Source organism: Methylobacterium sp. BTF04 (assembly GCF_010692745.1).
In the GTDB taxonomy this organism is placed as follows: Bacteria; Pseudomonadota; Alphaproteobacteria; order Rhizobiales; family Beijerinckiaceae; genus Methylobacterium.
In genome coordinates this window covers 1-52,165 of record NZ_JAAHTB010000030.1, presented here as the reverse complement: position 1 = coordinate 52,165, position 52,165 = coordinate 1, and the positions used below count along the sequence as shown (strand labels likewise).

58 protein-coding genes, 1 tRNA gene and 1 pseudogene are annotated in these 52,165 nt (G+C 67.6%); 24 read left to right on the top strand and 36 right to left on the bottom strand.

Annotated elements, in window-relative coordinates; translation table 11 throughout:
• A partial coding sequence (locus G3T14_RS16860; protein ID WP_204262905.1) for a hypothetical protein occupies positions 1–534 on the top strand: 534 nt, incomplete at its 5' end.
• Here the strand turns inward: G3T14_RS16860 and G3T14_RS25555 are convergent.
• The 3 genes from G3T14_RS25555 to G3T14_RS16845 all read right to left on the bottom strand — a co-directional run bounded on the left by G3T14_RS25555 (position 437) and on the right by G3T14_RS16845 (position 3,754).
• Positions 437–967 (bottom strand): NIPSNAP family protein, encoded by a 531-nt coding sequence (locus G3T14_RS25555; RefSeq protein ID WP_348645291.1) that lies wholly within the window; start codon positions 965–967, stop codon positions 437–439. The two genes, G3T14_RS16860 and G3T14_RS25555, sit on opposite strands and share 98 nt — an antisense overlap.
• Before the next feature lie 413 nt (positions 968–1,380).
• Positions 1,381–1,887 carry an EamA family transporter gene (locus G3T14_RS16850; RefSeq protein ID WP_163643697.1) on the bottom strand — a complete coding sequence of 169 codons (507 nt, stop codon included), beginning with the start codon at positions 1,885–1,887 and terminating at the stop codon, positions 1,381–1,383.
• 640 nt (positions 1,888–2,527) lie between these two features.
• Positions 2,528–3,754 (bottom strand): MFS transporter, encoded by a 1,227-nt coding sequence (locus G3T14_RS16845; RefSeq protein WP_163643696.1) that lies wholly within the window; start codon positions 3,752–3,754, stop codon positions 2,528–2,530.
• Positions 3,755–3,847: 93 nt separating this feature from the next.
• Between G3T14_RS16845 and G3T14_RS16840 the strand changes: the two genes are divergently transcribed.
• Together G3T14_RS16840 and G3T14_RS16835 are read left to right on the top strand one after the other, a co-directional pair.
• Positions 3,848–3,985 (top strand): LysR family transcriptional regulator, encoded by a 138-nt coding sequence (locus G3T14_RS16840; protein ID WP_163643695.1) that lies wholly within the window; start codon positions 3,848–3,850, stop codon positions 3,983–3,985.
• Positions 3,986–4,057: 72 nt separating this feature from the next.
• Positions 4,058–4,729, top strand: coding sequence for a LysR substrate-binding domain-containing protein (locus G3T14_RS16835; RefSeq protein ID WP_163643694.1), 672 nt, complete (start codon positions 4,058–4,060; stop codon positions 4,727–4,729).
• 215 nt (positions 4,730–4,944) lie between these two features.
• Here G3T14_RS16835 and G3T14_RS16830 read toward each other — a convergent pair whose 3' ends face one another.
• The 3 genes from G3T14_RS16830 to G3T14_RS16820 form a co-directional block, all read right to left on the bottom strand.
• Positions 4,945–5,340: a hypothetical protein gene (locus tag G3T14_RS16830; protein WP_163643693.1), complete on the bottom strand. Its 396-nt coding sequence runs from the start codon at positions 5,338–5,340 to the stop codon at positions 4,945–4,947.
• A 92-nt stretch (positions 5,341–5,432) separates the two neighbouring features.
• Positions 5,433–5,786 carry a hypothetical protein gene (locus G3T14_RS16825; RefSeq protein ID WP_163643692.1) on the bottom strand — a complete coding sequence of 118 codons (354 nt, stop codon included), beginning with the start codon at positions 5,784–5,786 and terminating at the stop codon, positions 5,433–5,435.
• 268 nt (positions 5,787–6,054) lie between these two features.
• Positions 6,055–6,987, bottom strand: coding sequence for a LysR family transcriptional regulator (locus G3T14_RS16820; protein WP_163643691.1), 933 nt, complete (start codon positions 6,985–6,987; stop codon positions 6,055–6,057).
• A gap of 158 nt (positions 6,988–7,145) precedes the next feature.
• On the opposite strand from G3T14_RS16820, the gene G3T14_RS16815 reads away from it, so the two are divergent.
• Both G3T14_RS16815 and G3T14_RS16810 read left to right on the top strand, forming a co-directional pair.
• A complete protein-coding gene (locus G3T14_RS16815) occupies positions 7,146–7,703 on the top strand; it encodes an OsmC family protein (RefSeq protein WP_163643690.1) in 558 nt (185 codons plus the stop codon).
• Positions 7,704–7,763: 60 nt separating this feature from the next.
• Complete coding sequence (locus G3T14_RS16810) at positions 7,764–8,267, top strand: 2-dehydropantoate 2-reductase N-terminal domain-containing protein (RefSeq protein ID WP_204262904.1); 504 nt, start codon at positions 7,764–7,766, stop codon at positions 8,265–8,267.
• Positions 8,268–8,269: 2 nt separating this feature from the next.
• Here the strand turns inward: G3T14_RS16810 and G3T14_RS16805 are convergent.
• Positions 8,270–9,450, bottom strand: a protein-coding gene (locus tag G3T14_RS16805; protein WP_163643689.1) for an IS3 family transposase whose coding sequence is annotated in 2 segments (ribosomal slippage) — positions 8,270–9,189 and positions 9,189–9,450 — 1,182 coding nt in all. Because the reading frame shifts where the segments join, the coding sequence is not laid out codon by codon here.
• 121 nt (positions 9,451–9,571) lie between these two features.
• Here G3T14_RS16805 and G3T14_RS16800 point away from each other — a divergent pair.
• Entirely contained in the window at positions 9,572–9,943 is a 372-nt protein-coding gene (locus tag G3T14_RS16800) for a ketopantoate reductase C-terminal domain-containing protein (protein WP_204262903.1), read from the top strand.
• Between the two features lie 291 nt (positions 9,944–10,234).
• Here G3T14_RS16800 and G3T14_RS16795 read toward each other — a convergent pair whose 3' ends face one another.
• The 3 genes from G3T14_RS16795 to G3T14_RS16785 form a co-directional block, all read right to left on the bottom strand.
• A complete protein-coding gene (locus G3T14_RS16795; protein WP_163643688.1) occupies positions 10,235–10,378 on the bottom strand; it encodes a hypothetical protein in 144 nt (47 codons plus the stop codon).
• A gap of 95 nt (positions 10,379–10,473) precedes the next feature.
• Positions 10,474–11,001, bottom strand: coding sequence for a phasin family protein (locus G3T14_RS16790; RefSeq protein ID WP_246733395.1), 528 nt, complete (start codon positions 10,999–11,001; stop codon positions 10,474–10,476).
• The gene (locus G3T14_RS16785) at positions 10,998–11,261 is read right to left on the bottom strand and encodes a hypothetical protein (protein ID WP_163643650.1); all 264 of its coding nucleotides are present in this window, start codon (positions 11,259–11,261) and stop codon (positions 10,998–11,000) included. Before G3T14_RS16785 ends, G3T14_RS16790 begins: the two co-directional genes overlap by 4 nt.
• A gap of 713 nt (positions 11,262–11,974) precedes the next feature.
• Here G3T14_RS16785 and G3T14_RS16775 point away from each other — a divergent pair.
• A complete protein-coding gene (locus tag G3T14_RS16775; protein WP_163643686.1) occupies positions 11,975–12,718 on the top strand; it encodes a glucose 1-dehydrogenase in 744 nt (247 codons plus the stop codon).
• Positions 12,719–12,741: 23 nt separating this feature from the next.
• Positions 12,742–13,230 (top strand): pyridoxamine 5'-phosphate oxidase family protein, encoded by a 489-nt coding sequence (locus G3T14_RS16770; RefSeq protein WP_163643685.1) that lies wholly within the window; start codon positions 12,742–12,744, stop codon positions 13,228–13,230.
• A gap of 191 nt (positions 13,231–13,421) precedes the next feature.
• Here the strand turns inward: G3T14_RS16770 and G3T14_RS16765 are convergent, their stop codons facing one another.
• Both G3T14_RS16765 and G3T14_RS16760 read right to left on the bottom strand, forming a co-directional pair.
• Entirely contained in the window at positions 13,422–13,577 is a 156-nt protein-coding gene (locus tag G3T14_RS16765) for a hypothetical protein (protein ID WP_163643684.1), read from the bottom strand.
• 245 nt (positions 13,578–13,822) lie between these two features.
• The gene (locus G3T14_RS16760) at positions 13,823–14,890 is read right to left on the bottom strand and encodes an SDR family oxidoreductase (protein WP_163643683.1); all 1,068 of its coding nucleotides are present in this window, start codon (positions 14,888–14,890) and stop codon (positions 13,823–13,825) included.
• 108 nt (positions 14,891–14,998) lie between these two features.
• On the opposite strand from G3T14_RS16760, the gene G3T14_RS16755 reads away from it, so the two are divergent.
• Positions 14,999–15,403, top strand: a complete 405-nt coding sequence (locus G3T14_RS16755; protein WP_163643682.1) for a helix-turn-helix domain-containing protein — start codon at positions 14,999–15,001, stop codon at positions 15,401–15,403.
• Between the two features lie 174 nt (positions 15,404–15,577).
• Entirely contained in the window at positions 15,578–15,883 is a 306-nt protein-coding gene (locus G3T14_RS25110) for a hypothetical protein (protein WP_246733394.1), read from the top strand.
• Between the two features lie 120 nt (positions 15,884–16,003).
• On the opposite strand, the gene mutL is transcribed toward G3T14_RS25110, so the two are convergent.
• Positions 16,004–17,938, bottom strand: coding sequence for a DNA mismatch repair endonuclease MutL (gene mutL, locus G3T14_RS16745; protein ID WP_163643681.1), 1,935 nt, complete (start codon positions 17,936–17,938; stop codon positions 16,004–16,006).
• A gap of 114 nt (positions 17,939–18,052) precedes the next feature.
• Here mutL and G3T14_RS16740 point away from each other — a divergent pair, with 114 nt between their 5' ends.
• Complete coding sequence (locus tag G3T14_RS16740; protein ID WP_163643680.1) at positions 18,053–19,135, top strand: glycosyltransferase family 61 protein; 1,083 nt, start codon at positions 18,053–18,055, stop codon at positions 19,133–19,135.
• Positions 19,136–19,139: 4 nt separating this feature from the next.
• Here the strand turns inward: G3T14_RS16740 and G3T14_RS16735 are convergent, their stop codons facing one another.
• Positions 19,140–20,192 (bottom strand): KpsF/GutQ family sugar-phosphate isomerase, encoded by a 1,053-nt coding sequence (locus tag G3T14_RS16735; RefSeq protein WP_246733393.1) that lies wholly within the window; start codon positions 20,190–20,192, stop codon positions 19,140–19,142.
• A gap of 354 nt (positions 20,193–20,546) precedes the next feature.
• Between G3T14_RS16735 and G3T14_RS16730 the strand changes: the two genes are divergently transcribed.
• Complete coding sequence (locus tag G3T14_RS16730; protein ID WP_348645289.1) at positions 20,547–22,172, top strand: outer membrane beta-barrel protein; 1,626 nt, start codon at positions 20,547–20,549, stop codon at positions 22,170–22,172.
• A 104-nt stretch (positions 22,173–22,276) separates the two neighbouring features.
• On the opposite strand, the gene G3T14_RS16725 is transcribed toward G3T14_RS16730, so the two are convergent.
• From G3T14_RS16725 to G3T14_RS16690, 8 genes are all read right to left on the bottom strand, one after another.
• The gene (locus G3T14_RS16725) at positions 22,277–22,585 is read right to left on the bottom strand and encodes a BrnA antitoxin family protein (protein WP_163643678.1); all 309 of its coding nucleotides are present in this window, start codon (positions 22,583–22,585) and stop codon (positions 22,277–22,279) included.
• Positions 22,572–22,847, bottom strand: a complete 276-nt coding sequence (locus G3T14_RS16720) for a BrnT family toxin (protein ID WP_163643677.1) — start codon at positions 22,845–22,847, stop codon at positions 22,572–22,574. Before G3T14_RS16720 ends, G3T14_RS16725 begins: the two co-directional genes overlap by 14 nt.
• Before the next feature lie 75 nt (positions 22,848–22,922).
• Positions 22,923–23,519 (bottom strand): AprI/Inh family metalloprotease inhibitor, encoded by a 597-nt coding sequence (locus G3T14_RS16715; protein ID WP_163643676.1) that lies wholly within the window; start codon positions 23,517–23,519, stop codon positions 22,923–22,925.
• 162 nt (positions 23,520–23,681) lie between these two features.
• Positions 23,682–24,938 carry a cytochrome P450 gene (locus G3T14_RS16710; protein WP_163643675.1) on the bottom strand — a complete coding sequence of 419 codons (1,257 nt, stop codon included), beginning with the start codon at positions 24,936–24,938 and terminating at the stop codon, positions 23,682–23,684.
• Entirely contained in the window at positions 24,935–26,233 is a 1,299-nt protein-coding gene (locus G3T14_RS16705; RefSeq protein ID WP_163643674.1) for an FAD-dependent oxidoreductase, read from the bottom strand. The genes G3T14_RS16710 and G3T14_RS16705 overlap by 4 nt, the downstream gene beginning before the upstream one ends.
• The gene (locus G3T14_RS16700) at positions 26,230–26,505 is read right to left on the bottom strand and encodes a ferredoxin (RefSeq protein ID WP_163643673.1); all 276 of its coding nucleotides are present in this window, start codon (positions 26,503–26,505) and stop codon (positions 26,230–26,232) included. Before G3T14_RS16700 ends, G3T14_RS16705 begins: the two co-directional genes overlap by 4 nt.
• A 37-nt stretch (positions 26,506–26,542) precedes the next feature.
• Positions 26,543–27,034 carry an N-acetyltransferase gene (locus tag G3T14_RS16695; RefSeq protein WP_163643672.1) on the bottom strand — a complete coding sequence of 164 codons (492 nt, stop codon included), beginning with the start codon at positions 27,032–27,034 and terminating at the stop codon, positions 26,543–26,545.
• The gene (locus G3T14_RS16690; protein ID WP_163643671.1) at positions 27,031–27,804 is read right to left on the bottom strand and encodes a DUF3750 domain-containing protein; all 774 of its coding nucleotides are present in this window, start codon (positions 27,802–27,804) and stop codon (positions 27,031–27,033) included. The genes G3T14_RS16695 and G3T14_RS16690 overlap by 4 nt, the downstream gene beginning before the upstream one ends.
• A 201-nt stretch (positions 27,805–28,005) precedes the next feature.
• On the opposite strand from G3T14_RS16690, the gene G3T14_RS16685 reads away from it, so the two are divergent.
• Together G3T14_RS16685 and G3T14_RS16680 are read left to right on the top strand one after the other, a co-directional pair.
• Entirely contained in the window at positions 28,006–30,144 is a 2,139-nt protein-coding gene (locus G3T14_RS16685; RefSeq protein WP_163643670.1) for a TonB-dependent receptor, read from the top strand.
• Between the two features lie 186 nt (positions 30,145–30,330).
• Positions 30,331–30,600, top strand: a complete 270-nt coding sequence (locus G3T14_RS16680; protein ID WP_163643669.1) for a hypothetical protein — start codon at positions 30,331–30,333, stop codon at positions 30,598–30,600.
• Positions 30,601–30,706: 106 nt separating this feature from the next.
• Here the strand turns inward: G3T14_RS16680 and G3T14_RS16675 are convergent, their stop codons facing one another.
• A complete protein-coding gene (locus G3T14_RS16675) occupies positions 30,707–31,081 on the bottom strand; it encodes a DUF6481 family protein (protein ID WP_163643668.1) in 375 nt (124 codons plus the stop codon).
• A 222-nt stretch (positions 31,082–31,303) separates the two neighbouring features.
• The gene (locus G3T14_RS16670; protein ID WP_163643667.1) at positions 31,304–31,513 is read right to left on the bottom strand and encodes a cold-shock protein; all 210 of its coding nucleotides are present in this window, start codon (positions 31,511–31,513) and stop codon (positions 31,304–31,306) included.
• A 640-nt stretch (positions 31,514–32,153) separates the two neighbouring features.
• Here G3T14_RS16670 and G3T14_RS16665 point away from each other — a divergent pair.
• On the top strand, positions 32,154–34,055 hold the full coding sequence (locus tag G3T14_RS16665) for an autotransporter assembly complex family protein (RefSeq protein WP_163643702.1): 1,902 nt from the start codon (positions 32,154–32,156) through the stop codon (positions 34,053–34,055).
• A gap of 191 nt (positions 34,056–34,246) precedes the next feature.
• Positions 34,247–38,521 carry a translocation/assembly module TamB domain-containing protein gene (locus tag G3T14_RS16660; RefSeq protein ID WP_348645290.1) on the top strand — a complete coding sequence of 1,425 codons (4,275 nt, stop codon included), beginning with the start codon at positions 34,247–34,249 and terminating at the stop codon, positions 38,519–38,521.
• A 6-nt stretch (positions 38,522–38,527) separates the two neighbouring features.
• Here the strand turns inward: G3T14_RS16660 and G3T14_RS16655 are convergent, their stop codons facing one another.
• The gene (locus G3T14_RS16655) at positions 38,528–38,731 is read right to left on the bottom strand and encodes a hypothetical protein (RefSeq protein WP_163643665.1); all 204 of its coding nucleotides are present in this window, start codon (positions 38,729–38,731) and stop codon (positions 38,528–38,530) included.
• Positions 38,732–38,848: 117 nt separating this feature from the next.
• Here G3T14_RS16655 and G3T14_RS16650 point away from each other — a divergent pair, with 117 nt between their 5' ends.
• From G3T14_RS16650 to G3T14_RS16625, 6 genes and pseudogenes are all read left to right on the top strand, one after another.
• On the top strand, positions 38,849–39,352 hold the full coding sequence (locus G3T14_RS16650; protein WP_163643664.1) for a peptide deformylase: 504 nt from the start codon (positions 38,849–38,851) through the stop codon (positions 39,350–39,352).
• Between the two features lie 125 nt (positions 39,353–39,477).
• Positions 39,478–40,266: pseudogene (locus G3T14_RS16645) on the top strand (transposase); the annotation flags it as partial.
• 196 nt (positions 40,267–40,462) lie between these two features.
• Positions 40,463–40,945 carry a hypothetical protein gene (locus G3T14_RS16640; protein WP_163643663.1) on the top strand — a complete coding sequence of 161 codons (483 nt, stop codon included), beginning with the start codon at positions 40,463–40,465 and terminating at the stop codon, positions 40,943–40,945.
• 838 nt (positions 40,946–41,783) lie between these two features.
• Entirely contained in the window at positions 41,784–42,197 is a 414-nt protein-coding gene (locus G3T14_RS16635; protein ID WP_163643662.1) for a hypothetical protein, read from the top strand.
• Positions 42,197–42,484 (top strand): hypothetical protein, encoded by a 288-nt coding sequence (locus G3T14_RS16630; protein ID WP_163643661.1) that lies wholly within the window; start codon positions 42,197–42,199, stop codon positions 42,482–42,484. The genes G3T14_RS16635 and G3T14_RS16630 overlap by 1 nt, the downstream gene beginning before the upstream one ends.
• Positions 42,485–42,587: 103 nt before the next feature.
• Positions 42,588–42,875: a hypothetical protein gene (locus tag G3T14_RS16625; RefSeq protein WP_246733392.1), complete on the top strand. Its 288-nt coding sequence runs from the start codon at positions 42,588–42,590 to the stop codon at positions 42,873–42,875.
• A gap of 28 nt (positions 42,876–42,903) precedes the next feature.
• On the opposite strand, the gene G3T14_RS16620 is transcribed toward G3T14_RS16625, so the two are convergent.
• The 10 genes from G3T14_RS16620 to G3T14_RS16575 all read right to left on the bottom strand — a co-directional run bounded on the left by G3T14_RS16620 (position 42,904) and on the right by G3T14_RS16575 (position 48,984).
• Entirely contained in the window at positions 42,904–43,116 is a 213-nt protein-coding gene (locus G3T14_RS16620) for a hypothetical protein (RefSeq protein WP_163643660.1), read from the bottom strand.
• Positions 43,117–43,290: 174 nt separating this feature from the next.
• Positions 43,291–43,965: an HAD family hydrolase gene (locus G3T14_RS16615; protein WP_163643659.1), complete on the bottom strand. Its 675-nt coding sequence runs from the start codon at positions 43,963–43,965 to the stop codon at positions 43,291–43,293.
• 92 nt (positions 43,966–44,057) lie between these two features.
• Positions 44,058–44,354: a hypothetical protein gene (locus tag G3T14_RS16610; RefSeq protein WP_163643658.1), complete on the bottom strand. Its 297-nt coding sequence runs from the start codon at positions 44,352–44,354 to the stop codon at positions 44,058–44,060.
• Positions 44,355–44,564: 210 nt separating this feature from the next.
• The gene (locus G3T14_RS16605) at positions 44,565–45,002 is read right to left on the bottom strand and encodes a DUF2934 domain-containing protein (protein WP_163643657.1); all 438 of its coding nucleotides are present in this window, start codon (positions 45,000–45,002) and stop codon (positions 44,565–44,567) included.
• Positions 45,003–45,083: 81 nt separating this feature from the next.
• The gene (locus tag G3T14_RS16600) at positions 45,084–45,344 is read right to left on the bottom strand and encodes a hypothetical protein (protein ID WP_163643656.1); all 261 of its coding nucleotides are present in this window, start codon (positions 45,342–45,344) and stop codon (positions 45,084–45,086) included.
• A 65-nt stretch (positions 45,345–45,409) separates the two neighbouring features.
• A complete protein-coding gene (locus G3T14_RS16595) occupies positions 45,410–45,784 on the bottom strand; it encodes a hypothetical protein (RefSeq protein ID WP_163643655.1) in 375 nt (124 codons plus the stop codon).
• Entirely contained in the window at positions 45,781–46,143 is a 363-nt protein-coding gene (locus G3T14_RS16590; protein WP_163643654.1) for a hypothetical protein, read from the bottom strand. The genes G3T14_RS16595 and G3T14_RS16590 overlap by 4 nt, the downstream gene beginning before the upstream one ends.
• Positions 46,144–46,414: 271 nt before the next feature.
• Positions 46,415–46,861 carry a hypothetical protein gene (locus tag G3T14_RS16585; protein WP_163643653.1) on the bottom strand — a complete coding sequence of 149 codons (447 nt, stop codon included), beginning with the start codon at positions 46,859–46,861 and terminating at the stop codon, positions 46,415–46,417.
• 105 nt (positions 46,862–46,966) lie between these two features.
• Complete coding sequence (locus G3T14_RS16580; RefSeq protein ID WP_163643652.1) at positions 46,967–48,220, bottom strand: class I SAM-dependent RNA methyltransferase; 1,254 nt, start codon at positions 48,218–48,220, stop codon at positions 46,967–46,969.
• Entirely contained in the window at positions 48,217–48,984 is a 768-nt protein-coding gene (locus tag G3T14_RS16575; RefSeq protein WP_163643651.1) for a TlyA family RNA methyltransferase, read from the bottom strand. The genes G3T14_RS16580 and G3T14_RS16575 overlap by 4 nt, the downstream gene beginning before the upstream one ends.
• Before the next feature lie 278 nt (positions 48,985–49,262).
• Between G3T14_RS16575 and G3T14_RS16570 the strand changes: the two genes are divergently transcribed.
• On the top strand, positions 49,263–50,810 hold the full coding sequence (locus G3T14_RS16570; protein ID WP_163643700.1) for a CHAD domain-containing protein: 1,548 nt from the start codon (positions 49,263–49,265) through the stop codon (positions 50,808–50,810).
• 45 nt (positions 50,811–50,855) lie between these two features.
• Here G3T14_RS16570 and rlmB read toward each other — a convergent pair whose 3' ends face one another.
• On the bottom strand, positions 50,856–51,662 hold the full coding sequence (rlmB, locus tag G3T14_RS16565) for a 23S rRNA (guanosine(2251)-2'-O)-methyltransferase RlmB (RefSeq protein WP_246733391.1): 807 nt from the start codon (positions 51,660–51,662) through the stop codon (positions 50,856–50,858).
• 342 nt (positions 51,663–52,004) lie between these two features.
• Between rlmB and G3T14_RS16560 the strand changes: the two genes are divergently transcribed.
• Positions 52,005–52,079, top strand: a tRNA-Glu gene (locus G3T14_RS16560).
• Positions 52,080–52,165: the final 86 nt, after the last annotated feature.

Here is a 52,165-nt window from a genome sequence, read left to right as displayed (position 1 = left end):
CGCCTCGATACGCCGCCCTCAATCCACCGTCGTCACCCACTTTCCCGCATAGCTCACCTGACGGCGCTGGCGACCACCCAGTATCCCGAGATCCGGATCGGCGACGGGCAACCACAGCCACGTATGACCTACGACCACTTCCTGGTGCAGGCTCGACTGTCCAACGGAATGGCACTCTCGGCGGAGATCGCCGGGGGGCGTCCGACCGGAACGCCGTTCCGCTTCGAGATCGTCGGCGAGGGCGGCATCCTCACGCTCGAAGGCGGGGCGCCGCGGGGCTTCCAGTCGGGGCGCCTGCGACTGCATGTCAACGGCGAACCCCAGATGGTGGATGAGGGGGATCTGGCGTCCCTGCCGGATGCGGCGTTAAACGTCGCCGCGACGTATGCCGACCTCCGCGACGATATCGCTGGCGGAACGTCGAACGCACCCGGCTTCACCCACGCGGTCCGCCTCGCCGGGCTGATCGAGGATGCCATGACATCCTCTCGGAACGGCCTCCGCAAGACACTCGGCGATTGGCCCGCGGCCTGAACGGGATGCGAGCGAATGACCGACGCGATATTGAATGGTGATGTCGCTTCCGGCGCCAAGTCTCGCCTCGATGGGAATTTCCGATAGAGCGCCCCTGCGGCAGCGCGATGGTCGAGGTCGCCCTTGCGATCTGCTCTGGTCCACCCTTGGGCGGCCAGACGCCGGCAGCGTAGGCACGGGCTCGTAATCCCGAGCGTTCCTCAAGACTGGCGAAGCCCCAGATGTGCGTGATCCTGGGCGCCCCATCCAACGCGTACATGTTCACGACGAGATGGTCGGTATAGTCACGGGCCGGTTCGATGGCGGCTTCCCAACCCGCCAGCGTCGGCGGCAGGCCACCGGGCTTGAGTTGGTAGGTCCGGAACTCGTACACCCCACCCCGTTCTCCGGCCCGGATCGTCGGCAGGAACGGGAATGGGGCGTAGCTGTCCATCTCAATCGCCGACACGACACTTCCGGCATTGAACGGACTGGCATTCAGCAGCGCGCGCCGACGCTCGGCCGTCATGTCCTCCGGCGCCGCGAACCCGCGCAACACGAATATCTGGCCCAGCGTGCCCAACTCCGTCCGCCAGCAGCCGAGGAACTCACCCTTCGCCTCGCCGTCGTCCACCCAGGCATGAACGCCATCCGACGCTTGCCCGAGCGCAAGCAGCGGGCACGAGAGGTTAGCCAGTTCGTACAACATGTAATCCTCCGCGCGTTCGAGGCTTTCGACCCGCCTCGCACCATTGGGTGTCGGTCAAACCGGATCACATCCAAACGTCGAAGGCCAACGGACCGCAAGGATGCAAAGCGTAGGATTCGGTCCACGACCACGGGGGTCGTTCGGTATCGGCTTGACGCTCAACCGGAGTGTCCGATGCAAATCGCGCCCAGCGCGACGACGATGCAGGCTGCGACGCGATGGACCGTCAGACGCTCGTGGAGGAAAAACCGGCCGATGAGTGCCGCGAACACGACGCTGGTCTCCCGCAGTGCCGAAACCGGACCCATCGGGCCGAGCGACATGGCGAAGATGATGATCCCATATGCGATGAGGGAGACGACGCCGCCGCCCGCGGCGACCAACGTCTCGCGGGGGCCACGGACGAGGCTGCGCCAGTCGCGCAGGGCGGCGTAGACAGGCGGCGCCAGGATGCCCCAGAGGAGGCACATCCAGACAGTGTAGCCTACGGGCGTTCCCGAGAGGCGAACGCCGATCCCGTCCACCACGCTGTACGCGCCGATGAAGCACCCCGTACCCAACGCGTAGAACAGGCTGACGCGTCCGATGCCGCGTCCTTGGAACGCCAGCGATAGGATGCCGGCGGAGACCAACAGGACACCGGTCAGGGCGACCGCGTCGGGCAACTCATGTGCGAATGTCGCCGCCCTCTGTAGGGCGAAGGAAAATCAGGCCACGGGGCGGAGTAAATCCAGGCCACTTGAGCTTCACCAAGCCCGCAGAGCCCATCTTTAAAACGATTTCCCTGCAAACACTTACGCTGATGCGGCAGCTGAGAGACCACGCCTGTGGCCGGTGCGTTGAGGGCGGTTTAGTGGCCTGGATTTGCACCGCCCTCTACACCGCCCCGACCGATACCAGGATCGGCGACGTCCCCCGGGAGATCGGTTAGGTCTGCCCGAGGTCTCCGTGTCGATACGTCCGGACGAGGAAGAGATTGTAGCCGATATGCAGCGCGGCCGAGAGGCCACGTAGCCCCAACTTGCCTGCGCCGGTACGGGTACGAAGGGCGCGAGCGTCGCGCAGGCCAACGCGATGGCGATGCACATGATCGTAATCGACCACAACCTGTCGCCTCCGGCCCGCAACAGGGCATTCCAGCTCGCGTGCAGTACCGCAGCCAGCAGGACGATGAAGATGATGACAACAGACATTCCGACCCACTACCAAGATTGCTCAAATCAGCGCGGTTATTAATTTGAATTACGCTCGGCGCAGATTTCTTAGTCTGCCTCAACGACTTTGAGGGGTTCGCAAGCTTCGGTTTCAAGCACTATGTTTTCGCCGAAGACGAGGCGAAAGAACGAGCATAATGGGCACGACTGCGAGTGCCGTCAGAGCTGCGGCCACCGCGGCCCAGCTCGGCCCGACCGCGTCACCGAGGCGACCGTAAATCAACGGGGCGGCCAGTGCGCTGCCCCCGAGTGTCCAGGTGTAGAACACCGCGAAGGCCTTCTCGACATGGCCGCCCGGCGCAAGTTCGGGGACGCTGCCGTACAGGACCGACGACGTGCCGTTCAGCATGAGGCCGAGAACGGGCAGCACGGCGAGCAGGGGCACGAGCGGCAACGCGATCACCGCCAGGATCGCCACCGCGGTCCCGGTCTCGGTGAGGACCACCGTACGGGTCACCCCGAAGCGGTCCCCGAGCCCACCGCAGACCGCCTTGCCCAGCGCGCCGCCGACGAAGACCAGCGAAAGCGCTAAACCCACGGTCGTCAGCGCGGCTCCCTTCTCGCGCATCAGGAACGGCAGGTAGAGCAGGAAGGCCGGGCGGGCCGCGTTGTCGAGGATGCCGATGGCGACAAGTAGCCTGAAGCCGGTCGGATCGCCCCGAACATCCCCATTATGCCCCGGCGGCCGCGGCGCGGTCTCGGGCGCCTCCCTTCGTGGAGCGGGCGGGCGTGGGAGGAGCGATCCGACGACGACCGCCACGACGACCCCCATGCCTGCGATCAGCCAGAGCACCGAACGCCAGTCCGTGAGGGTCAGGAGGAGTCCCACGAGGGGCGGCACGGTAGCCTTCCCCAGGTCGCCAGTGAAGTTGTAGGTGCCGAGAGCCCTGTGGGCGGAAGCGCCATAGGCGCGCGTGATCGCCGCGGAGGCCAACGGGTGCTGCGTGCTACTCCCGGCACCGCCGAGAACGAGGGCGGCGCAGAGGCCTATCAGCCCGCCCGACGCGCCGGCCAGCGCGTAGCCGGTGGCGCTCAAAAGCGTTCCCAGCACCAGCACCAAGCGGGAGCCGAGGTGCCGCGCAAGATGGGTGGATGGCATCTGCAGGGCGGCCAGCGCCCCGTTGTAGAGGCTGCGCAAAAACGCGAGGGCGGCGAAGCCGAGGCCGAACTCCGCCTGCCATACCGGGAGCAGCACGTAGATCAAGTCGCTGTAGCCATCGTGCAGGGCGTGGTTCAGACCGGTCGCGATCAAGGTCCGGCCCGCGTCGGGGGCGGGATCGGCCTCCACGGACGGGGCATGGTCCGGGGCTAGCGGCATTCTGGTTCCAGCAGCGATCTCGGAACCTCAGGGAACGACTCATCGACGTGAGAGTCGAATTGATAGTTCGTTCCGTGCCTATATAAAATATTGATGCGCTACACCCAGCTTCGCTCCTTCCATGCCGTCGCCGAGGTGGGCAGCGTGACCGGCGCGGCGCGGAGGCTGCATGTCAGCCAGCCGACGCTCACCAGCCAGATCCGCGCCCTGGAGGAGCACTATGCGGTCTAGCTCTTCGTCCGCACGGGAGGTCGCCTGCACCTCACCGAAGCCGGCCGCCACCTCCAGGGCCTTGCCCAACGCATGTTCGCGGATAAGGCCGAGGCGCGGCATTTCCTGACGGAGAGCCAGGAACTGCGCACGGGCAACCTGCGGATGGGAGCCGTCGGCCCATTCCACGCCATCGAGATGCTCGTCGCCTTCCACGACCGCCATCCCGGCATCGGGATCTCGGTATCCGTGGGGAACTCGAAGACCGTCCTGCAGGATCTGCTCGAATTCCGCACCGACGTGGCGGTACTCGCGTATGCCGGGAGCGATCCGCGGCTATGGGTATCGCAGTACGGCAAGGATCCGATCGTTGCCTTCGCACGGAAGGATCACCCGCTCTTCGGACCGGGGCGCAGCGGTCTTTCGATCTCGGAACTCCACGGCGAGGCGATGGTCGTACGGGAGACCGAGTCGAACACCCGCCGTGCGACGGAAGTGGCGATGGCGGAGGCCGACGTCCGGCCACGCATCGTCATGGAGATCGGTAGCCGAGAGGCGGTTCGGGAGGTGGTCGCGCGTGGGGTGGGGTTCGGTGTCGTCTCGAAGGCCGAGCATGTTTGCGACCCGCGGACGTTCTGGCTGCCGTTCCTCGACGCCGAGATCTTCAACTACGCCCACATCGTGTGCCTGCAGGACCGTCGGACATCCAGGATGACAAGCGCCTTCATCGACGCCGCCGGCGAAATCGATACCGCTTCCGCGTGATCGACCTAACCTGACCGGGACCATATGAGACGCCTCGGTGAACTATCAGGAACCCGCCCCGGGGCCTGGAGGATGCCCCCGTCCCGGCGGAGTGATACCTTCCCGGTGTCCGCCGGAGGCGGGAGCGATCAAAGACTCGGTGACCTGACACCCCCGCAACGTGATGAGGATCGACGGGTTCGAGGCGGCGCCGCCAGCGGCCGCCCCGCCGTCGTTCAATGCGGGTAGCTCGCGACGAGCGACCTACCCGCACCATGCGTCCCTTCCGGCGAACGGGCCGACATCATCATCGACGCCCCGACGGACACCAAGCCGGCCAGGGTCCGAAGTTCCTCCGGCTCCCGGGGATCCCGGGAGACCGCCTCGGCGTCCCTTTGCAAGCCGAGGTTACACGCCTTCGTGGCGAGCCCGCTGTCCGGGGTGCAGCCGTCGTGACGTGCACAGGCGGCATCGAGGGCATCGATCGGTGCCGCCGGCGCATTGTTGCCCGGGCCGCAATAGTTCCCATGGAACAGGACGGTCGGTGCCTTCCGGTCGAGCCCGGTCTGCGCGTGTGCCGGGCCGATCAGGAACAGGGCCACCATAGCGGGAATCGTCGATTTCTTGAACATCGGATCATGCCTCGTTCGGTTTCTTCGTTCGGGATTGGTCGTCGCATCATGCCTCCCTGGCCGGCCGCGACCGTCGGTCGGGTGCGGGACGATCACGGCAGGGCGCCGATCATGACCTTGGCCTCGGTCATGGTGTTCTCGCAGGCCCGCTTGTCCCCTCGCCGGTCCTCGGCGGTCGCCCTGTCGATGAGGCTCTTGGCGATGGCGACGTGATCGGCTGTCGGGACCGAGGCGGGATCGCTCGGGGCATCGAGACGGGCCGACGTGATGGCCCGGGGAGAGCCGGTCCGGAGGGTATGTCCCGCCTGTAGGCCGGTCACTTGTACGGCGCCGGCGCTGTCGAGGCGTCGATCGATGGTGTCGATCTGTTCGGTGCAGGAGGACGCAGCCGCGGGGAGCGGTCCGCTGACGAGGACGAAGGTCGCGAGAGTGGGGACCAAGCGCATCGGGATGACCTTGGGCGATCTGGCAGCGTCGCGGTTCCGCCCGGCGGGCGTTCGACCCGATGCCGTCCCTCACCCATCGATGCGAGGGTAGCGCTCCCTCGAACGTACGCCTCGCCTCATGCTGCGTCGCAACATGAAACGCGGGGCAGGCCCGCGCCTGTCGACGACATGTCGGCCAACATCGGGGGTTGAACTCTTCTCGCCAGCCAGGGCCGCGGTCGCACGTCGACCACTTGTCGGGTGGCCAAGGTTAGCCAGGGAGGGTTCGTCAGGTCCCACCGGCAATGGCCGTGACGCAATCCATCCCATCCCCGGGTTGCAGCATCGGTGCGAGCTCGTGGATGCATTCTGTAATGTGGGTGAGCACGACGCGTATCCGCGGGGTGTCGCGGTTGTCCTTATGGACGAGAAGCAGGATGTCGGCGCTCGGCGGCTCAATCGGCACGGGAAGCCGGACCAGCCGGGTTTCGGCGTCCGCGCGGAACCGTGCGAGGCATGCGAGACCGCCGCCGTTGGCCGCCGCGAGCACGGCGGCCTCATGACTGCTCGTCTGCAGCACGACCGTCGCGCGTGACGCCATCTCGGTCAGCCAGGCCGATTGCGTCATTTCCTGGCTGTCCTCCATCTGCGTGATCAGGCGGTGGTTCGGGCAGCCGTCGTCGAAGTCCAGGAGGCCGTGATCCCCGAGGTATTCCGCCGTCGCATAAAGTCCGAAGGCGATGCCTCCGATGCGCCGGATGATGAGGTCGTGCTGTTCGGGTTGCCTCAAGCGGACCGAGACGTCCGCTTCCCGCATCGACAGGCTGAGTTCCCGCGGGTTGGGAATGAGTTCGATCATGACGTCCGGATGGACGGTGTGGAGACGGGCGAAACTCGGGGCGAGGATGTGTGCGGCCATCGTCTCGGCGCAAGTGACCCGGACCAGGCCCCTTAGGCGGGCGTCGCGGCCGCTGACTTCCCGTTCGAGGGACAGGGCTTCCGCCTCCAGCCGTTCGGCCTTCACCCGCACCGCGGTCCCGGCAAGGGTCGGGACGTAACCGTCCGGCGTGCGATTGAGGAGCCGCACCGCCAGGGTCGCCTCCAGCGAATTTAGGCGTCGCCCGACGGTCGATTGCGAGACGTGGAGCATTTTGGCGGCCGCGGAAAGCGAGCCGTGCCTGGAGAGCGCCAGGAAGAATCTCAGGTCGTCCCAATCCAGCATCCGTGTACCGCCATCCGTTTTCGCATTGCCCGTCACCGACTTTGACGGCCGACTTCCAGAACGGAAGGCGTATATTCAACGCATCACAACCGCCGACGGGAATTATATAAATGGCTCAATAATTCGGCGGCAGATATTCGCCATAGAGGAAAACAAGCATGGCATTGCCACCGATCAAGCCCGTAGCCCTCCCGGACACCGTCGACGGACGTCGGCTTCAGGCCGTCATCGCCGAGGGGAAGTCGGACCCGTCCGCAGTTCGTACCCTCCGGTGCCGAACGGTCGCGCAGGGACGCCTGAGCCAACTCAACTTCATCCGGGACCTTCCACCCCAGCCGGTGATGGAGGACGAACCCGACGGCCTGCTCGGGGAGACCACGGCGCCGAACGCATCCGAAGCCTTGCTCGCCGCCTTCGGCTCATGTCTCTCGATTGGCATCCACGCCAACGCCCTGGCGCAGGGCATCCCGATCCGGTCACTCGAACTCGACGTCGAGGCCGATATCAACACCACGGCCGCTTGGGGAACGGGTGACCTCCATCCCAAGGCCATCGGGTTCGAGGCCATCCGGGTCTCGGTCAGGATGGATGCCGATGCCTCGCGCAAGACCCTCGCCGCCCTCGTGGAGCATACGGTGCTGTGGTCCCCCGTGGCCAACACCCTGCACAACCCCGTGCATCTCGATGTCGCGCTGCAGGCGCCGACGAGATCTTGAGCCGGGTGCGGACGAGCAGTCCGATCTTCCGATCAAACATCCGGGATAAGGCGGGCAACGATGACGATATCCACGTATCCGACCGTCGCAATCGTGGGTCCGGGAGCGATTGGCACCACCATCGCCGCAGCGCTTCACGAGGCTGGCCGCACCCCGATGCTGTGTGGTCGAACGCCCCGCGAAAGCCTGGAATTGCATGATGCCGGAGGCGTGGTCGTAGTGCCGGGTCCCGTGCTGATCGATCCGGCACGCGCCGGAGGTGCGGTCGATCTGGTCTTCCTCGCCGTCAAGTCGACACAGGTCGAGGCGGCGGCGGCGTGGCTGGCGGCATTGTGCCGTGCGGACACCATCGTGTGCGTCCTGCAGAACGGCGTCGAGCAGCAATCGACCGTAGCGCCTTTTGTCCCCGGCTGCCCAATCGTGCCCTCCGTCGTGTGGTTCCCGGCTCAGGTCCAGCCCGACGGTGCCGTGTGGCTGCGCGGCAAGGCCCGTCTCACCGTACCGGACGTACCGGCGGCCGGCGTGGTGCTTGTGATCGGCCCCCACGAGGTGGTCCAAGGGTAAAGTTAGTGCACGGTCGGCCGCTCCGCCACGGGTAGCTTGGCCGGCGGAGCTGGTCGGGGGAGCGCAGCCGGCCAAGCGGAGAAGGCTGGCATGAACACCTCCGGTGCCGGCGGCCGGTATCCCAGCGAGGCATGCGGGCGCACGGTGTTGTAGTGACGTCGCCAGCTTTCGATGACGACCTGCGCTTCCCTGAGTGTATAGAAGATCTCGCCGTTGAGAAGTTCGTCGCGAAGCCGTGCATTGAAGCTTTCGACGTAGCCATTTTCCCATGGTGAGCCTGGCGTGATGTAGGCCGTCTTTGCTCCCACGCCGGTAATCCAAGCTTGGACGGCCTTCGCAACGAACTCCGGCCCGTTGTCCGAACGAATATGGCCAGGTACGCCACGTAGGATGAACAGATCCGAGAGTACGTCGATGACGTCGATCGCCTTCAGCTTACGAGCGACCCGGATCGCCAGGCATTCATGGGTGAACTCGTCGACCACGTTGAGCATCCGGATCTTGCGTCCGTCATGCGTGCGTGCCTCGACGAAGTCATACGACCACACGTGATTGCGGTGTTCCGGGCGAAGACGGACGCAGGAGCCGTCGTTGTCCCAGATCCGCCCTCGCTTGGGCTGATTGGCTGGGACCTTCAGACCTTCACGCCGCCAAATCCGCTCGACGCGCTTGTCGTTGACGAACCATCCGGCCGCCTTCAGCAACGCGCTGATCTTGCGGTAGCCATAGCGTCCATACTTCTCGGCCAATGCCACGAGATCGGCTGTCAGCGCCTCCTCGTCGTCGCGGCCCCGCGGCACCTTGCGCTGTGTCGAGCGATGCTGACCGAGCGCCCGGCAGGCGCGGCGCTCGGAGATGTTCATCGTCAGCAGGATGTGCTCGACACAAGTGCGTCGGCGCGCGGGGCTCAGAAGTTTCCCCGGGACGCCTCCTGCAGGATCAGCTTGTCCAGCGTCAAATCGGCGATTGCCTTTCGAAGCCGAGCATTCTCAGTCTCAAGACTCTTCATCCGTCGAACCTGATCCGACTTCAGACCGCCAAACTCACGCCGCCACCGGTAGTACGTCACCGAACTCACAGCTAGAGCGCGTATTGCATCGGCCACGCTCTGGCCCTGTGAGATCAACACGTCCGCCTGCCGTAGCTTGGCAACAATCTCCTCAGGCTTTGGGTGTTTTGCCATCTTGTCCGTCCTCCAGGCTCAAAAGCCATACCAAAGGGCGGACCACTTCAATGGGGGCTGACCACTTGAGACCTTGCGCGGCACGCGATGCTCGGTCGACCCGGCCTCGGATTTCACGTCCGTGGCGTGGCGGAAACTGCTCCAGAACGCGGTCGCCGGATTGATGGTGCTCACCGGACGCCGATCCGGCATGTTCGGTCGTAACGACATCGCCCGGCTAGCCCTGGACTATCTCCACGAGGGCCTTGAGGTCGCCCGGGCCGAAGGCGCGATCCTGGGTGACGGGGTGCCGCAAGAGATCGTGGACGGCTTCAAGGCCCACCCGGCCGACATGGGAACCTCCATCCTCGCCGACCGAGAAGCCAACCGGCCGCTCGAATGGGACGTCCGCAACGGCGTCATCCAGCGGCGGGGCCGCGCGCATGGCATCCCGATGCCGGTCGGCGACGTGGTGGTTCCGCTCTTGGCGTCCGCGAGTGATGGACCCGGCTGATTCCGGTTTCGAAGCACCTTGGGGCTGGCGATCCTCTTCGTCGAGGTAACGGCAGAGGATCTCGCCCGCGACCCTAAGGCCGTATGCCGAGGCGCTTTCTCGCCGGTACGTCGGAACGCACGGCGCAACGGCCCCGGTCTCTGCCCCGGATTTAAATTCTTCTCCGGCCATGGCCACCTCCGGGACCCGAGGCTCGTCCCCCGGGGCATGGGCCTTCGGGACTGATCGGGAATGTACCGCAAGCACGGCCATGTCGGTCGATTTTCCCATGCGAGGTCCTGCGAGGTGTCGCTATCGCAGCGTGAGGACGGCTGGGTCGCCGGCGAGGGCGTTCGTCAGGACGCATGACAGGCCGATGCCGGTCGCCAGGAGGGTGAAGGCGAGCGCTGGAAGGCTTCGTTGCCACGGCTTGTCGCCGAAAGAAGCGATCAGCATCGAATGCGCGACCGCGAACCGTCCCATCGGTAGGCGTTTCGCTTCCGCCCTCGACCCGGCTCCGGATCGCGGGTGATCCCGGGGCCGGAGGCGTCTCATACCAATTCGACGGCGTCGTGGTCCGTCAGCGCGGAAAGCGTTTTCCCGGCCTCGTCCGCCGCCCGCATCGAACGCTCCGCGATGGAACGGATATCCCTGATGACGTGCTCCAGGTTTTCCCGGACGAGCTCGCCTTGGATCTCTCCGAACTCATGGACGGATTTAGCCTGCATCAGGCGCTCCATGCCATCAAAGTTTCGCTTCCACTGGCCCTGTACCAACTCCATCCAGTCGTCGGAGGATGCCTGGAAGGCCTGTGTCAGCACCGCCCGGCACTGCTTCACCGCTTCCATGTTCTTCGTCGACTGGCGAGAAAGCCGTTCGCCTTCCTCCCCGGAAAAACCGAGCGTACGCCCGAACCGCTCCGCGGCCTCCCTCGCCCGATGAGCCTCCTCGTCCATTCCGTTGGGCATCGGCCACAGGCTTCCGTCGCGGGTGCCCTCCGACCCCGACTTCCTCACGACGGGAAAGCTTCCCGCGCGACGGTCGTGTGGGATCAGTGAACCGTTATCCTGGTCAATCATGTCGTTCCTGTCCGTCTGTGGTCCATGATCGGACGTGTGTGCGGGGGACCGTCATGGGCCGGCACGACCCGCGAATGATCCTCCAGGATCTCACTTTCGAGCGCCCGGCGCTGAACGTCGTCGAGATCGGGGAGGATGTCGTCGTCCGAGGCGCCATGCACCGAGAGCAACCTCACCACGCCCGTCGTCGTCTCGAACTCAACCGTGACTTCCGCCTGGGCGTACTGGTCGTTCGGATCGATGCACACGTGGTGAGGCATAGGCGTCCTCCGCGTTACGGAATCGAGGCGCTTGTGCTTCTCGCACGCTTATGACGCTCGACCCCGCCAAAGGCCCGATGCGCGGGAGTGAGGTGGGGGCAAAGGGTCCCCGCGCATCCGCCCGACGACCGATGGATCGCCCGGATAATCAGGCTAGCAGGATGCCGGGACGGACGATCGATCCATTTACGGTTATCGACTGCGCATAATAGCGGGCCACGACGACTGTATTTCGGGTCCCGATAGGATCAAGGATGCGGTTAAGCGATACCAGTAACAACCGGGGTAGCCCACGATGGTCGATGCCGAAGGGGCTAGTTATTTCCGGGCGTGTCACAGTCCCGGATCGACTTGGGTCCAGGGTACCCCGTACGACCGGCAGCCCGGCTTCGACGAACACGTCGCGTACATCGCCGAATGTAGGAACAGGGGCAGGATCGTCCCCGCCAATCCTTTCCGGGAAGCGTCCGATCATATCCCGAGCACCCTTGCGACTGGCAATGTGACGATCTTCAGGGCGACGGACCTGGAGGAAGCGTTGAAGCTTGGAGCGAACGATCCCACCGTCCGGTCTGGAATGCTGAGAGTCGATGTCGAACCTTGGACGGTCCCGTTCCACGGATGACCGCGGGTAGGAAGCGACATGCTCGTTCGATCAATTCCCGTTTCGCGTGACCCGCGAACCCTACCGATCAACGAACTTGGAGACCGACATGCACAAGCTCGAAGGACGGGTGGCCATCGTCACCGGGGCGTCGAAGGGCATCGGGGCGGGCATCGCGCTGCGCCTAGCGGCGGACGGGGCGAAGGTTGTCGTCAACTACGCTCGCAGCGTCGAGGCGGCGGAAAGGCTCGTCATGACGATCCGGGATGCAGGCGGACATGCCAAGGCGGTCCAGGCGGACGTCTCGAAGCCCCGGGAGATCGACATGCTGTTCGACGAGGCGGCCTTGGCGTTCGGACATGTCGACATCCTCGTCAATAACGCCGGCATCTACGAGTTCGGTGATCTCGCCAGCATCACGCCGGACTCGATAGACCGGCAGTTCGCCCTCAACGTGAAGGGCCTGATCCTAGCGACCCAGGTTGCGGCGAGGGTGTTTCCCCCGGCCGGCGGCGTCGTGGTCAACATCTCGTCCGGCGCCGGCGTCACGCCCATAGCAGGGGCGCAGGTCTATAGCGCCACCAAGGGTGCGGTCGACAGCCTGACCCGCTCGCTCGCGCTTGAACTGGGCGCGCGCGGGATCCGCGTGGTTGGCATCGCTCCGGGCATTGTCGCGACGGAAGGCACCAGCGGCCTTGGCGAGGAGGGCATGGCCCCGTTCGTCGCGCGCACCCCGCTCGGCCGCGTCGGCCAGCCTGCCGACATTGCGGCCGCGGTTGCCTTCGCCGTCTCAGGAGACGGTGGCTGGATCACCGGCGAGACGCTTCAGGTCGGCGGCGGATTGCGGCTTTAGCGGAGGTCTCGGAGGGCGAGGCGATGCTGACACAGGACATGAAGGACACCGTGCACAAGCAGCGGCTCGGCTTCGTTGCGACAGTATCGCAAACGGGAGAGCCGAACCTCTCGCCGAAGGGGACCTTCGTGGTTGTGGATGACCGAACGCTCGCATTCGGCGACATCCGCTCTCCGGGGACGATCACCAACCTTTGCCAGCGGCCGACCGTCGAGGTCAATTTCGTCGATCCCCTCAGTCGAAAGGGATTTCGTGTGAGGGGCTCCGCCACTATCCATGCCCGGGACACCGTCGATTACCGTTTGCATCGCCCACGCTTCGATGGTTGGGGGCTGCTTGCGGACCGCATCGAACACATCGTCCTGATCGATGTTCTCGATGCCAAGCCGCTCTCCTCACCTGCCTACGACGATGGGGCGAAGGAGGCCGACCTACGGACCCACTGGTCGGCGATCCTGTTGTCTGAAGAAGTCAGCACGATCTTCGAGACGAACCCGGCAACGGTGGTTTGATCCTTCAGAAGTGCCGCCTGTACAAACGCCCCGCCACCCGGGCCGGTACGAACGGGGTGACGGGTTGTGAGTCAGGCGCCCCCCCCCCATGCAATGTGCCGCATCGTTGGCGAAACGCATTCCGGCCGAGGTCAGAGGTGCTCGTTTACGATACATGTGGTGTTGTCTCGGCGACATCGACGTGCCGGCCATCAGGCCATGGCCGGGGTTGGCGACTGCCTCGCCAGGATCTGGTCGAAGGCGGCGGGGCTCCAGTTCCAGCAATCCACCCCGACGTCGAGGCTGTCGGGGGTCGCCTTAAGGGCGCCACGGGAATGCCCGTAGAGGTGGAGGTGGCCACGGTGCATGCCCGGCCAGACTCGATGGGCGCAGCGGGAAACGACGACATGTCGCGGGTCCGTCATGCCCGGATCTTGGACCTGGACGTGCGTCACGTCGACCACCGGGCCGTCCCACGTAAGCCGTTCGCTGAGGCCGAACCGGTGTTCCAAGTCCGGCGCCCATATCAGATCGGAAACACCGGTCTGCGCCCTACGAAAGCCCGCAACGAGCGTGCTGCGGGCCTCCGGGTTTCGCTCCGGACGCCGGACGCCTACGGGATGACCTTGCCGCGGCGCAGCCGGTCGAACAGGTCGAAGAATGTCTCGTCCGTGGCCTGGTAATCGAGGAAGCCTAGCCGACGGCTCCTGCCCATATCGGCCTGCACCTCGATGGTCCGGCTAAGGTCTCCGTCCGTGTGCCAGGCCGAGGCGAGGCGTTTGATGTCTGGCTCCACCAGCCCATGCCTGTCGGCGATGGCGGCCCATGTGGCCCCGTCGTCCATCATCCAGGCCTCCAGCGGCTGCACCGTGCCATCGAACGGGGCAGGTTCCATCCCGAACCAATTGGCGATGCGTCCCCAGAGCCATTCCCAGCGGAAGACGTCGCCGTTGACGACGTTGAACATTCCGTTGCGCGCAGCCGGCGTCATGGCGGCCCAGGCCATGTGCCGGGCGAGAAGGCGTGCATCCGTCATGTCGTTGAGCCCGGTCCAGCCCATCGTCGTTCCCGGGAAGCGGAAGGGACGGCCGGTCTCCCGGCACAACGCGGCGTAGACGGCCAGCGTGACCCCCATGTTCATCGCGTTGCCGAGTGCATAACCAATGACGGTGTTCGGCCGGTGGACGCTCCAGCCGAAGCCGTCGCGCTCGGCGGCGGCGAAGACCTCGTCCTCCTGGGCGTAATAGAAGTTGGGCAGGTCGATGCGGCCCTGCTCCTCGCGGAAGGGCGTCGCCGGCAACGCGCCTTGCTTTCCCCAAAGTTCGAATGGCCCGAGGTAATGCTTCAGGCCCGTTACCAGGGCCACGTGCTCGACGCTCCGTGCGGGTCGCAGCGCATCGAGGAGATTGCGGACCATCGCGCCGTTGACCTCGATGTTCTCCGCCTCCGTGTCCTTGCGCATCCACGTCGTGATATAGACTTGGCTCGGCCGGTATCCGGCGAGCGCTCTCCGCAGGCTGTCAGGATCGAGCAGGTCGGCGGCGACCGGTTCGACGCCCGCGAGGCCGCGGGTAGGGCGCCGCGCGAGGCCGAGGACCGTTGATCCGGTCGAGACGAGGTGTTCGGCAAGGTTATTGCCGACGATGCCGCTGACGCCGGCAACCAAAGCTGTTCCGCCCATGATGCTCTCCTGGGTGTTTTCCGAAGTAGTACGAACACAGCTGGCCACGGCATCGGGCGACCACCAGACGGCACCGTTCAGGGCCATAGGCACCAAGAGGTAGCCACCATGCGAGCCAACACCACCGAAGAGGTACGGCACGAGGACTGTGCGCCGCGGCGCGTGCTGGAGCTGTTCGCGACCAAGTGGACGAGCATGATCCTGCACACGCTCCATGGCGGTCACGACGGACGGGCGCGGACAGGTGTGCTTCTCCGTAGCCTGCCCGGCATCTCCAAGAAGATGCTTACCCAGACGCTCCGCGAGATGGAAGGCAGCGGTCTCCTCACTCGGCACGTCGCCGGCACCGTGCCACCCGCCGTCGAGTACCGCCTTACCGTCCTCGGTAACCGCCTCGTCGAGCCGGTGGAGCTCCTCTACGCCTGGGGCCGTGCGAACGCCGATGCCCTCGAACACCTGCGTATCCGTCCGACATCCAGGCGGAAAGACCAGGGTGCCCTGACGGGCGGATAGAGGTGATCGTTCCGCGGAAGGGTGGAGGCGCCCAAGCGACAAGGGAACCGAGGATCGGGACGGCGGCCGGAGGTGGAATGCCCACCGTCGGGACGCCGTAATACGCTTGCCAATCGTAATGACCGACGCGTGTCTCACCGGGGCATCCGCACTTTCGGCCACCGAGAAAATGCAATGCTCGATCACGTCTTTCTATCGGTCAGCGACCTGGGCCGCTCAATAGCCTTCTATACGGCGGCCCTCGCACCGTTGGGGATCGACGACGAGTGGATCGACGACATCGAAAAGTTGGATGAGGCGCTGCGTGACTTCACGGTTCGCCGCGCCAAGGCGAACGCTTTCGATCTCCGCTATGCCGATGACGTCGACGCTTCGGGACCTCCATGGGAGTCGTGTGAACGCGTACTTGCTCGACGTGACGTTACTGAACGCTTGTCACGCGGCTGGGGTGAGCATGCAGCACCCCAAAGGAAGGCGTGAGACGAGGGGGCCGCCACGCGCCGGTGATAGTTCCTGTTCGGCGAGCGAGCCCATACCTTCGACCTAGCTTCCGCTTCGCCGTTAATTTGTAAACGCTTCGCTCTTTGCCTGTAACGATATCTACCGGCGCCCGAACAGGCGCTCGATATCCACCAGCTTCAGTTCGACGAAGGTCGGGCGGCCATGGTTGCAGGTGCCCGAGAGCGGCGTCGCCTCCATCTCGCGCAGGAGCGCGTTCATCTCCTCCGGGCGCAGGCGCCGTCCCGCACGGATCGAGCCGTGGCAACTCATCCGCGACAGGATCGCATCGAGGCGCCGCCCGAGCGGTCCGCCGCCCGCATCGGTGCCGTCGGGGCTGCCGTCTTCCAGTCCGCTCTCGCCGAGCGCGTCGAGGATGTCGGTGACGAGGGTGCGGGTGGAGGCATTGGCCAGCAGCGCCGGGACCTCGCGCACCAGGACGGCGCCGGTGCCGAACGCCTCGATGGTCAGGCCGAGGCGGTCGAGATCGGCCGCGGCGGCGACGAGGCGCTCGGCATCCTCCTGCGCCATCTCCACAACGTCTGGGATCAGCAACCCCTGGCGGGCGATGCCGCCGGTGGCACGCTCGCGCTTGAGCCGCTCGTAGACGAGGCGCTCGTGGGCGGCATGCTGATCGACGAGGACGAGGCCGTCCCGGGTCTGAGCGACGATGTAGGTCTCGTGCAGCTGGGCGCGGGCGGCACCGAGCGGGTGGTCGTCCGGCTCTGAACCGGGTTCGGCCTGTCGCAGGTCGGCACCCGGAGGCGCGAAGTCCTGCGTAAAATCTTGAGCGAAAGACTGCGCCGGGGCATCGCCGAGATCGTGCGCGAACGCCGCCTGGGGCGCCTCGCCGAACCCGCCGAAGGCCGGGGCCGCGACCCTGATGCCGGATGGGGCGCCGAAGGAGGGCAGCCCGCGCGGGAGGTAGCTCATCGGTGCCGGTCGGGCGGACGCTCCGGTATGGACCTGCATCGGGCGCAAGGCGTCCAGGGTGCGGGCTGCGGCGGTGGTGGTCGTGCGCGCGCCCGCCTGCCGCAGGGTCTCGTGGATGGCGCTGACGATGAGGGCGCGTACGAGGCCGGGCTCGCGGAAGCGCACCTCTGTCTTGGCCGGATGGACGTTCACGTCGACCAGGGCCGGATCGCACGTGATGGCGAGGGCCAGCACCGGATGGCGGTCCGAACTCATCGTATCGGCATAGGCGCCGCGCACGGCGCCGAGCAGCAGCCGGTCCCGCACCGGACGGCCGTTGACGGTGAAGTGGATCTGGTTGGCGTTGCCGCGATGGTAGCTCGGCAGCCCGATATGGCCTGTGAGCGCGAAGCCCTCGCGCGCCATGGCGAGGGGCGCGGCGTTGGCCCCGAAATCGGCACCGAGCACGGCTGCGAGCCGGCGCAAGGTCGCGGCCGGACCGCCCTCGGTCTCGGCGGGAAACACCAGAGCGGCGCCGGTCTCCGGCCGCAGCACGAGGCGGATACCGGGCTGCGCCACGGCGAGCCGGCGCAGGCCGTCGGCGATGGCCGTGGTCTCGGCCCGGTCGGATTTCAGGAACTTGAGCCGCGCCGGGGTCGCGGAGAACAGGTCGGTGACCTCAATGCGGGTGCCGCGGGCGCTCGGGGCCGGGCGGACGTCGCCCTTCAGCCCGGCATCGACGGTGAGGCTGTGGCCGGTCTCGCCGGCGGCGGTGCGGCTCGTCAGCGTCAGGCGCGCCACCGCGCCGATGGAGGGCAAAGCCTCGCCGCGAAAGCCCAGCGTATCGATCCGGGTGAGATCGCCGCCGGGCAGCTTCGAGGTGGCGTGGCGCTCCACCGCCAAGGCGAGGTCGTCCGGCCCCATGCCGGCACCGTCGTCGACCACGCGGATCAACCGGCGCCCGCCGCCCTCGATGGTCACCTCGATGCTGGTCGCGCCCGCATCGATGGCGTTCTCCACGAGTTCCTTCACCGCCGAGGCGGGACGCTCCACCACCTCGCCCGCGGCGATACGGTCGACGAGGATCGGATCGAGGCGGCGGACCGGGCGGGATGGCGTGGGCATGATCGGCAAACTATACGGAGCGCGCGGCCGTCCCGAAAGGCTCGGCCCTGCCCGGATGCGGCCGCGCCGGGGGACAACGAGGGCATCGATCACCGTGACGGGACGTATGCGAGGGTGAAGCCGATTCTCCAGCGCTGTCGCGTGGTGTGGGGCGAGACCGACCGCATCGCCACCCTGCCGCCCCTGCATCGGGTGGTGGACGCCCATTACCAGCCGCCGACTTCGGACGGCGCATGGGCCTTGTGTGGGGCCGATGGCGCCGTGCTGGAGGCGGGCGGGACGCCGATGGCCCCGCCGGATGCCGCTCCGGTCGTCGCGGATGCGGAGCGCCACCTCTTCATCGGTCCGCTGGTGACCCATTACGGGCATTTCCTCGTCGGGACCCTGGCACGGCTGTGGCCGCTCCTGACCTGGGACGGGCCGAAGCCGCGCCTGCTCTGCCCCGGTCTCGGACCGGCAGCGTCCCGGCCGCCCCTGCCCTTCCTCGACGTCATCCTGGGGCATTTCGGGCTCTCAATGGACGATCTCGTCGACCCCGAGCACCCGACGCGGATTGCCGATCTCATCCTGCCGGGTCCGAGCCTGAAGGAGCAGGCCTTCGCGCATGCGGTCCATGGGGATCTGGCGCGCGCCATCGGCCAGCCGTTCTGGGAAACGGACGAGGTCGATACGGTGACGCGGCCGGTCTACCTCTCGAAATCGCGGCTCAAAGCGGGCATCTCGCGGATGCGCAACGAGGATGCCCTGTGCGACGCCCTGGCGCGGCGCGGCGTCGACATCGCCTTTCCCGAGGCCTTGAGCCTGCCCGATCTGGTCCGGCTGATGAGCGTGCGCCGGATCGTTCTCGGCACCACCGGCTCGGCCTTCCATACGGCGGTCTTCGCGGCGCCCGGCCGGCGGATCGTCGGGCTGAACTGGGCGCCGCACCTCAACGCGAACTTTCCCCTGCTCGACGATCTCAACGGCACGCGGGCGCGCTACTATCATCCGGCGGGTAGCGAATCCGGCCCCGAGGCGGGCTTCCATTTCGGCTGGAGCGTGCCCGACCCAGAGGCCGTGGCCGCCGAGCTGGTGTGGCGCGCCGAGCGTTTCGACGATCTCGACGCCATCGACGCGGCGCAGGAGGCCGAGCATCGCAGCGCGGCCCGCACGCCCCTCGTGGCGCGTCTCGGCCGCTGGCTGTCCCGGCGATCCTGATCCGTCAGGCGACGCCGGAGCGGAGCAGGTCGTGGTAGTGCACGAGGCCGACCGGACGCTCGTTCTCGACGACGATCAACGAGGTGATCTTCATCGATTCCTGGATCTCGAGCGCCTTGGCGAGCAGGGTCTCGGGGCTCACGGTGCGGGGCGTGCCGCTCATCAGCGCCTCCACCGCGAGACTGTCGAGATCGCGCCGGAACACGTTGCGGCGCAGATCGCCGTCGGTGACGATGCCGGCGAGGCGTCCGTCTTCCTCCACCACCACCACGGCGCCGAAGCCCTTGGCGTCGATCTCGGCGATGGCCGCGCGCATCGGCGTGCCGCGTGTCACCAGTGGCATCTGCCCGCCCGCATGCATGACTTCGCGGACCTGACGCAGCGACGCGCCGAGACGGCCGCCCGGATGGTAGATGCCGAATTCCCGCGCCGAGAAGCCGCGCGCTTCCAGCAGCGCGATGGCGAGGGCGTCGCCGAGGGCGAGCTGCATGGCGGTGGACGTGGTCGGGGCGAGCCCGTTCGGGCAGGCCTCGCGGGCCTTCGGCAGCGTCAGGCAGACATCGGCCTCGCGCCCGAGGGTCGAGCCGGCATTGGCGGTGATCGCGATGAGCCCGACCCGGTACCGGCGCGCATAGCCGATGATGTCGGCAAGCTCCGTCGTTTCGCCCGACCAGGACAGGGCCACCACCACGTCCTCGGGCTGGACCATGCCGAGATCGCCGTGGCTCGCCTCGGCCGGGTGGACATAGAGCGCCGGGGTGCCGGTGGAGGCGAAGGTCGCGGCGATCTTACGACCGATATGGCCCGATTTGCCCATGCCGGTGAGGATCACCCGGCCGCGCGCGGTGACGAGGCGCTCCACCGCCGCGGTGAAGGCCGTGCCGAGACCGTTGCCGATGGATTCCATCAGGCAGGCCAGGCCGTCGCGCTCGGTGGCGATGGTGCGCAGGGCCGAGGCGACGGCCGGCGAAGGTGACGGTACGGGCGCGGGTTCTTGCGCGGGCGGAAGGGAGCGTGCCGTGCCGCGCTGCGCCGAAGCCGTATCTGCTGGAGCCATCCCGGCCCGTCCCCCCTCGTCGGAATCGATGCGCCCCGAGGGGCACCCTGTCCGAGCCTATGGCCGGCGAATGTGGTCGGACGGCGACTCCACGCCGTCTCCGAAGCGCCGAGTTCGGACCGATCCGGCGCTGCGTTGACGCTGCATTAACCCTGCCGGTTGTACCTCCGTTAACCATGGCGCCGGCGATCTCCGAAGGGAGAGCCCGGGGCCGCCCTTCCCCCGGGGCTCTGGGCGCTGGTGCTCGGATCCTCGCCTCCCGTCGCCCTTCCGGGGCTGCGGGACGACGAAAGACGTCTGTCCGTGATGCGCGTACGGCCGATCGCAGGGTGGCGGACACGGAGCCTCGGCGGCTTGGCCCTGGCGGCTGCGCTGCTGCCCGGCGGTCCGGCTGCAGGGCAATCCGTGCCGTTGGGCACCGATGCGCCCGCCACCCTCGATTCCAATCCCCTCCCCGGTTCGAGCCTGCGCGGCAGCACCGTGTCGAACAGCGGTGGTGCCGCCACCACCGGCGAGGCCGCCTCCGGGACCGGCTTGGCGACGCGCACGCCCAGTTCCCGGTCCGGCAGCACCATCGCGTCGGGCGCGACCAGCGGCGCGAACAACCGCAATCCGACGAGCTTCCTGCGCCAGCGCGCCGCCCCGCCGCGCCGCTTCGGCTCGGCCACGACCCGGATCACCCGCGCGATCACCCAGGTGACGCCATACGATCTGCGGCTGACGCCGGTGGTCCGCACGCCGGTGGTCGGCGTACCGCTGGCCACCACGCTGCCGCTCGCCGGCCTGCAGACGCCGGGCTTCCTGCTGGGAAGCATCTTCCGGCCGCCGCTCGCGGTGGACGACGCCTATGCGCCTCTGGGCATCAAGGTCGGGACCTTCACCTTCCTGCCGGCGATCCAGCAGAGCATCGGCTACGACACCAATCCCGACCAGATCACGCGGCGGCTGGCCAAGCCCTCCGTGGCCCTGCGTACGGAGGGCGAACTCGCCTTCCGCAGCGACTGGTCGGCGAGCGAGCTCAGTGGTGAATTGCGCGGCGGCTACCTCGATTTTCCCGACAACCAGGGGGCGAGCCGGCCCAACGGCGCCGGCACCACACGCCTGCGCATCGACGCCAACCGCGACACCCGCATCGACGTCGAGGGCCGCTTCCTGCTCGAGACCCAGCGGGCGGGCACGCCCGACCTCGCCTCGACGGTGACCACCCGGCCGCTCATCGCCAGCTACGGCACCACCGTGGGCGTCACCGAGTCGTTCAACCGGCTGAAGGTCTCGGTGCGCGGTCTCCTCGACCGTTCGGAATACGAGGACGCGCAACTCACCAACGGGACGATCCTGAGGCAGAGCGACCGCAATCTCAACCAGTACGGCCTCAACCTGCGCGCCGGCTACGAGCTGACGCCGGACATCACGCCCTTCGTCGACGTCCTGGCCGATACCCGAATCTACGACCTGCGGGTGGATTCCACCGGTATCCGGCGCGACTCCGACGGCATCACCGTCGGCGCCGGCGCGACCTTCGCCTTGACCCGCTTCGTCTCGGGCGAGGTCTCCCTCGGTCTTCAGCACCGCAACTACGTCGATCCGACCCTGCGCGACCTCACCGCGCCCGTGGTCAACGCCAGCGTGATCTGGGCGGCGAGCCCGCTGACTTCGGTACGCCTCAACGCCACCACCGGCATCGTCGAGACCTCGATCGTGGGATCGAGCGGCGTGTTCACCCAGGCCGCGACCCTCGAGGTCCAGCACGACCTCCTGCGCAACCTCTCGCTGATCGGCGGAATCGGCTACCTGTCGAGCGACTACGACCGCGTGAACATCACCGAACGCGGCTTCTCCGCCACCGCGCGGTTCGACTACCGCTTCAACCGCTGGCTCGCGCTGCGCGGCAGCTACATCTACCAGCGCATCGACAGTTCGGTGCAGGGGTCGAGCTTCCAGTCGAACACGTTCCTGCTCGGGCTGCGGGTGAATCCGTAGAGCATTTTCCAGCGAGGTAAATGCCGGCTCGCGTGAAGAAAATGCGACCGCGCAAAGAGGGAGAGGTGTTTACGTGATCCGAGGATCGCGGAAAGCGCTCTCCCTCAGACCCGAGACAGGTTTTCGGAGGCCCGCCGCAGCGCTTCGTTCATGCGCGACTGCCAGCCGGGACCGCTCGCTTTGAAGCGCTCGACGATATCCTGATCCAGCCGAAGGCTGACGAGCTGTTTGGTCGGTGCCTTCTGAGGGCCCCGTGCCCGACGGATTTGCGCAGCCAGGGCAGGAAAGGCCTCGACGAACGGGCGTGCATTCTTGAAATCGCTCTCCGTCCACTCCGGATTATCCGGGTCGGAGGCGATGCCGGCCTGGATCTCGGCTTCCTCGGCATCGGTGATCGGATCACGCTTCGTCATAGAAACTCCTCTCGCGCCGGCTCGCACGCCTGAGGCTGATCAGCGCCAAGGCCTCGGTTCCGAGCGGCGCCAGAATGGCGGCGACGACGAGCCTGCCCTCGAACTCACCGATCAACTTGAACCGAGCCGGACCAGACGCAACCGCATTCGCGTCGACCTGGACCGCTGCCTCGAAATCGAACCGTGTCGAGAAATCGGCGAAGTCCAGACCGTGCTTGGCCAAGTTGGTTTCACGCTTGAGTTCATCCCATACGATCAACATTCTAACGTCGATAGTTAGATTGTATATACAAAATATGCGATCGATTGGCGTGGGAGTGGGCTCAACGCCTTCCCCTCAGCGCACCATCGCCAGGGAGGCGCCGGACTTCGAGAGCGCCCCGTCCAAGGCGCCGCCGCCCTGGCGAAGGCGGGCCGTCACGGTGCCGCCGGGCTGGTAGAGATAGACCTCGCCGTCGCGATAATCCCAGGCCGTGACCTTCGCCAGATCCTTGTTGGGGCAACCGGACGCGTTCGCCTTGTAGAGGTCCAGGGCCGGCGCGCTCGACAGCGAGACCTTGCAACTCGCGCCGGTGGCATCCTTGGCGTTCCAGCTGCCGACCACCGAGGAGCGCCCGCTCGACACCACCGGCGGCGGTGGCGGCGCCACGGGCGCGATGCTGGGCTCTGCGATGATGGGGGTGGAGGGCGCTACGGCGACGGTGCCGCCCACGGGCGGCAGATCCGCCGGAGCGGCGGTGGCACCGGGCGGCGGTGCGAGGGGGGACGACGTCACCGGGCCGGACGGCATGATGGGTGCGACGGATTCGAGGGAGGCCTGTGGGCCCGGACCGGCGCGTCCGCGTACCGGCCCGTCGAAGCGCTGGGTGGCGCAGGCGCCGAGGCTGGCGGCGAGCGCAAGGAGGGCGGCTGTCGACAGGAGCGGACGCGGCATGAATTGCAATTCCCGAACACGAGTCGCGGGAGCATCGGTCTCGACGCCCCGCGTGCCCGTTGCCTCACCGGCAATTGCGCTGGCGGCAAGGCAAGTCCCGGAGCCGGCAGGGGATTCGAGGGAGCGACTCCGACTTTTCGGGGCTGGTGTGGCGCGGGTGCCTCAGCCGGTGAGACCGTCGATGGAGAGGCGCAGGTGCTTGGGGCCGCGCAGGGCCGAGCCCGGCCGATAGGGCGGCGGATCGGCGATCAGCCGCGGATTGTTCAGGCGCCGGGCCAGTGCCACCAGGGCCGCCTCCGCCTCGAACCGGGCCAGTGGCGCGCCGACGCAATAATGCAGGCTGCCGCCGAAGCCGAGATGGCGGTTGTCGCTGCGGTCGGGATCGAAACGCTCGGGGTCGCTAAAGGCCGCCGGGTCGCGGTTGCCGGAGGCGAGGAGCAGGACCACGGACACACCTTTCGGGATCGTCGTACCGGCGATGCCGATCTCGGCGAGCGTCGTCCGGTTGCGGAACTGGACCGGCGGATCGTAGCGTAGCAACTCCTCGATCAGACGCGGGGCGCGGGCCGGGTCGTCGCGCAGCCGCTGCAATTCGTGCGGGTTGCGGAGCAAAGCGAGCATGCCGTTGGTGATCAGGTTCACCGTGGTCTCGTGACCGGCCACCAGCATCAGGATCGATGTGGCGATGAGATCGTAGGTGCCCATGGCCGGCACGCCGGGCGCCTTGCCCGCCGCCAGCCCCGACAGCATGTCGTCCTTCGGGGCCTTTCGCTTCTGCGCGATCAGGCCGCTCATGTAGTCCGAGATCGCGTCGAAGGTCCGGCTGTTCTCCGCCCTCAGAGCGTCGTCGGTGAGCGTATCGGGCTCCAGAGCGGTGGCGAGCTGCGTCGCCCAGTCGTGGAATTTCGGTTCGTCGTCCGCCGGCACCCCGAGCAATTCGCAGATCACCGTGACGGGAAGCGGATAGGCGAGATCGCTGACGATATCGATGTCCCTGGCGTTGCAATGCTTTGCCAGGATGTCTTCGACCAACGTATCGGCTCGGCCGCGCAACCCCCGCACCCGCTCTCGCGTGAACTCGTGCATCACCGCGGCGCGCAGGGTGTCGTGGTCCGGCGGATCGCGGAAGATGAAGGGGCGATGGGTATCGGTGATCCGATCGCGGATCGGCTTCACCACCCAGTCGATGAACGGGTTGCCGGTGCGTGGCCGGTCAGCGGCGGGTAGCGTCTCCGAACTGATCCGGGGATCGTGCAACAGGCTGCTGATCGCCGCATGGGTGGAAGCGACCCAAATGCCGTCCTGCGTGCCGTCGTCCTGATGCGAGACAGGGGTGTCGCGCAGCTTTGCGTAGAGCGGATAGGGGTTTGGCCGGTTTTCCGGATCTTTTACCTGCGCGAACAGGGTGACGTCGCTCATCGGGAAACCTCGGGGCGGCGCTGTTCGGGGAATCCCGGCGACAGGATCGTCAGGGCGCCCTGGTCGGTCGCTCCCCGGATGGGCGGAAACGGGCTGCCCGCTCTGATCTGCTCGGCATAGGCCGGGAGCCAGCGCGCGCAATCGAACGACACGGCGGCGATGCAACGCCCGGCCCGGCCATAGACCGCGAGGAAGCGGCCCTGCTTCGGGTCGCCTTGGGCGATGACGAGGCCGTCGGCTCCTTCCGTCAGTCCCACCGACTTGATGGTGATGCCGCCTTGCGACGACCAGAATGCCGGGAGTTCCGCGTAGGCCGCGCCGGGCCTGGTTCCGGCGAGCAGGCGCCCGGCATGTTCGGCCTGCGCCACCGCATGTCCCCAATGTTCGAGGGCGACCCGGCGGCCGTCATAGAGGGGATGTGGAAAGCGGGCGACATCGCCCGCGGCGGCGATGCGCGGATCGGGCCGGCCGTCGGCATCGACGGCATGGCCATTCGCATCGCAATCGACGCCGTCGGTATCGAAGGACAGGCCCGATCCCGCCAGCCATTCGGTGTTACGCACCGCGCCGAGGGCCACCACCACGACCGATGCGGCGACGGTACTGCCATCGTCGAGGCGCGCGCCGGTGACGTGGCCGCTGCCGTCATCTTCGAGACGCTCGACCTTAGTACCGCTGCGGATCACGACGCCGAGACCCTCGTGCATCGCCGCTACCACTGCGCCGAGATTTTGGCCAAGCACCCGCGCCAGCGGCGTCGGCCCGGTCTCCACAAGGGTGACGGGCAGGCCGAGCGCCCGGCAGGACGCGGCGACCTCGCATCCGATGAAGCCGCCCCCCACCACGAGAACCCGGCTCGGGCCGGCTGTGAGCGCCCGGCGCAAGGCTGCCGCATCGTCACGGTTGCGCAGGGTGAACACGCCGGCGAGCCGCCCTTGCGCGGCGTCCGGCCATTCACGCGCGCGCGTGCCGGTCGCGATGAGCAATCGGTCGTAGGCGAGGGCTTCGCCGGTGGCGAGACCAACGACGCGGTTGTGGCGGTCGAGCGTCGTCGCCGCCACGCCGAGGCGCCAATCGGCATCGAGGGCGGTGAGGTTCGGCAGGGTCGTCGCGTCCGCCGGAACCTCGCCGGTCAGGACGTGCTTCGACAGGGGTGGCCGATCGTAGGGCGCATGCGGTTCCGCCCCGACGATGGTGACCGGCCCGGTAAAGCCCGCCCGCCGAAGGCTTTCGGCGCCGCGCAGCCCCGCCAGGGATGCGCCAATGACGAGGGCGCGCTCTTGAGCCACCGTCATCGACCGTGCGATCCGGCATCTTCGACATGGATGGCCTGGACCGGACAGGCGATGCGAGCCCGCTCGATCTCCAGTCGCGCGGCGGCGTCGGGGGCGGGGTCGTAGTACAGCGCCTCGCGCCCATGCAAGACGAAATGGTCCGGTGCCGCATAGCAGCACTGGGCATAGGCCTGGCAGCGATTGAGGTCGACGGACACCCGGAGCGGCCGTGCGGCACGCGCGGGGGCGGGCTCCGGCTGGAGGCCGGCCTGGTCGGATCGGTGATCTGGCATGATGGCTGAAAGCACTCTGAGGACGTGCGGTTCCCGATTACAGCCTGCGATGCATCACGAGGGCATCGACGAGACCGTCGACGGGGTGCCGGAAGGCGCCCGGCAGGCGCCCGACCTCGCTGAAACCGAGCCCCTTCCACAGGGACACCGCGCGGGTGTTGCTGGCGACGACGAAGTTGAACTGCATCGCCAGGAAGCCGAGGGATGCCGCCGTCTCGATGGCATGCACGCCCATGGCGCGGGCGATGCCGCGCCCGGTGGCATCCGGATGGGTCATGAAGCCCGCATTGGCGATATGCGCCCCTCCCCCGTGCTGGTTCGCCCGCAGGGCATAGGTTCCGAGGACGTCGCCGCCGACCTCGGCCACGAAGACATGGTTGCCGGCGGCGAACCAGTACGCGAGCATCTGAACCCGGGTGCCGTCGCGGGGCAGAGCGTAGGTCTCGCCGGCCCGGATCGTCGGCTCGAGGATCGCCCAGACCGCGTCGTCGTCGGCGCGCGTCGCCGGGCGGATCATCAGGTTGCTCACGTCTCGGCTCCCGCGACGCCGATCCGACCCCATCCGGGCAGCTTGAGCGCAGGTCGGCGCAGGTCGAGCCCCGCCACCAGCCCGAGCAGGTTGACTTCGATGCCCTCGACCCAACCGAGCGTTATGCCGGCATAGCCGCCGAGGCTGATCCGAAGACCGGTGCCGCTCGGCGTCCGCTCGACGATCTGTCCCGCCGGTGTCCAATCCTTGCCGAGCGCGGTCGGAAGCAAGGTGGTGGCGATGCCCGGAATATGCGCCAGCACGTACGCCGCGAAGGTGTTCGAGTTCGGTCCGGGCCAGACCGAATAGGAGCCGAGCGCTCGGTAGGGGTATTCCGCCACCGCTGCCCGGATCGCCGGGATCGCGCGCGCGGCCTCGTCCCCGTCGAGGGCCAGGACCGGCTCCGGCGTGTTGCCGAACCAGCGTCCGTCCGCCGCCCAGCCATCGGTCCGCATTGGGATGCCCCACCCGACCACGTCGTACCGGGTATAGCGCGACGCGCCCGCCTCCTTGACTACGATCCAGCTGTGATGGGCGAAGATCCCGCGCCAACGCCCGACGCGGGCGGCGTAGACGCGGACCAAGGCGGGGTCTCCGGCCTTCGGCGCCTTCAGCAGCCCGGCACTCGACCAGTCGGCCACCGCCCAGTCCGGCGCGCCGCCGCCACGCACCATCCACCACAGGGCGTGCGTGCCGAGCGGCAGCAGAAACAGGGCGAGAACGAGAAGGATCAGCACGCGGAGGACGGAGCGGGGTTCGTGGGGTGGCATCGACCATCGATGTTGCGATGCGGCGCGCCAACCGCAAGCGCAGCCGAGGTCGCAGGTTTTAGATCGCAGGTTTCAGATCGCAGGTCACGGTGATGCGGTTACGCCACAGCCGCCGACCGACCCGATTGGAGCTACAGAAAGCGCTTGTTATAATATAACATATGATCGATGAAACAGTATAACGTTTGTCGGTGAGGCGTGATGCGCGTAGTTCGGTCGAAGGGTTTGTGGGCGGGAACCATCCTGGCCGGAGCCGGTCTCGTCGCGGGGGCTGCGCGGGCTCAGGAGGCATCCGCCACCCTGTCCGAGCTCAGCGTCACTTCTCCGAGCCCGATCGCACCGGCGCGCGGCGTCGCGGCGCCCAGCACCTATCCGGTGGGCGTTCTGCCGGTGGTGACCAACACCTTTTCGCCGGTCACCGTCGTGACGGCCGAGCAGATCGCCCGCGATCAGCCGCGTACGCTGGGCGACGCGCTCGGCGACCGGCCCGGCATCTCCGCCTCCACCTACGCGCCGGGTGCGGCGAGCCGGCCGATCATCCGCGGCCTCGACAACAGCCGGGTCCGGATCCAGGAGAACGGCGTCGGGATCCAGGATGTCTCGGAACTCGGCGAGGATCACGGTGTCCCGATCAACCCCCTGGTGGCCAACCGTATCGAGGTGATCCGCGGACCGGCCTCGCTGCGCTTCGGCTCGCAGGCCATTGGCGGCGTGGTGAGCGCCGAGAACAACCGGGTGCCGACCTATATCCCGGCGGGCGGCATTTCGGGGCAGGCCACCACGGGCTACTCGTCGGTGGACAATGGACGCCTCGGCGCGGTGACGGTGGATGCCGGGGCCGACAACGTCGCCGTGCACGTGGACGGGTTCAAGACCGCCTCCGACAGCTATGCGACGCCGCTCGGAATCCAGCGCAACTCCGCCAACGAATCCCAGGGCGGCGCGGTAGGAATGTCTTTCATCGGCGATCGCGGCTTCGTCGGCATTTCCTACAGCCACTACGAGGCGCTCTATCAAATTCCGGGTGGCGAGGCCGCGCAGAGCCGCACCCGCCTCGATCCGCGTCAGGACCGGGTTTTGGCGCGCGGCGAATACCGCCCCCTCGACGGCCCCATCGCGGCGATCCGGTTCTGGGCCGGCGGCTCGGTCTACCGCCACGACGAGATCGGCATCGGCGGCGACGGCATCGACGGTATCCAGGCCACTTTCAAGAACCGCGAGGCGGAAGCCCGCGTCGAGTTTCAGCACGTGCCGGTGTTCACGAGCCTCGGCACGCTCACCGGCGCGCTCGGCCTCCAGACCGGGCGGCGCACCCTCGGCACCGGGGGCGCCGCCGGCGGCCTGCTGGCCCCCACCGATTCCCGCAGCAATGCGGTCTATCTCTTCGAGGAACTGGCGGTGGGCAACGGCCTGCGCTTCCAGGCGGCCGGCCGGATCGAGGGCGACCGGTCCACCGGCACCGCAACCCAGTTTCCCGGCGATTACATTCCCGGGGAGGGCGAAGACCCGCTCTCTTACGGCCGCCGCCGCCGGTTCGCGCCCAAGAGCCTGAGCCTGGGGGCGTTGCAGGACCTGCCCTACGGCTTCGTCGCGAGCCTGAACGGCTCCTATGTCGAGCGCGCGCCCACCGCCTTCGAACTGTATTCGCGCGGGCCGCACGACGCGACCGAGACCTTCGAGATCGGCAGCGCCGATCTGAAGAAGGAGAGCGCCCGCACCCTCGAGGCGAGCATCCGCCGGGCCGAAGGGCCGCTGCGCCTCGACGCGACCGGCTATTACACCCGCTATACCGGCTTCATCTACAAGCGCGATACGGGTCTGCGCTGCGGCGACGACTTCGCTTCCTGCGGCAGCGACACCGAATTGCAGCAGATCGTCTACTCCCAGCGCAACGCCACCTTCTACGGCGCCGAGATCGGCGCGCAGCTCGATGTGCTGCCCGTCGGCACTGGCTGGGCCGGCATCGATGCGCAATACGATTTCGTCCGGGCGCAGTTCGACGACGGCACCTACGTGCCGCGCATTCCGCCGCACCGGGTCGGGGGCGGCGTGTTCGTGCGGGCGGACGGATGGTACGCCCGGGTCAACCTGCTCCACGCCTTTGCCCATACGGAGGTGGCGCCGATCGAGACCGTGACCCCGGGCTTCGACGATCTGCGCGCCGAGGTCAGCTACACCAAGGCCCTCGACCCAATGCTCTACGGCGCCAGCGAGGTGACGCTGGGCCTGCAGGGCCGCAACCTGCTCAACGACCAGATCCGCAACTCCGCGTCGTTCAAGAAGGACGAAATCCTGCTTGCCGGGCGCAATCTGCGGCTGTTCCTGACGGCCCGGTTCTGAAACCGCACGCTGGCGTCGAGCGCTCGGATACGCCGTTGCTGGCGTAGCCGGAATGCCCGCTTTCGGAGGGGCGGGCACGGTCGCACTCCGACCGAATGGAAGATAGTCCCCAACCTGAGTCCGAAGCGTGCTAGAAGGCGGCAACCCCGCACGACTCCGTGCCCTGGGCAACTCCATGAGGCCCCAGTGGCGAACGCGTTCAAGAGCGGTGCATCCCAATCGCGCACGACCGATGATTTCAACGAGCGTGCCAAGCGCCTCTCCGAGCGTCTGGGCGCCATCGAGAAGCCGATTCAGATGAAGCGTGGGAACGCGCCGCGGCGTTCGTTCAAGGCCGGCCCGCGTCCCGAGGCCGATACCGAGCCGAAGGCCGAGCACACCGAGGCCCAGACCGAGGGCCAGGAGAACGAGAACGAGAACGGTCACGAGACGGCCGAGAACGAGACCGAAGCCTGATCGCACACGGCACCGGTGCCTGATCGGCACCGATATGAAAAAGGGCCGACGCTGAGCGTCGGCCCTTTTGTTTTGTAATCCTCCAACTGCGCCGATACGGATCGCCTCAGCGGCGGGCCTTGGCTTTGCGGGCGGCGTAGCGGGCATCGCGCGTCGCCTTTTTCTCGGCGAGGTCGGACGCCTTGCGCTCCGCGGCAGCCAGGGCCTCGGCTTCCTCGCGCGCGATCTGCGCGGCGAGCTCGGCTTCTTCGCGAGCCTGCTTTTCGGCCGCCGCCTGTTTTTCGGCTGCGATCCGGGCGGCGTCGCGTTCGCGGATTCGTTTGTCGCGGGCGCGGGCGACTTCAGCACGCGCTTCGGACTTGGCGATCAGGTCCGGGTCATCCGCCGGTGGACGGGCCTTGAATTTTTCCAGCAGCGCCTGTTTCGCACTGGCGGAGCTCTTACGGCGCTCGTCGAAATTTCTGTAGTCGAAGGCGCTCATCTGACCTTTCTCGCAGGGCGGATCGCGGCTCGGGCCGGCGTCGCAGGACGTGCGGCGCAGCGGGCCTGCGGGTGAAATCGGGTCTTGGCTTCAACGGGTCCGATTTTAATCGCGGAGCCCATGCCCGACCGCCTCGTCCGACGCAACAGAAGCCGCCCGTTTCGAGCGGCTTCCGTCGACGTGTTGAAACGATGCCGCAGTGTACGGACTCGCTCGATGTCCTCAGGCGGCCTGGAGGTTGCCGGCCGACTGCTTGCCGGTGCGGCGATCGCTCTCGATCTCGTAGGAGATCTTCTGCCCCTCGATGAGGTTGCGCATGCCGGCACGTTCCACCGCCGAGATGTGGACGAACACGTCCTTGTCGCCGTCGTCCGGCTGGATGAAGCCGTAGCCCTTGGTCTCATTGAACCATTTCACGGTGCCCGTGCTCATGGTGTGTCCTCCGCGCTGATGTCGTGTTTTGGGGAGATTTTGCCCGGCAGACCGACACGGAAAGGCGTGGGGTCCGCGGCGCAGGCGCGTCGAAATGGGATTGGATCGAAGCGGCGCCCGCAGACAGTTTTGGACGACTGAGGGGCGCGCGACCCGGGTGAAACCGGCCATAGATCGAAAGGTGCAATGTGATGAGCCTGCGACGGACGGACAAGGCGCGAGGCTTCGTCGGGTTCCAGATATGCCGTCGGTTTCCTTTGGCCGCGCTTGGGACGGTCATCGATTTCCCGATGAAAACGCCCCCCTGTTACGGTTCGCCACGCGTGCATCGGCCGAGCCCAGGTTGCCGTGATCCGGCGCGGCCGCTAGGGTTTTCGAGGTCAGTGAGGCGTTGAAGGGCAAGGCCTTAACGTCGTGGACACGGGTACCGCCGAGTATAGTGCCGGCATCGAAGCGGGGGCGGGATGACGGGGTCGAAGGCGTGCGTGGGGCGATGGATGTCGCCGCTGCGGCCGCAGGGATTGATCCCGCGGGCATGGTAAGTCTCAAGGCGACGCGAAGCGTGTTTCGCGCCACGGTCGGCTGGACGCTCGTGCGTGCCGCCCTGCCCATCGCGGCGGGCTTGGCCGGCGATCTGGCCATGCCGCGGCCGGCGGCGGCCTTCGATCTGTTTGGGCTGTTCGGCTCCGAGGAGGAGCCGCCGGCCCCCAGCGCGACCGCGGTGCCCTACACGGTCAAGTTCCAGGGCATCGACGACGACGATGTCGTGCGCGCGTTGCAGGACACGTCGACCCTCTACCGCCTGCGTCAGGACGCGCCTCCCGACGGTGAGGGCCTGGTGCGGCGCGCCGAGGCCGACCAGCGCCGGCTCGCCGACGTTCTTTCCGGATACGGCTACTACCAGGGCACCGTCTCGATCCGCATCGACGGCGTGACGCTCGGCGGCGAGAGTTCCGTCGCCGCCGCGGCCCGCGCCGCCGAGGGATCGCGCGCCCGCGCCCTCGTTCCGGTGAAGATCGTGGTGGAGGCCGGCCCGCTCTACACCCTGCGCAGCATCGCGGTGCGCGATCCCCGCGGCCTGCCCTTCCCCGAGGAGGTCCTGCCCGCGCGCTTCACCCGCGTCGAAGCCGACGTGCCGGCGCGGTCGGCCATGGTCCTGGCGCGGGAAGCCAAGCTCGTCGACCGCTTTCGGTCCCTCGGCCATCCGTTCGCCAAGGCGGTCTCGCGCGATCCGGTGGTGGACGATGCGGCCCACGTCATGGACGTGACCTTCACCATCGATCCCGGCCCGATCGCCGGCCTCGGCGAGGTCGCGGTGCGCGGCACCACCGGCCTCGATCCGGCGGTGGTGCGCTCGTTCATCTACGCCGAACCCGGCGACCCGTATTCGCCGAAAGCCGTCGCCGACATTCGCCGCTCGGTGGCCAAGGTCGAGGCCCTTGGCTCGATCCGGGTGCGCGAGGGCGAGGCGCTGGATCCGAGCGGCAACCTGCCGATCTTCGTCGACGTGACCGAGCGCGACCGCAACCTCATCGGCGTCTCGGCACGCTACTCCACCGTCGACGGACCCGGCATCCGCGCCTATTACGCCAACCGTAACCTGTTCGGTGGCGGCGAGACCCTGCGGCTCGATGCCGACATCTACTATCTCGGCAACGACCTCTACGCGACGCAGCGCAAACTCGCCGGGATCGACTCGAACGGCCTCGGCGGACGCCTCGGGGCGACCTTCGTCAAGCCGGCCCTGTGGGGCACCCGCAACGATCTCGTCGCCAACCTGTTCGTCGGGCGCGAGGCGCAGCAATCCTACGTCAGCGATGCAGCCGGCGGCACGGTGGCGATCAGGCACCGCTTCTCCGACACCTTCTTCGCTCAGGTCGGTATCGACGGGCAGGCCGGCCGCTCGCAGGACGCCCTCGGCAAGGTCGATTACCGGCTGATCGGCGTGCCGGTCTCGGTCAGCTACGATTCCACCGACAACCTACTCGACCCGACCCAGGGGTTCCGGGTGATCGCCTCGGCGACGCCCTATGCGGGCTTCCTCGGCTCGGACCCGTCGATCTTCGTGGCCAAGGCGCAGGGGTCGACCTACTACGCCCTCGACGACGAGGCTCGCTACATCCTCGCCGGCCGCATCGGCTTCGGCTCGATCTCGGGTGCCAACCTCGACGAGATTCCGGCCAACATCCGGTTCTTCGCCGGCGGCGGCGGCTCCGTGCGCGGCTTCCCCTACCGGACCCTCGGCCCGCGCGGTCCGTTCAACCTGCCCGTCGGTGGCCGCAGCTTGCTGGAGGGCTCGTTCGAGGCCCGCATCAAGGTCACCGACACGATCGGCGTGGTGCCGTTCTTCGACGCCGGTACCGCCTTCGCGTCGAGCCTGCCCGATTTCGAGGAGCGCATCCGCTACGCGGCGGGTCTGGGCCTGCGCTACTATACTGGCATCGGCCCGATCCGGGTCGACGTCGCCTTCCCCCTGGACCGCATCAAGGGCAACCGCGAGCGCCCCGTGGCCTTGTACATCAGCCTGGGACAATCGTTCTGATGGGGTTCTGGTCGTCATCGGCGTCGCGCACCTTTACCCTCCCGCCTCTGCGGGGGAGGGTGTCTGCGGAGCAGGCGGAAGAGGGAGCGACCTCTTCGAACAACGCGCTCCCCTCACCCGACCCGCTGCGCGGGCCATCCTCTCCCGCAGCGGGTAGAGCGAAGGTGCGCGCGTTTCTCGTCGCCTCCGCGATCCTTCTTCCCCTTGGAGCGACGGCTCCGATCCACGCCGACGAGGCCGAGAAAACCGTCCTGGGCGGCCTGCTGTCCAAGGCCTTGTCCACCCCCGGCTCACGCGTCGCCATCGGCGCCGTCGACGGGGCGCTGTCCTCCGATGCCACCATCCGCGACGTGGCGATCAGCGATGCCAACGGCGTCTGGCTGAAGCTCGACAAGGCCCGCCTCGTCTGGCGCCGCCTCGCGCTTCTGTCCGGCCGCCTGGAGATCGACAGCCTGGAGGTCGGTCGCCTCGAAGTGCTGCGCCGCCCCCTGCCCGCTCCGGTGTCGGCGACCCCTGAACCGGACGGCTCGCTGCTGCCCGACCTGCCGGTGAAGGTCGAGGTCAAGGCGTTCAAGCTTGCGGAACTGGTGCTCGGCGAAGCCCTGGCCGGCCAGACTGCGCGGCTCGCCGCCGATGGCCGGGCCAAGCTCGGGGCGCCCTCCGAGGGGCTCGACCTCGACCTCAAGGTCCGCCGTCTCGATGCGGCCGGCGATTTTTCCGCCCGCCTGCTGTTCGTGCCGAAGGGCGAGACGCTCGAGCTGAAGACCACCTTGGTGGAGCCCGTGGGCGGTCTGCTCTCCAAGGCGGCCAACCTGCCCGGCACCCCGGCGATCAACCTCGATCTCGACGGGCGCGGCACCCTCGACGCCTGGAATGCGCGCCTCGACTTCGATGCCGGCCCCGACCTCGGCGCCAAGGGCTCGGCCCGCATCTCGCGGATCGGCACCGACCGGCGTCTCGTCCTCGATCTCGCTTCGCGGATCGAGAGTCTGCTGCCCGGTCCGGCCGCCGCCGTGTTCTCGGGCGCGACGAAGCTCGACGGCGCCCTGCGCTTTTCCGACAGCGGCGCCTTCGGGATCGACCGCCTCGAGCTGGTCTCCCGCACCGCCCGCCTCGACGCGCATGGCAGCCTCACCGCCGACCGGGTCGCGGATTTCATCGTGGCCGCCCGGGCGGTGCCCACCGAGGGTGGGGTGACCAAGGCGGCGGACGCCGAACTCGACAGCCTCGTGTTCGACGGCAGCCTGAAGGGGCCCATCGCCCACCCCACCGTCAACGGCGTGCTGAAGGCGGCCGGACTGCGTGCCGAGGGCAGCGCCCTCGATCGGGTCGAGGCCACCATCGCCATGGCGCCCACCGGGCCGGACGCCACGGCCACCCGCTTCGCGCTCAGTGCGGATGCCAAGGTCGAAGGCCTCAAGCTCGCCGATCCGGCCCTGCGCCGAGCGATCGGATCGAAGGCTGCTCTCACCTTCCGCGGCACGCTCCAACCGGACGGGATCGTCGACGTCGCGAAACTCGACGTCGAGGGGCCGACCGCCCGCGCCAGCTATGCCGGCAAGGTCGGCCAGAATACGCTCACCGGCACCGCCGATGCGGTGCTCTCCGACATCGCCGCCTTTTCCGACGTCGCCGGCCGGCCGCTCGCCGGCAGCCTCAAGGCCCAGGCGAAGCTCAGCGGCGATCCGGCGCGCAAGGCGGTGACCGCCGATGTCGATCTGCGCACCGAAGGGCTCGCGCTCTCGATGCCCGCCCTCGACGGCCTGCTCGGCCGGTCGCCCCGCTTCACCGGTCGCCTGTCGCAGGTCTATGACGGCTACGCATTCGAGGGGGCGCGCCTCGAAGGCGCCGAAATGGTCGCGCGCCTGGAGGGCCGTGCCACGGCCCGGATGGCCGACGCCAAGCTCCTGGTGGATCTCAAGAATCTCTCCGCAATCGACGATAAGCTCGCGGGCCGCGCCCTCCTCGACGGGCGCCTGACCGGCACCCTGGAAAAGCCGGACCTCACCGCCACCCTCACCGCCGTCGAGGCCCGGGCGCTGTCGCGTCCGGTACGCGACCTGCGGGTCGAGACGACGTTGAAGGACCTCACCGGTGCCCTTGACGGTAGCCTGCAACTTTCCGGCGACTTCGGCGGCAAGACCCTGCGCGGAGGCGCCCATCTCGCTCGGATCGCCCAGGACTGGTCCCTCGACCGTCTCGCCGTCACGCTCGGCTCGGTGGCCATCGACGGTCATGCGGTGGTCGATGCCCGGACATTCCTGGCCGAGGGCGCGCTCACCGTGGCGGCCGCCAATCTCGACGACCTCTCGCCCCTGGCCTTGACCCCGCTCGCCGGAAACCTCGACGCTGCGGTGACGCTGTCGCGCGACGGCGGACGCCAGGATGCCGCGATCCGGGCCAAGGGCGCATCGCTGCGCTCGGGCGAGTTCGGTCTTGCGCGCCTCGACGCCGACCTCACCGGGCGCGACCTCACCGGGCGTCCGGTGATCGACGGCCGGCTCAACGCCGACCGGGTCGTCGCGGCCGGGCAGAGTCTCGACACGGTGCGGCTGGCCGCCATCGGCACGCCGAGTGCCAGCGACATCACCCTGACCGCCAAGGCGCGCGGCTTCGACCTCGACGGGGCGGCCCGCCTCGTGCCGGCGGACAAGACCCGCATCGAACTGTCGCGTTTTTCCGCGGCGCGCGGGGGCGATCGGCTGGCCTTGGCCGGCCCGGCCACGGTGACCCTCGATGGCGGTACCGCGGTCATCGACAATCTGGTGGTGGCGGCCGGCTCCGGACGGGTGAGCCTCTCGGGTCGGGCCGGATCGCGCCTCGATTTGAAGCTCGGCATCCGCGCCCTGCCGCTGGCGCTCGCCCGCATCGCCTCCCCGTCTCTCGCACTCACCGGGACCCTCGACGGCGAGGCCGACCTGCACGGAACCTCCGAGCGCCCGGAAGGGCATTACGCGCTGTCCCTGGCCCGCCTCGTCACGCCGGAAACCCGGAAGGCGGGTCTGCCGCCCATCGACGCCAAGGCGAGCGGTACCCTCAGCGACGGCCGTGCCGGGATCGACGGCCGCGTCTCGGCCGGGCGCGGCGCCGAGATGACCGTCAACGGCTCGGTGCCGGTTGCCGCCGGCGGAAACATCGCCCTGAAACTCCGCGGCACCCTCGACGCGGCCCTCGCCAACAGCCTGCTCAGCGTCGGCGGCCAGCGGGTCGCCGGCCGGGTCGCCATCGATGCCGGCGTAGCGGGCACCCTGGCGGCGCCCCGCGCCGAAGGGGCGGCGGTGCTCACTGGCGGGTCCTTCACCGATCCGCTGCAGGGCATCCGCCTCACCAACATCGAGGGCCGCGTCACCGGACGCGGCGACACCCTCGTGGTCGAGCGCCTCACCGCGTCGACCCGCAACGGCGGAACCCTGCGCGCCGACGGGCGGGTCGCGCTCCAGCCGGCCTCGGGCTTTCCCGGTTCGCTGAAGCTCGTGGCCGAACGGGCCGAGCTGGTGTCGAGCCCGCTGATGACCGCCACCGCCAGCCTCAATCTCGCGCTCAGCGGACCCCTGGCGCGCACGCCGAAGATCTCGGGGCGAGTGGATCTCGTATCCGTCGATGTCTCCGTTCCCGATCGTCTGCCCGCCACGGTGCAGCCGCTACCGGGCATCCGCCACGTCAACACGCCGCCGGAGGTGCGCGCCCGCCTCAATGCGCGGGCCGATCGCAAGGCCAAGGTCGCGGCCATCGGGCGTCGGGGCAAGACACCCCCGCCGTTCGACGCCACCCTCGACGTGACGGTGAGCGCGCCGGGACACATCTTCGTGCGCGGGCGCGGTATCGATGCCGAACTCGGCGGCGACCTGCGGCTCACCGGGTCGTCGCGGGATCCGGTGGCGACCGGCGCCTTCGACATGCGGCGCGGGCGCCTCAGCGTCGTCGGCCAGCGCCTCGATTTCACCCGCGGGCGCCTGACCTTCGCGGGCGAACTCACCGCGCCGGACCTCGACTTCATCGCCGAGACCAAAGCCGCCGAGGTCACCGCCCGCATCGCCGTGAACGGACCGGCCAACCAGCCGAACTTCGTGCTGACCTCCGACCCGAGCCTGCCCCAGGACGAGGTGCTGTCGCGCCTGCTTTTCAAGAAGGCGTCGGGCGGGCTGTCACCCTTCCAGGCGCTGCAGCTCGCGCAGGCGGTGGCGCAATTCTCCGGTGGGGGCGGTGGGGTCGATGTGTTCGAACAGGCGCGCAAGGGCCTCGGACTCGACAGCCTCGATGTCTCGACGGGGGCGAGCGGTGGTCCGGCGCTGGGCGCCTCGCGCTATCTCAGCGACCGGCTCAGTGTCGGCGTGAAGGCCGGCGCCAAGCCGGCCGATACCGCCGCCACGGTGGATTACGACGTGACCCGGCGGATCAAGATCCAGGGCGAGGCCGGCAGCGATGGCCGCACCGCCGTCGGCGTCGGCGCCGAGTGGGAGTACTGAAGGGCGTTATCGCATCAGCCACAGCGATTGGCCGAAGCCGCTCAGGGGACCGTGAAAGTGGGTGACCAGCACGATCGACCAGAGCACGCCGAGGAGGGTCGTCAGGCCGAGCAGGATCACCTCGCCGAAATCCTTTGCGCGTCTGCGCGGGGCGATCTCGGACGGGCCTGTCTCGGAAGCGGTACGCGTGGCGCGACGGTCGTCGGCCATTCGGAATCCCCATGATGTCGGTGAAGTGGGTTCCGCAAACCGCAGGCCAACTCTATGGGAAGGCCCTGCCCCGGACGCATGGCGTCGGGGCGGAGTGACGCCGTCCGGAGTTCCCTGGTGCCCGCCCGACCCCTGCTGATCTATCCCGACCCGCGCCTGCGCCTGCGTGCCGAGCCCGTCCTCGCCTTCGACGCGGCCCTGAAGGACGCGGCACAGGACCTCCTCGACGTTCTCGTGTCGGTCTCGGCCATCGGTCTGGCCCTGCCGCATATCGGCGGTCTGCAGCGCATCGTGGTGCTGCGGATGGAGCCGGGCGAGCCCGCCACCACCTATGTCAATCCGGAGATCGTCTGGGCCTCGCCCGAATGCGCGCCTCAGACCGAGGGCAGCGTCTCGATGCCGGGGGTCAGCGACGTCGTCGAGCGCGCGGTCTCGGTGCGTGTGCAGTACCGCGATCTCGACGGCGCCGCGCATGAGGAGGAGGCCGAAGGCTTTCGCGCCGCCTGTCTCCAGCACGAGATCGATCAGCTCGACGGCATCTTCTGGATCGACCGGCTGTCGCGGCTGCGGCGGGAGCGGGCGGTGAAACGCTTCGGCAAGCTGCAACGCGCCGCATCCTGAACACGACGCGGCGGCCCGACGCGTTCCGCCCGTCGCCACAGGCATGCTACGAGCCTGTCATGCGTGTCCTCGTGCCGGCCCTGCTCCTCGCAAATCTCGTCGTCGTCGTCTCGCCCCTGCCGGCGCGGGCGGCGTTGTCAGATCGATTCGGACTCACCCTCAGCCAGGGCTGCCTGATGAACCGGCTCCGCCAGGCGCAAGCGCGCTTCCGTCCTGTCCGCGAGGAGGCCGAATCGCTACGTCGGGCTGAGGTAGTCGCTTCGGACGATACCGGTGTTCGCATCGAAGGTTCGAATGCGTTTCACTGGGTTTTCCGTTCGTCCCAAGCCGTGGTGCACACGGCCTACCCAACGCGGGGCGCCATCGTGGTGCGGGAGATGATGGACGGGCATCGGCCTGCGGTGTAGGTCTCGGACCGCGACACTGTCCAACAGGATCACGCGGTCGCGCACCAGACCTGCTTCGCCCATGACGTCGCCGACGCCGTCGAGACCAGCGATGATCCGGTCCCCTGGCACCTATAGCTATCGCTGCGATCCGTCTTTGCCCTGGTCGAGCACGTCACCGACTTCGTGAACTCGCCCCTAGCCGCCAAGCGCTTGACCTTGAACCGCCAACTGCGGGCGATCCTCGCTACGCCGAGCGGTTAACACCTCACTCGCGATCTCTAAGCCAAGATTCGCCGGGCCCGCCATCACCTCCTCGTCTTCCTCCACCATCCCAGCGCTGTCGACGCCACGAACAACGGCTCGGCACGGCTCCTGCGTGCATCCGTCATCCAGAGGAAGGTGACCAACGGCTAACGTGCCATGTGGGCCGCCGTAGGCGATGCCGACATCCGAACTGTCGTCAATACGCTACGCCTCACAGGCAGCAGGCCCTTCGGCGCCATCCTCAAGACCGTTGGCGTCTGAACACAGCGATCACAGGGGTGGGCAATTATTCCAGACCCGCGCACTCCGCCCAGAGACCTGAGCAGTTACCAGAAGTTTTGGGGATTCGAGGATTCGGGGATTATATCTATAAATCAGAGCGTATGAAAGATAGGATTGACCACTGGAATAATTTATGTATATTTGATTTATAAAATCGATGAATGGAGTTATATTTATGAATCCTATCGTAATTGGAATAGTTGCGGGTCTTGTAGTTGCAGGAGGTGTTGAGGCTTATAAGGTTTTGCAAGAGATTTCCAAAGAGACAGACGCCTGGAAAGCGTGTCTAAAACTGTGTGAATATTGTGCACTGACAAGGAGGGATATGGTTACTTATAAAGGACCAGTGGACAACGATTATGTTGTGACGATTAATAGATTGGAGAGTTCCAGCAAGGGGATGTCTGGGACAAATATAAATCGTAAAACGACATTAAAGTTCATTGATCATTGGTATAAATCAAACCAAATATTTGCATCTGAGGATACTCAAACTGATTCTACATTCATATATGGGGGATTTACCGAACACAGCCCGGGTAGTGTTTATACTAGTGATTTTGTGCAGGTAGATCCTAAAGAATTAAGAGCAAAACTTGCTGCAGAATTTAATGTTTTGGCTAGCCGAACAGCAAAGAGAAGCACAAGGGCCGCTTGAAATAAGAGCGCCGCTGCCTTTAATTAATATTACAATCTACTTAGAGCGTTTGGCTGTTCCATCTTATTAACGGCCGCTTATTGCCGTCGACAGCTGAAATTCTCAGCATGCGAATTTGGAATAAATTTAAATTGCGCTCGACTTCCGTCCGGATCTAGAGTGACGCAGGCGTCTCATCTAATGGAAGAGGGCAAAGAGTACTCGCTGGACTTTTTCCAGCGAGTACGAGCAGCAACGCTCGCCATCTCGGATCGTTCGGCAGGCTTCAGCGCTTTGGCCCAGACTAAGCTACCTTTTTGCCCGCCCGCGCTCGTTTCGTCAAACCAATTTCTTCGTCATTCTTGTTTCCGCCGCTCGTGATATCCACAATAATCTTAGTAAGCCTGTTAGTATAGAGCGTTGCCTGGATCATCCAAAATATCGGTTTATTTGTGGGTATTTCAATTGGGCCCGCGATGGTACGTATTCTTATACGGGTGGATGATAAATTTGATACGGCTCTCCGCCCGGTCGGAGGAAATCGACTCTTGCGTCGAGATAAAGCCGCTGACGCTTGCCTCGAATAAGTAGTTTCAATTTGGCCTCAGTCTCGGTGTCATTTCTAGCCTCGAAGCCGCCTTAGCTTACTGGGTAGCCTTCGCTGCTATCCGCCCCATAAAGGGCTATGATGAGAAATGCGGACTGGGGCGTAGGGTTTTTTGAGGCGGTCATATTACTAACATGCCATGCATGCCCGATCACTCCGAGGCCGTATCGATCCTGTAAAATTTTAGACTGACACACGACGCGGCGGCCCGACACGTTCCGCCCGTCGCCACAGGCATGCTACGAGCCTATCATGCGTGTCCTGGTGCCGGCCCTGCTCCTCGCGAATCTCGTCGTCGTCGTCTCGGCCCTTCCGGCGCGGGCGGCGGGACCGGCGATCGGCTGTGCGTCCCTGGCCAACCTGCGGCTTCTGATGAAGCAGTCCGGAGGCGACGCGACTGCGGCGGCGGCGGTTCTGGGCAACGACAAGGCCGATCACCTCGGCTGCGTCGTCCTTGCCCGCGATGCCGTGACGGCCCTGGCCGAGCATGTCGCCCTCAACGGGCGTGCCTATGACTGCGTGACGCTGCGGACCACCAGCGTCTGCCACTGGACGGTGGCCGGAACCGTGGCGCCGGCCGAGCCGGCCCGGGCCGGTCGCAAGTCGACGGTCGACAAGCCTTCCTCCGACAAGGCGAAGGCGAGCCCAAAGCCGGGAAACACCTGATGCGACAGATTTTGGCCGCTGCGGCACTCCTCCTATCGGCCGCCCTGCCATCGGCGCAGGCCGCGGAGGGGCCGGTTATCGCCTGTGACACCCTCGTCGGCCTGCGGCTGCTGATGGCGAATGGCGACCGGGATGCGGCCATGGCGCGGCTGGCGAGCTATCCCGGCTGCCGGACGGTGACCCGCGATCGGGTCGGCGCAGCGGAAAGCCGGGCGATGGTCGGCGGTTCGCCGTTCGAATGCCTGACGATCAAGGATGAAGGCAAGTGCGCCTGGGTTCTGCCCTAAGCGAGGGTTGCGTCCCGGACCAGGATGACGGGACATGCCCTGAAACCTGTTGCAGCGCGCCTATATGGCTCCCGCAACGGTTAAAAACGGGGGGACAATCATCATGGGCACGCCCACATCGCGGATGAACCGCAGCGTCCGCAACGCCGCTTTCGGCACTGTCTTGATCGTCGCCTGCGCGTCGCAGGCGCTTGCGCAAGGCCAGTCGACCCCGATCCAGAGCCCGCAGGATGCGGCCTGCCGCAACGAGGCGCGTGCCCGCGTCTTCACCACGCCCGACCCCAAGGGGCTCGGTCTCTACGCGGTCGGACGGCAGATCTACATGGGCTGCATGCAGCGCACCAAGGGATCGCCGATCCACCGTGCCCGCATGCGGTCGACGGCCCGCTGACAGGGGCGAGGGCCGAAAGCGCCGGCTTTCAGACGCTGAGCGGTGCGCCGATGCGCGCCCGCAACTGCAGGCGCAGGTTCTCGTTGGCGGACTTGTCGGAATCGAGGGCGGACATCAGCCGCAGCAACCGGCTGATCGGCGTCGTACGGTCCTGGACCGCTGCGTCGATCTGATCCTGCAATGGCGGCGCGTGCTCGCAATGCAGTTCGATCGTCAGGTTCGATGGGGCCGCTTGGCGCATGGTCCGCGAATCCGTCGCTGTGGTCCGGGAATGATCCCGCGCGGCTCGCTACGCCATGCAGGCGCCCTGCGCCACCCCAAATTTGCCGCCTATCCATAGCCGGCACGCATTCCTGCCCCGACATCGGGTATGAAGGCGGGAATGTGTGGATGAATGGCGGCCACGGTGTCGCGCTCACCCCGCGAGGGGCGAAGCCGCATAGCCATCGAGGATGTCCTGCGGATCGCGATAGAGCGCGATGCATCCGGCGGCGCGCAGATCGGCTTCGGGAAAACCGCCGCACCGCACACCGATCGTCGTCAGACCGGCCTTCTTCGCGGCTTCGGCATCGTAGGGCGTGTCGCCGATGACGAGCGACTCGGCCGCCCCGATCGGAGCCAGCTTGGCCAACGCGGCCTCGAAGATGTCGGGATAGGGCTTCGAGCGCTCGGCGTCGTCGGAGGTCGTCACCACGTCCACCAGATCGGCGATGTCGAGGACCTGCTGGTAGTGCTCGACCTCCTCGGCCTTGCCCGACGAGGCGAGCGCAAGGGTCAGGCCCTCGCCGCGCAGGCGCTCGAACAGCGGGCGGACACCGGGGAACGGTCGGACCTCGGACCGGAATTTCCGCTTGAACAGATCGGAGCGGTAGCTCTCGATGGCTTTGCCGTCACGCGCGACGCGGTCGCGATCGAGGAAGACCGGCATCAGCTGATCGCCGCCCTTGCCGATCTGGCTTCGCGCCGCCGCGTGGGAGACGGTGACGCCGAAATGGCCGAAGGCTTCGACCCAGGCCTGGGCGTGCAAGTCGACGCTGTCGAGCAACGTGCCGTCGACGTCGAAGATGATCGCCTTGATGGTCTTCGCCATGGCTGTGGTGGTCTCGCGCCTGTCTCGGCACAGGCGTGGTCTCGCCCGGCCATCCTGCCGGGCGAACGGTTTAGCGACGGAGCCGTTCCGGATCAGTTCGGGAAGATGCGCAGGCCGTCGTCGGGGAGGAGGTTGCGGTCGGGGCCACCGGTCTGCTGGCCGCGGCCTTGCTGATAATATGGCAATTCCGGCCGACGATCGTTGCCGCTGCCCGAATCGTACTCCCAAGCGCGATTCCAGGGTGCTCGCCCACCGACACCGCCGATGCCGGAGGTGCTCTCGACATCGACGATCGCCGGGCCCTGGCGGGTGAAGCCGGGGGATGCCGTGGCAGCGATCGGACCGGCGATCGTTCCGATGGCGACGAGTGCGGACAGAACGATTCTCATGACGGTCCTCGCAGGACTGGATGGGGAGCCGCAGCGCGCGGCGGATGCTTGGCCGTACAACACGTCGCGCCCGGCACCCGTTCCCGATGCTGTCCCGCTCTCCAGCCTGGGACCGCGACTCGCGAGACGCGCTGGGCCGGAACGACAGAGAGCCCGCTCACCCCTGTGGGGCAGCGGGCTCTCGGGATGGACCGTCGCCGCGACCGGCGATCAGTGAATGCTGGCGCTCGAACCGGCGCTGGACCGGGGGGCCTTCGCACGGGCCACCGGCTTGGTGGTCGCGACTTTGGCGACCGGCGCCTTGGCGGTGGGGGCTTTCGTGGCGGACTTGGCGGTGGCGGACTTGACGGCGGCCGACTTGGCCAGCGCCTTCACGGATTTGGCGGGAGCCTTGGCCTTCTCGTCGGCCTTGGCGGTGGCGCTGCGGGTGCGGCTCGCCTTGGCCTTCAGGGTCTTGTCGAGGGTCACGGCGGGGCTCGGCGCCGCGGTGATGTCCGCGGTGGACGCCTGGACCACCAACGGGCCGGCGGCCCGGTGCAATTCGTTCTCGGCCCGCAGCCAATGCGCCTCGGCGTTGCCGATCACACGGCCCTCGCCTTCCCAGATGAAATAGGCGCGTTCGCGTACCTGATGCTCGAAGGGATTCATCTCACTCTCCTCGTCCGTTCCTTCGGACGATGAAAGCGGATGGTTAAGCGCCGGTTAACGGGGAGCCGCAGGAGCTGCGGCTCAGCCCTTGGACAGGCGGCGGACGTTCGCCCGCACCTTGCGGCGATAGCCGGCGACGATGGTTTGGGTCGAGCCGCCGGTCGCCATCAGCACAGCCGCTTCGTTGGCGGCCGCGATCTTTTCCGACACCATGCGCTGCGCTTCAGCCTGCGCCGCGGCCCCACCGAGCGAGAGCTTCGCCATCCGCAGGCCGATCACCTGCTGCGATTCCAGGGCGAGCAACGTCGCGTCCATGCCGAGTTTCCACCAAGAACCGAACATGCTCACACTCCTCGGACCCCGGCTGGCGGCGCCATGCCTGGCCCTGGCGTCTTCACGCCTTGGCATCAGTCGAACGAACGACCCTTGGCCGCGGAGCCGCCGAGACTGATCTTCTTGGCGGGTGCAGGGGCCGCCGGGGTCGGCACTGCCGGGCGCGGCGGCTTCATCTGCGACTGGCCGTGGACCACGGACCCGATCTCGCCGGCGACCCGCACGAGATCGTCGCGCTCGCAGGCCCGCGCCACGCGCAGGCCGAGCTGGTGCATGTGGCTCTTGCCGTAGAGGTAGACCGCGAGCTTCGCGCGGGTGGTGGCGGGCATCGCCGCCAGGATCTCGGGCAGATCGTCCTCATCGGCGCGGTAGACCTGGCCGAGAACGTCGAGGGAGACCGGGCAGGCCGGATCCGGCTCGGCGCCGCTGGTGGGGTGGGACTGCGTCATGGGGCACCTGTCTGTGCGAAGGAGGAAGGCGGGGCGGCGGCGGGAACGGTGTATTCCACCGTCTCGGGCCGGACCGGCGATGCGGCGGATGGTGCCCGCTCCGGCGCCAGGCAGCCGGTGCAGATCGAAGCGATGGCGATGCGGGCACGCCGGTCGGCGCGGTCCCACACCGCTTGGGCGCGCGCCCGAGCGTCCCGGGCGACCCTCTCGTCCGAGACGCCTGCGTCGCCGAGGGAAGCGGGCGCCTCCCCGGCCGGCCTGATGCGCAGGAAGAGCGGCTCCTGCGCCTTCGAAGCCGGGATGGCAACTCCAAAACCGGCCGTGACACCGGCGAGGAAGGCGAGGATCGGACGGCGCATCGGTTCCTCGGTGAGGGCGTCGGGACGCCGACAACCACGCGCCAGGATCGACGCCTCATGGTTAACCGGACCTTAAGGGCTCCCGCCGTGGCAGGATTGCCGCAGCGACGCATCGCCCGCTCGACCGCTCCGCCGCCGCCCCACTACCAACGCGCCGATGGACACCAACGTGTATTTCATGATGGCCGCGGCGCTGGCCTATTCCGGCTATATGCTCATCGCCATGCGTCCGTGAGGATGCAACACCTCGGCCATCTGCCCGGGCCGGCCGTCAGTGCTTGTCGTCCTTGTCGATCACCGCGCAGGCGGTGATGGGGCCACCGGCGGGCGTCGAGAGCGAGCAGGTGACGAGCGCATCCCCGGCATCGACGTTGCTGTGGCGCGTGGTCAGGGCGCTCTCGCGGGCCTTGCGGGCTGCGGCCTCGATGATGTCGGCGGCGATGCCGGTGGTGGCCTGACCGGCCCGCCCGAAGAGCGGGAAATAGCTCTCCGGCAGCGGCGATCCCTTGAATTGCAGCCCCACCGCCGAGAGGTCGCCGCAGGCCAGCGTCATGCCGATCCCGTCGGCGGCCGACAGCTCGGCGAAGTCGAGGGTGCGCTTGACCAGCGTCGCCTGCGTGCCGGCCACGACCTTGCCGATGAGATCGCCGCACCCATCGGCTGTCGCCGGCAGGACGAGGATGGGAAGGAGGCCGAGGGCAAGCAGGACGGTGCGCATGCCACCGATCTAGGGCGGTCTCGACCAAGGTGGACTCGGCGCCCGCGAAGAAAACGCGCTCTCGAAAAACGACGGTGTCGCGGCCGGGTCGTCGCGCGGTCGGCCTCAGCGCTTGCGCCGCACCGGGGCCCGGCGGAACACCCCGACCACCTCCACATGGGCGGAATACTTGAATTGATCGACGGGCGTCACCCGCTCCAGGCTGTAGCCGCCGGCGACCAGGGTCGCGGCATCGCGCGCGAAGGTGCCGGCATCGCAGGCCACGCCGACCACCAGGGGGACCTTAGATTCGGCGATGCGCGTCGCCTGCGCCCCGGCACCGGCGCGGGGCGGATCGAACACCACCGCGTCGTAGGTATCGAGCTCGATGGGGAGCAGCGGGCGCCGGAACAGATCGCGGCGCTCCGTGGTCACCCGGCGCAAGGACGGCGTCGCCCGCACTGCCCGGTCGAGGCTCGCCAGCGAGCCGGCATCGCCCTCCACCGCGTGGACGTCGCAGGTGCGGGCGAGCGCGAGGCTGAACGGGCCGCTGCCCGAGAACAGGTCGACGACGCGCTTGGTCTTCTTGTCGAGCGCGCCGAGCATCGCCGTCGTGAGCGCCGCCTCCCCCGCTGCCGTGGCCTGGAGGAAGCCGCCCGGTGGCGGCACGAGGCCGGTGCCGCCCGTCGGCACCACCGGCGCGCGGCGCTCCACCACCACCTCCCCGTGCAGGGACAGGCGGGCGAGGTCGAGTTCGCCCGCGAGCCGCACCAGGACCGCGCGGACGCCATCGGCCACCGGGCCGTGGCCGCGCAAATCCACGTCGAGCCCGGCTTGCGTCGCGGTGATCGCCACGTCGAGGGGTTTGCGGCCGTGCCCGAGCGGCGCGCTCAGCGCCTCCGCCACGGCGGGAGCGCGGTGCAGGGCGGGCACGGTGATCGGGCAATGGTCGATGGCCACGAGGTCGTGGCTGCGGGCCGCCATCAAGCCGGCGCGCGCGCGGCCGTCCACGGCGCGGACGTGGAGCGTCAAGCGCCGCCGTCCCTCGCCGTGGGCGTCCTGCAGCGGTTCGGGCTCGCAGGCGAGGCCGGCCTGCGACAGAGCTTGGACGAGGAGCCCGCGCTTCCACGCGGCATAGGGCTCGGGCGCCAGATGCTGGACCGCGCACCCGCCGCAGGTGCCGAAATACTGGCAGAACGGATCGATCCGATCGGGCGAGGCCGTCTCGACGGAGACGAGCTGACCGCGCGCACCGTCGCGGCGGATGGCGACGCGCTCGCCCGGCAGCGCCAGAGCCACGGCGGTCCCGTCCTCCGCCATGCCGTCGCCGCGGGCGCCGAGCCTGCGGATCGCGACGGTTTCGGTCTGGAAGTCGGTCATAACACTGCTTTCATGGCGGCACGGGCCTGCGAGAGGCGTGCCCCGATCAGGAACTCGCGATTGCCGTCGCCGCCCGCGACGGGGGATGGGATCACGCCGAGGACGGAGAGGCCGAGGTCTTTGACGCAATCCACGACCTCGGCGCAGACCGCGGCGTGGACGGCCGCGTCCCGCACGATCCCGCCGCGTCCGATCCGCTCACGCCCGGCCTCGAATTGCGGCTTGATCAGCGCGGCGAGCGCCGCCCCGTCGGCCAGCAGCGGGATCACCGCCGGCAGGACGAGGCGCAGGGCGATGAAGCTCACGTCGATGGCGCAGAGATCCGGAGCCCGCGGGATCAGGGTGCCGTCGAGGGCGCGCGCATCGGTGCCTTCCAGGCTGACCACCCGCGGGTCGCCGCGCAGCGTGGCGTGCAACTGCTCGCGCCCGACATCGACGGCGTAGACCTGGGCGGCGCCGCGCCTGAGCAGCAGGTCGGTGAAGCCGCCGGTGGAGGCGCCGACATCGAGGCATACGCACCCGGCCGGATCGAATCCGAAGGCGTCGAGACCGGCCTGCAGTTTCAGGCCGCCGCGCGACACGAAGGGATGTGGCGCCCTGGCCTCGATCCGCGCGCCCGGAGCGATGCGGTCGGAGGCGCGCAGCACCACGCGGCCGTCGGCCCGGACCAGACCGGCGGCGATGGCCGCCTGCGCCCGCGCCCGGCTCTCGAAATGGCCGCGCTCGACCAGGAGTTGGTCGGCCCTGAGCCGGTCCCGCGTCATCTCATGAACTCAAGGGTTTGGGTGTGCGCGCCATGCGCCGTCGGCCCACCCGCTACACCACAAAGTTCGGTGCGCGAACGGAAATCTCAAGTTTCCGGTCGCGTCCACACCCTGTGATGTCCCATAGATGGGCGGAGAATCCGGCCCGTTTCCCGATGGGAACGGAGCGGGCGGCCACCGCTTTGTGGTTGTATCGACGCCTGGTCTCCGGATCGACGCCGACAACCAGATGCCGACACACCACGTATGAAACACCGATGACGGGAACAGGACGGATCATGGGCGCGCCGCGCGAGATCGAGCTGAAGCTGCAATGCGAGGGGGATGACCTCGCCGAACTCGGCCGTCATCCCCTCCTGCAGTCGGGCGAGGCGGTGGAGCCGCGCGTTCTCATCTCCACCTATTTCGACACCGCCGGCCACGACCTGCGCGCGGCGGGCCTCACCCTGCGGGTGCGCATCGACGGGGATCGCCATATCCAGACGGTGAAGGCGGACGGCGCCGGTGCCGGGCTGTTCGATCGTCCCGAATGGGAAACCGACATCTCCGGCGCCGAGCCCGATCTCACGTTGCTCGCCGACACGCCGGTGCCGGCGATCCTGGCCGATGCCGAGGCCCCCGACGTCATCGCCATGTTCTCCACGGTGGTCGAGCGCAGCACCCGCGCCGTGCGCTACGGCGCCTCGCGTCTGTCGGCGGCCCTGGACCACGGCCGGATCGAGACGCCGGACGGCGATGTGCCCCTGTCTGAGCTGGAACTCGAACTGGAAGACGGCACACCCGGCGACCTCTTCGCCTTGACCCAGGCCCTGGCCGAGACCGTGCCGCTGCGACTCGGCTCCCTGAGCAAGAGTGCGCGGGGCTTCAGCCTCATCGACGGGAGCCTCAGTCGCCCGAGCAAGGCCACCGCCATCCGCCTCGACGAAGAAGCCACCGCCGGAGAGGCCTTCCGCGCCATCGCGCTGGCGTGCCTGCGCCATCTGCGCCTCAACGAAGACGTCTTTCTTCACACGCGCGCTCCGGAGGGCCTGCACCAGATCCGGGTCGCCCTGCGCCGGCTGCGCTCGGCCTTCAGCCTGTTCAAGCCGATGCTCGCCGCGGATCCCGCCGCGAACCACCTGCGCGAGGAGATCAAGCGGGTCACCGAGCCGTTCGGTCAGGCGCGCAACCTCGACGTCTTCCTCGAGACCACCCTGCCGGCGGAGATCGTCAGGCGGCCCGAGGAGCCCGGCCTCCTCGACCTGCGGACCCGCCTCGAAGCCGAGCGGGATCGCGCCCACGACACCGTCATCGCCACCCTCGAATCGCAATCCTGGCGCGGCCTGATCCTCGATCTGGCGACCTGGCTCGAGACCGGGCCGTGGCGCACCGGCGCGGATGCGCCTCTGCGCGACGGGTCGGCCCGGGACTTCGCCGCCGACGTCCTCGACCGCTTCCGGCGGCGCATCCGCAAGAGCGGCCGCCATCTCGACCGGCTCGACGCGGAGGCCCGCCACGAGGTCCGCATCGCGTCGAAGAAACTGCGCTACGGCTCGGAATTCTTCGCGAGCCTCTACGCGGAGAAGAAGGCCCACAAGCTCCACAAGACCTTCGTCTCGGCCCTGTCCGACCTGCAGGATCACCTCGGCGCCCTGAACGACATGGCCACCGCTCACACGGTGCTCGCCGGCCTCGTCACGGGAGGCGATGGTGCACCCGTGCCCGGCGAGACCGTGTTCGCGGCCGGCCTCGCCGCCGGCGACGGCGAGGCCGACACCAAGTCGCTGCTCAAGGCAGCGGCCAGGGCCCATGAAGACCTGCTCGAGGTCAAGCCGTTCTGGCGCTGAGCGCGGCGACGTCCGTCATCGTGGCGATCGGCCGGAAAGTCGTCCTCAGCCGCGCGGGCTGAGGGCGTAGAGCGTGATCGCGGCGGCGTTCGAGACGTTGATGCTGCGGATTTCGCCCTGGAACGGGATGCGGGCGAGCACGTCGCAATTGTCGCGCGTGCGCTGGCGCAGGCCCTTGCCCTCGGCGCCGAGCACGATCACCGCCGGACGCGTCGGCTTGATGGAATCGAGCGTGACCTCGGCATCGGAATCGAGGCCGATCCGGGTGAAGCCGCGCTTGCCGAGGTCCACCAGCGCGTCGGAGAGGTTGCGCACGATGACGAGCGGTACGTGCTCCAGACCGCCGGAGGCGGATTTGGCGAGCACGCCGGTGGCGGTGGGCGAATGCCGCGCCGTGGTGATGATGCCGGCGACCCCGAAGGCCGCGGCGGTGCGCACGATGGCGCCGACATTGTGCGGATCGGTGATCTGATCGAGCGCCAGCAGCAGCACGTCGTCCGGCAGGTCGTCGAGGTCCGGGCCCGGCAGAGGGTCGGCTTCGAGATAGAGGCCCTGGTGCACGGCGTCGGGCCCGAGCAAGGCGTTGATCGCGCTCGGCCGCACCAGCTCGGGGTCGATCCGCAGGGGGCCGATCTCCTCGGCGAGGCGCGTGATGGCGTTCTCGGTGGCGAGCAGACGGTGAAGCTGGCGCCCCTCGTTGGCTAGGGCCTGCGCCACGGGATGCCAGCCATAGAGCACCACATGGTCGCCGGTGGCCCCGCGCGGGCCGGAGGATGGGCCGCGCCGAAACCGGTCCTGCACGCCGCCGGGCTTGGGTCTGGGGCCCGATGGGCCGTCGCGTCGCGTCGTCATGACAGGAGATCCGTTGTCCCGGTCGCCCGCGGAAGGGCGGGCGCACCGATGGCTCCCAGCGACAAACCGGCCACCGCCGCGTTCGTCAAGCGGCAAACTAGCGCCTCGACCCCGGTTGCCCCCGCCAAGGAAGCCGCATATAGAACCCTCGCTGCAGCGAGCGCCCTTCGTCTAGCGGTCCAGGATATTTTTATACCCCTACCATCATACCAAGTGTGTAGGTTCCAGGGGTTAAGGATGGTAGGCATACCAACGCCTGCCAACGAAGGATGCTCTCGGGCCGGGGCAGGCGCTTGACTACCCGACTGTGCGAACGTAGAAAACTGGCGTTGGTGAGACAAAGCGCCTATCGTCTATCGGTTAGGACAGGTCCCTTTCAAGGATCAGAGCGGGGTTCGACTCCCCGTAGGCGCGCCATTTGCGTACAAAACAGCGAACACCTACTGGGGCTGTCGACCCGCCGACCATGATGGCGTGTTCGAGGCTGCTTTTATCGCCGATGA

Excerpts from the sequence above, each read along its gene's own strand:
- G3T14_RS16810 (WP_204262904.1), top strand. The coding sequence starts at position 7,764 with ATGACGATATCCACGTATCCGACCGTCGCAATCGTGGGTCCGGGAGCG.
- G3T14_RS16720 (WP_163643677.1), bottom strand. The coding sequence starts at position 22,847 with ATGTTGATCGTATGGGATGAACTCAAGCGTGAAACCAACTTGGCCAAG.
- G3T14_RS16690 (WP_163643671.1), bottom strand. The coding sequence starts at position 27,804 with ATGCCACCCCACGAACCCCGCTCCGTCCTCCGCGTGCTGATCCTTCTC.
- G3T14_RS16620 (WP_163643660.1), bottom strand. The coding sequence starts at position 43,116 with ATGCGCCAAGCGGCCCCATCGAACCTGACGATCGAACTGCATTGCGAG.
- G3T14_RS16630 (WP_163643661.1), top strand. The coding sequence starts at position 42,197 with ATGCGACAGATTTTGGCCGCTGCGGCACTCCTCCTATCGGCCGCCCTG.
- G3T14_RS16580 (WP_163643652.1), bottom strand. The coding sequence starts at position 48,220 with ATGACCGACTTCCAGACCGAAACCGTCGCGATCCGCAGGCTCGGCGCC.
- G3T14_RS16845 (WP_163643696.1), bottom strand. The coding sequence starts at position 3,754 with ATGCCGCTAGCCCCGGACCATGCCCCGTCCGTGGAGGCCGATCCCGCC.
- G3T14_RS16760 (WP_163643683.1), bottom strand. The coding sequence starts at position 14,890 with ATGGGCGGAACAGCTTTGGTTGCCGGCGTCAGCGGCATCGTCGGCAAT.
- G3T14_RS16735 (WP_246733393.1), bottom strand. The coding sequence starts at position 20,192 with ATGGCTCCAGCAGATACGGCTTCGGCGCAGCGCGGCACGGCACGCTCC.
- G3T14_RS16600 (WP_163643656.1), bottom strand. The coding sequence starts at position 45,344 with ATGTTCGGTTCTTGGTGGAAACTCGGCATGGACGCGACGTTGCTCGCC.
- G3T14_RS16705 (WP_163643674.1), bottom strand. The coding sequence starts at position 26,233 with ATGACGGTGGCTCAAGAGCGCGCCCTCGTCATTGGCGCATCCCTGGCG.
- G3T14_RS16795 (WP_163643688.1), bottom strand. The coding sequence starts at position 10,378 with ATGCTGATCGCTTCTTTCGGCGACAAGCCGTGGCAACGAAGCCTTCCA.
- G3T14_RS16590 (WP_163643654.1), bottom strand. The coding sequence starts at position 46,143 with ATGCGCCGTCCGATCCTCGCCTTCCTCGCCGGTGTCACGGCCGGTTTT.
- G3T14_RS16675 (WP_163643668.1), bottom strand. The coding sequence starts at position 31,081 with ATGAGCGCCTTCGACTACAGAAATTTCGACGAGCGCCGTAAGAGCTCC.
- G3T14_RS16825 (WP_163643692.1), bottom strand. The coding sequence starts at position 5,786 with ATGCGCTTGGTCCCCACTCTCGCGACCTTCGTCCTCGTCAGCGGACCG.
- G3T14_RS16820 (WP_163643691.1), bottom strand. The coding sequence starts at position 6,987 with ATGCTGGATTGGGACGACCTGAGATTCTTCCTGGCGCTCTCCAGGCAC.
- G3T14_RS16575 (WP_163643651.1), bottom strand. The coding sequence starts at position 48,984 with ATGACGCGGGACCGGCTCAGGGCCGACCAACTCCTGGTCGAGCGCGGC.
- G3T14_RS16685 (WP_163643670.1), top strand. The coding sequence starts at position 28,006 with ATGCGCGTAGTTCGGTCGAAGGGTTTGTGGGCGGGAACCATCCTGGCC.
- mutL (WP_163643681.1), bottom strand. The coding sequence starts at position 17,938 with ATGCCCACGCCATCCCGCCCGGTCCGCCGCCTCGATCCGATCCTCGTC.
- G3T14_RS16835 (WP_163643694.1), top strand. The coding sequence starts at position 4,058 with ATGTTCGCGGATAAGGCCGAGGCGCGGCATTTCCTGACGGAGAGCCAG.
- G3T14_RS16790 (WP_246733395.1), bottom strand. The coding sequence starts at position 11,001 with ATGATTGACCAGGATAACGGTTCACTGATCCCACACGACCGTCGCGCG.
- G3T14_RS16815 (WP_163643690.1), top strand. The coding sequence starts at position 7,146 with ATGGCATTGCCACCGATCAAGCCCGTAGCCCTCCCGGACACCGTCGAC.
- rlmB (WP_246733391.1), bottom strand. The coding sequence starts at position 51,662 with ATGACGACGCGACGCGACGGCCCATCGGGCCCCAGACCCAAGCCCGGC.
- G3T14_RS16765 (WP_163643684.1), bottom strand. The coding sequence starts at position 13,577 with ATGCACCGTGGCCACCTCCACCTCTACGGGCATTCCCGTGGCGCCCTT.
- G3T14_RS16665 (WP_163643702.1), top strand. The coding sequence starts at position 32,154 with ATGCCGCGGCCGGCGGCGGCCTTCGATCTGTTTGGGCTGTTCGGCTCC.
- G3T14_RS16635 (WP_163643662.1), top strand. The coding sequence starts at position 41,784 with ATGCGTGTCCTGGTGCCGGCCCTGCTCCTCGCGAATCTCGTCGTCGTC.
- G3T14_RS16725 (WP_163643678.1), bottom strand. The coding sequence starts at position 22,585 with ATGACGAAGCGTGATCCGATCACCGATGCCGAGGAAGCCGAGATCCAG.
- G3T14_RS16605 (WP_163643657.1), bottom strand. The coding sequence starts at position 45,002 with ATGAATCCCTTCGAGCATCAGGTACGCGAACGCGCCTATTTCATCTGG.
- G3T14_RS16700 (WP_163643673.1), bottom strand. The coding sequence starts at position 26,505 with ATGCCAGATCACCGATCCGACCAGGCCGGCCTCCAGCCGGAGCCCGCC.
- G3T14_RS16715 (WP_163643676.1), bottom strand. The coding sequence starts at position 23,519 with ATGCCGCGTCCGCTCCTGTCGACAGCCGCCCTCCTTGCGCTCGCCGCC.
- G3T14_RS16755 (WP_163643682.1), top strand. The coding sequence starts at position 14,999 with ATGCGAGCCAACACCACCGAAGAGGTACGGCACGAGGACTGTGCGCCG.
- G3T14_RS16585 (WP_163643653.1), bottom strand. The coding sequence starts at position 46,861 with ATGCGCACCGTCCTGCTTGCCCTCGGCCTCCTTCCCATCCTCGTCCTG.
- G3T14_RS16785 (WP_163643650.1), bottom strand. The coding sequence starts at position 11,261 with ATGCCTCACCACGTGTGCATCGATCCGAACGACCAGTACGCCCAGGCG.
- G3T14_RS16610 (WP_163643658.1), bottom strand. The coding sequence starts at position 44,354 with ATGAGAATCGTTCTGTCCGCACTCGTCGCCATCGGAACGATCGCCGGT.
- G3T14_RS16595 (WP_163643655.1), bottom strand. The coding sequence starts at position 45,784 with ATGACGCAGTCCCACCCCACCAGCGGCGCCGAGCCGGATCCGGCCTGC.
- G3T14_RS16710 (WP_163643675.1), bottom strand. The coding sequence starts at position 24,938 with ATGAGCGACGTCACCCTGTTCGCGCAGGTAAAAGATCCGGAAAACCGG.
- G3T14_RS16640 (WP_163643663.1), top strand. The coding sequence starts at position 40,463 with ATGAATCCTATCGTAATTGGAATAGTTGCGGGTCTTGTAGTTGCAGGA.
- G3T14_RS16770 (WP_163643685.1), top strand. The coding sequence starts at position 12,742 with ATGCTGACACAGGACATGAAGGACACCGTGCACAAGCAGCGGCTCGGC.
- G3T14_RS16840 (WP_163643695.1), top strand. The coding sequence starts at position 3,848 with ATGCGCTACACCCAGCTTCGCTCCTTCCATGCCGTCGCCGAGGTGGGC.
- G3T14_RS16625 (WP_246733392.1), top strand. The coding sequence starts at position 42,588 with ATGGGCACGCCCACATCGCGGATGAACCGCAGCGTCCGCAACGCCGCT.
- G3T14_RS16830 (WP_163643693.1), bottom strand. The coding sequence starts at position 5,340 with ATGTTCAAGAAATCGACGATTCCCGCTATGGTGGCCCTGTTCCTGATC.
- G3T14_RS16570 (WP_163643700.1), top strand. The coding sequence starts at position 49,263 with ATGGGCGCGCCGCGCGAGATCGAGCTGAAGCTGCAATGCGAGGGGGAT.
- G3T14_RS16615 (WP_163643659.1), bottom strand. The coding sequence starts at position 43,965 with ATGGCGAAGACCATCAAGGCGATCATCTTCGACGTCGACGGCACGTTG.
- G3T14_RS16775 (WP_163643686.1), top strand. The coding sequence starts at position 11,975 with ATGCACAAGCTCGAAGGACGGGTGGCCATCGTCACCGGGGCGTCGAAG.
- G3T14_RS16655 (WP_163643665.1), bottom strand. The coding sequence starts at position 38,731 with ATGGCCGACGACCGTCGCGCCACGCGTACCGCTTCCGAGACAGGCCCG.
- G3T14_RS16670 (WP_163643667.1), bottom strand. The coding sequence starts at position 31,513 with ATGAGCACGGGCACCGTGAAATGGTTCAATGAGACCAAGGGCTACGGC.
- G3T14_RS25555 (WP_348645291.1), bottom strand. The coding sequence starts at position 967 with ATGGACAGCTACGCCCCATTCCCGTTCCTGCCGACGATCCGGGCCGGA.
- G3T14_RS25110 (WP_246733394.1), top strand. The coding sequence starts at position 15,578 with ATGCTCGATCACGTCTTTCTATCGGTCAGCGACCTGGGCCGCTCAATA.